The 57671-nt window shown below is 40.7% G+C and carries 56 protein-coding genes, 1 pseudogene and 1 riboswitch (2 of these 58 cut by a window edge); of the genes and pseudogenes, 15 read left to right on the top strand and 42 right to left on the bottom strand.

What is annotated here, in order from left to right; genetic code table 11:
• The 8 genes from lapB to serC all read right to left on the bottom strand — a co-directional run.
• A protein-coding gene (gene lapB / locus JFU56_RS07835) for a lipopolysaccharide assembly protein LapB (protein ID WP_198436723.1) crosses the window boundary here: on the bottom strand, positions 1-98 show its start. The gene continues 1072 nt to the left of window position 1, outside the view; only the first 98 of its 1170 coding nucleotides appear in the window; the start codon lies at positions 96-98; the stop codon falls past the left edge of the window.
• An 8-nt stretch (positions 99-106) separates the two neighbouring features.
• On the bottom strand, positions 107-394 hold the full coding sequence (locus JFU56_RS07830) for a LapA family protein (protein ID WP_198436722.1): 288 nt from the start codon (positions 392-394) through the stop codon (positions 107-109).
• Between the two features lie 229 nt (positions 395-623).
• Entirely contained in the window at positions 624-908 is a 285-nt protein-coding gene (gene ihfB, locus JFU56_RS07825; protein ID WP_006034591.1) for an integration host factor subunit beta, read from the bottom strand.
• 67 nt (positions 909-975) lie between these two features.
• A complete protein-coding gene (gene rpsA, locus JFU56_RS07820; RefSeq protein ID WP_019442820.1) occupies positions 976-2643 on the bottom strand; it encodes a 30S ribosomal protein S1 in 1668 nt (555 codons plus the stop codon).
• 122 nt (positions 2644-2765) lie between these two features.
• The gene (gene cmk / locus JFU56_RS07815) at positions 2766-3440 is read right to left on the bottom strand and encodes a (d)CMP kinase (protein WP_198436721.1); all 675 of its coding nucleotides are present in this window, start codon (positions 3438-3440) and stop codon (positions 2766-2768) included.
• Positions 3441-3636: 196 nt separating this feature from the next.
• A complete protein-coding gene (aroA, locus tag JFU56_RS07810) occupies positions 3637-4920 on the bottom strand; it encodes a 3-phosphoshikimate 1-carboxyvinyltransferase (protein ID WP_198436720.1) in 1284 nt (427 codons plus the stop codon).
• A gap of 153 nt (positions 4921-5073) precedes the next feature.
• Positions 5074-6189: a histidinol-phosphate transaminase gene (hisC, locus tag JFU56_RS07805; RefSeq protein WP_198436719.1), complete on the bottom strand. Its 1116-nt coding sequence runs from the start codon at positions 6187-6189 to the stop codon at positions 5074-5076.
• A gap of 93 nt (positions 6190-6282) precedes the next feature.
• A complete protein-coding gene (serC, locus tag JFU56_RS07800) occupies positions 6283-7374 on the bottom strand; it encodes a 3-phosphoserine/phosphohydroxythreonine transaminase (RefSeq protein WP_198436718.1) in 1092 nt (363 codons plus the stop codon).
• A 325-nt stretch (positions 7375-7699) separates the two neighbouring features.
• Here serC and JFU56_RS07795 point away from each other — a divergent pair, with 325 nt between their 5' ends.
• Entirely contained in the window at positions 7700-8038 is a 339-nt protein-coding gene (locus tag JFU56_RS07795) for a hypothetical protein (protein ID WP_198436717.1), read from the top strand.
• 137 nt (positions 8039-8175) lie between these two features.
• On the opposite strand, the gene JFU56_RS07790 is transcribed toward JFU56_RS07795, so the two are convergent.
• From JFU56_RS07790 to JFU56_RS07780, 3 genes are all read right to left on the bottom strand, one after another.
• A complete protein-coding gene (locus JFU56_RS07790) occupies positions 8176-8436 on the bottom strand; it encodes a hypothetical protein (RefSeq protein ID WP_198436716.1) in 261 nt (86 codons plus the stop codon).
• A 157-nt stretch (positions 8437-8593) separates the two neighbouring features.
• Positions 8594-9490 (bottom strand): DMT family transporter, encoded by an 897-nt coding sequence (locus tag JFU56_RS07785; protein WP_198436715.1) that lies wholly within the window; start codon positions 9488-9490, stop codon positions 8594-8596.
• A gap of 78 nt (positions 9491-9568) precedes the next feature.
• Entirely contained in the window at positions 9569-9916 is a 348-nt protein-coding gene (locus JFU56_RS07780; protein ID WP_198436714.1) for a hypothetical protein, read from the bottom strand.
• 142 nt (positions 9917-10058) lie between these two features.
• On the opposite strand from JFU56_RS07780, the gene JFU56_RS07775 reads away from it, so the two are divergent.
• Positions 10059-10550 (top strand): peptidylprolyl isomerase, encoded by a 492-nt coding sequence (locus JFU56_RS07775; RefSeq protein WP_198436713.1) that lies wholly within the window; start codon positions 10059-10061, stop codon positions 10548-10550.
• Positions 10551-10607: 57 nt separating this feature from the next.
• On the opposite strand, the gene JFU56_RS07770 is transcribed toward JFU56_RS07775, so the two are convergent.
• The 11 genes and pseudogenes from JFU56_RS07770 to JFU56_RS07720 all read right to left on the bottom strand — a co-directional run bounded on the left by JFU56_RS07770 (position 10608) and on the right by JFU56_RS07720 (position 17213).
• Positions 10608-10856 (bottom strand): DUF1272 domain-containing protein, encoded by a 249-nt coding sequence (locus JFU56_RS07770; RefSeq protein WP_198436712.1) that lies wholly within the window; start codon positions 10854-10856, stop codon positions 10608-10610.
• Between the two features lie 35 nt (positions 10857-10891).
• Complete coding sequence (locus tag JFU56_RS07765) at positions 10892-11371, bottom strand: HAD family hydrolase (RefSeq protein ID WP_198436711.1); 480 nt, start codon at positions 11369-11371, stop codon at positions 10892-10894.
• Positions 11364-11912, bottom strand: coding sequence for a hypothetical protein (locus tag JFU56_RS07760; protein ID WP_198436710.1), 549 nt, complete (start codon positions 11910-11912; stop codon positions 11364-11366). Before JFU56_RS07760 ends, JFU56_RS07765 begins: the two co-directional genes overlap by 8 nt.
• 54 nt (positions 11913-11966) lie before the next feature.
• Positions 11967-12467 carry a GNAT family N-acetyltransferase gene (locus tag JFU56_RS07755; RefSeq protein ID WP_198436709.1) on the bottom strand — a complete coding sequence of 167 codons (501 nt, stop codon included), beginning with the start codon at positions 12465-12467 and terminating at the stop codon, positions 11967-11969.
• A 40-nt stretch (positions 12468-12507) separates the two neighbouring features.
• A complete protein-coding gene (locus tag JFU56_RS07750; protein ID WP_198436708.1) occupies positions 12508-13143 on the bottom strand; it encodes an FMN-binding negative transcriptional regulator in 636 nt (211 codons plus the stop codon).
• Between the two features lie 81 nt (positions 13144-13224).
• A complete protein-coding gene (locus JFU56_RS07745) occupies positions 13225-13599 on the bottom strand; it encodes a cupin domain-containing protein (protein ID WP_198436707.1) in 375 nt (124 codons plus the stop codon).
• A gap of 37 nt (positions 13600-13636) precedes the next feature.
• A complete protein-coding gene (locus JFU56_RS07740; protein ID WP_242065912.1) occupies positions 13637-14263 on the bottom strand; it encodes a LysE family translocator in 627 nt (208 codons plus the stop codon).
• A 191-nt stretch (positions 14264-14454) separates the two neighbouring features.
• Positions 14455-14940, bottom strand: a complete 486-nt coding sequence (locus JFU56_RS07735; protein ID WP_198436705.1) for a GNAT family N-acetyltransferase — start codon at positions 14938-14940, stop codon at positions 14455-14457.
• A gap of 9 nt (positions 14941-14949) precedes the next feature.
• On the bottom strand, positions 14950-15750 hold the full coding sequence (locus tag JFU56_RS07730) for a class I SAM-dependent methyltransferase (protein WP_198436704.1): 801 nt from the start codon (positions 15748-15750) through the stop codon (positions 14950-14952).
• A 143-nt stretch (positions 15751-15893) separates the two neighbouring features.
• Positions 15894-16279, bottom strand: a pseudogene (locus JFU56_RS23225) (MAPEG family protein).
• Positions 16280-16679: 400 nt separating this feature from the next.
• Positions 16680-17213, bottom strand: coding sequence for a YqhA family protein (locus JFU56_RS07720; protein ID WP_198436702.1), 534 nt, complete (start codon positions 17211-17213; stop codon positions 16680-16682).
• A gap of 327 nt (positions 17214-17540) precedes the next feature.
• Here JFU56_RS07720 and JFU56_RS07715 point away from each other — a divergent pair, with 327 nt between their 5' ends.
• The gene (locus JFU56_RS07715) at positions 17541-18755 is read left to right on the top strand and encodes an NAD(P)/FAD-dependent oxidoreductase (protein ID WP_198436701.1); all 1215 of its coding nucleotides are present in this window, start codon (positions 17541-17543) and stop codon (positions 18753-18755) included.
• A gap of 64 nt (positions 18756-18819) precedes the next feature.
• Here JFU56_RS07715 and JFU56_RS07710 read toward each other — a convergent pair whose 3' ends face one another.
• Positions 18820-19242: a lysozyme inhibitor LprI family protein gene (locus JFU56_RS07710; RefSeq protein WP_198436700.1), complete on the bottom strand. Its 423-nt coding sequence runs from the start codon at positions 19240-19242 to the stop codon at positions 18820-18822.
• Between the two features lie 508 nt (positions 19243-19750).
• On the opposite strand from JFU56_RS07710, the gene brnQ reads away from it, so the two are divergent.
• Positions 19751-21070: a branched-chain amino acid transport system II carrier protein gene (gene brnQ, locus JFU56_RS07705; protein WP_198436699.1), complete on the top strand. Its 1320-nt coding sequence runs from the start codon at positions 19751-19753 to the stop codon at positions 21068-21070.
• A 34-nt stretch (positions 21071-21104) separates the two neighbouring features.
• On the opposite strand, the gene prpF is transcribed toward brnQ, so the two are convergent.
• From prpF to JFU56_RS07680, 5 genes are all read right to left on the bottom strand, one after another.
• Complete coding sequence (gene prpF, locus JFU56_RS07700) at positions 21105-22304, bottom strand: 2-methylaconitate cis-trans isomerase PrpF (RefSeq protein WP_242065911.1); 1200 nt, start codon at positions 22302-22304, stop codon at positions 21105-21107.
• Between the two features lie 5 nt (positions 22305-22309).
• A complete protein-coding gene (gene acnD, locus JFU56_RS07695; RefSeq protein ID WP_198436698.1) occupies positions 22310-24961 on the bottom strand; it encodes a Fe/S-dependent 2-methylisocitrate dehydratase AcnD in 2652 nt (883 codons plus the stop codon).
• Between the two features lie 6 nt (positions 24962-24967).
• A complete protein-coding gene (prpC, locus tag JFU56_RS07690; protein ID WP_198436697.1) occupies positions 24968-26092 on the bottom strand; it encodes a 2-methylcitrate synthase in 1125 nt (374 codons plus the stop codon).
• A 180-nt stretch (positions 26093-26272) separates the two neighbouring features.
• A complete protein-coding gene (gene prpB, locus JFU56_RS07685) occupies positions 26273-27193 on the bottom strand; it encodes a methylisocitrate lyase (RefSeq protein ID WP_198436696.1) in 921 nt (306 codons plus the stop codon).
• Position 27194: 1 nt separating this feature from the next.
• Positions 27195-27920 (bottom strand): GntR family transcriptional regulator, encoded by a 726-nt coding sequence (locus tag JFU56_RS07680; protein ID WP_198436695.1) that lies wholly within the window; start codon positions 27918-27920, stop codon positions 27195-27197.
• 617 nt (positions 27921-28537) lie between these two features.
• On the opposite strand from JFU56_RS07680, the gene JFU56_RS07675 reads away from it, so the two are divergent.
• Complete coding sequence (locus tag JFU56_RS07675) at positions 28538-30118, top strand: BCCT family transporter (RefSeq protein WP_198436694.1); 1581 nt, start codon at positions 28538-28540, stop codon at positions 30116-30118.
• A 132-nt stretch (positions 30119-30250) separates the two neighbouring features.
• Here the strand turns inward: JFU56_RS07675 and JFU56_RS07670 are convergent, their stop codons facing one another.
• Positions 30251-30799, bottom strand: coding sequence for a hypothetical protein (locus JFU56_RS07670; RefSeq protein WP_198436693.1), 549 nt, complete (start codon positions 30797-30799; stop codon positions 30251-30253).
• 284 nt (positions 30800-31083) lie between these two features.
• Positions 31084-31183, top strand: a riboswitch (TPP riboswitch).
• A gap of 72 nt (positions 31184-31255) precedes the next feature.
• Between JFU56_RS07670 and thiD the strand changes: the two genes are divergently transcribed.
• The 5 genes from thiD to tenA all read left to right on the top strand — a co-directional run bounded on the left by thiD (position 31256) and on the right by tenA (position 35525).
• Positions 31256-32146: a bifunctional hydroxymethylpyrimidine kinase/phosphomethylpyrimidine kinase gene (gene thiD, locus JFU56_RS07665; protein WP_198436692.1), complete on the top strand. Its 891-nt coding sequence runs from the start codon at positions 31256-31258 to the stop codon at positions 32144-32146.
• Entirely contained in the window at positions 32139-32984 is an 846-nt protein-coding gene (locus JFU56_RS07660; RefSeq protein WP_198436691.1) for an ABC transporter ATP-binding protein, read from the top strand. Before thiD ends, JFU56_RS07660 begins: the two co-directional genes overlap by 8 nt.
• Entirely contained in the window at positions 32977-33786 is an 810-nt protein-coding gene (locus tag JFU56_RS07655; protein ID WP_198436690.1) for an ABC transporter permease, read from the top strand. Before JFU56_RS07660 ends, JFU56_RS07655 begins: the two co-directional genes overlap by 8 nt.
• 84 nt (positions 33787-33870) lie before the next feature.
• Entirely contained in the window at positions 33871-34818 is a 948-nt protein-coding gene (locus JFU56_RS07650; protein ID WP_198436689.1) for an ABC transporter substrate-binding protein, read from the top strand.
• A gap of 38 nt (positions 34819-34856) precedes the next feature.
• The gene (gene tenA, locus JFU56_RS07645; protein WP_198436688.1) at positions 34857-35525 is read left to right on the top strand and encodes a thiaminase II; all 669 of its coding nucleotides are present in this window, start codon (positions 34857-34859) and stop codon (positions 35523-35525) included.
• 94 nt (positions 35526-35619) lie between these two features.
• Here tenA and JFU56_RS23055 read toward each other — a convergent pair whose 3' ends face one another.
• The 6 genes from JFU56_RS23055 to mrcB all read right to left on the bottom strand — a co-directional run bounded on the left by JFU56_RS23055 (position 35620) and on the right by mrcB (position 42120).
• On the bottom strand, positions 35620-35988 hold the full coding sequence (locus tag JFU56_RS23055; protein ID WP_242065910.1) for a helix-turn-helix domain-containing protein: 369 nt from the start codon (positions 35986-35988) through the stop codon (positions 35620-35622).
• A 62-nt stretch (positions 35989-36050) separates the two neighbouring features.
• Positions 36051-36269 carry a hypothetical protein gene (locus tag JFU56_RS23050; RefSeq protein ID WP_242065909.1) on the bottom strand — a complete coding sequence of 73 codons (219 nt, stop codon included), beginning with the start codon at positions 36267-36269 and terminating at the stop codon, positions 36051-36053.
• 384 nt (positions 36270-36653) lie between these two features.
• Positions 36654-37373 (bottom strand): 3'-5' exonuclease, encoded by a 720-nt coding sequence (locus JFU56_RS07630; protein WP_198436687.1) that lies wholly within the window; start codon positions 37371-37373, stop codon positions 36654-36656.
• A gap of 9 nt (positions 37374-37382) precedes the next feature.
• A complete protein-coding gene (locus JFU56_RS07625) occupies positions 37383-39260 on the bottom strand; it encodes a DUF294 nucleotidyltransferase-like domain-containing protein (protein WP_198436686.1) in 1878 nt (625 codons plus the stop codon).
• A 19-nt stretch (positions 39261-39279) separates the two neighbouring features.
• A complete protein-coding gene (locus JFU56_RS07620; protein WP_198436685.1) occupies positions 39280-39741 on the bottom strand; it encodes a tetratricopeptide repeat protein in 462 nt (153 codons plus the stop codon).
• Positions 39742-39840: 99 nt separating this feature from the next.
• The gene (gene mrcB, locus JFU56_RS07615) at positions 39841-42120 is read right to left on the bottom strand and encodes a penicillin-binding protein 1B (RefSeq protein ID WP_198436684.1); all 2280 of its coding nucleotides are present in this window, start codon (positions 42118-42120) and stop codon (positions 39841-39843) included.
• A gap of 435 nt (positions 42121-42555) precedes the next feature.
• Here mrcB and JFU56_RS07610 point away from each other — a divergent pair, with 435 nt between their 5' ends.
• Positions 42556-43047 carry a hypothetical protein gene (locus JFU56_RS07610; RefSeq protein WP_242065908.1) on the top strand — a complete coding sequence of 164 codons (492 nt, stop codon included), beginning with the start codon at positions 42556-42558 and terminating at the stop codon, positions 43045-43047.
• Between the two features lie 61 nt (positions 43048-43108).
• On the opposite strand, the gene JFU56_RS07605 is transcribed toward JFU56_RS07610, so the two are convergent.
• From JFU56_RS07605 to JFU56_RS07580, 6 genes are all read right to left on the bottom strand, one after another.
• On the bottom strand, positions 43109-44335 hold the full coding sequence (locus JFU56_RS07605; protein WP_198436683.1) for an OFA family MFS transporter: 1227 nt from the start codon (positions 44333-44335) through the stop codon (positions 43109-43111).
• A gap of 347 nt (positions 44336-44682) precedes the next feature.
• Positions 44683-45873, bottom strand: coding sequence for an amino acid aminotransferase (locus tag JFU56_RS07600; RefSeq protein WP_198436682.1), 1191 nt, complete (start codon positions 45871-45873; stop codon positions 44683-44685).
• 351 nt (positions 45874-46224) lie between these two features.
• Positions 46225-47076: a hypothetical protein gene (locus JFU56_RS07595; RefSeq protein WP_198436681.1), complete on the bottom strand. Its 852-nt coding sequence runs from the start codon at positions 47074-47076 to the stop codon at positions 46225-46227.
• Positions 47077-47503: 427 nt separating this feature from the next.
• Complete coding sequence (gene pntB, locus JFU56_RS07590) at positions 47504-49039, bottom strand: Re/Si-specific NAD(P)(+) transhydrogenase subunit beta (protein WP_198436680.1); 1536 nt, start codon at positions 49037-49039, stop codon at positions 47504-47506.
• Positions 49040-49050: 11 nt separating this feature from the next.
• A complete protein-coding gene (locus JFU56_RS07585; protein ID WP_198436679.1) occupies positions 49051-50592 on the bottom strand; it encodes a Re/Si-specific NAD(P)(+) transhydrogenase subunit alpha in 1542 nt (513 codons plus the stop codon).
• A 642-nt stretch (positions 50593-51234) separates the two neighbouring features.
• Complete coding sequence (locus JFU56_RS07580) at positions 51235-51690, bottom strand: hypothetical protein (protein WP_198436678.1); 456 nt, start codon at positions 51688-51690, stop codon at positions 51235-51237.
• 241 nt (positions 51691-51931) lie between these two features.
• Between JFU56_RS07580 and JFU56_RS07575 the strand changes: the two genes are divergently transcribed.
• The 4 genes from JFU56_RS07575 to JFU56_RS07560 all read left to right on the top strand — a co-directional run bounded on the left by JFU56_RS07575 (position 51932) and on the right by JFU56_RS07560 (position 56700).
• Positions 51932-52636, top strand: coding sequence for a response regulator transcription factor (locus tag JFU56_RS07575; RefSeq protein WP_198436677.1), 705 nt, complete (start codon positions 51932-51934; stop codon positions 52634-52636).
• Positions 52626-54095 (top strand): cell wall metabolism sensor histidine kinase WalK, encoded by a 1470-nt coding sequence (locus JFU56_RS07570; RefSeq protein ID WP_242065907.1) that lies wholly within the window; start codon positions 52626-52628, stop codon positions 54093-54095. Before JFU56_RS07575 ends, JFU56_RS07570 begins: the two co-directional genes overlap by 11 nt.
• Positions 54096-54308: 213 nt before the next feature.
• Positions 54309-55583 carry a hypothetical protein gene (locus tag JFU56_RS07565; protein ID WP_242065906.1) on the top strand — a complete coding sequence of 425 codons (1275 nt, stop codon included), beginning with the start codon at positions 54309-54311 and terminating at the stop codon, positions 55581-55583.
• A gap of 319 nt (positions 55584-55902) precedes the next feature.
• The gene (locus tag JFU56_RS07560; RefSeq protein WP_198436676.1) at positions 55903-56700 is read left to right on the top strand and encodes a response regulator; all 798 of its coding nucleotides are present in this window, start codon (positions 55903-55905) and stop codon (positions 56698-56700) included.
• 143 nt (positions 56701-56843) lie between these two features.
• Here the strand turns inward: JFU56_RS07560 and JFU56_RS07555 are convergent, their stop codons facing one another.
• Positions 56844-57671, bottom strand: partial view of a LysR family transcriptional regulator gene (locus JFU56_RS07555; RefSeq protein WP_198436675.1) — the 3' portion only. It continues 102 nt past the right edge of the window; only the last 828 of its 930 coding nucleotides appear in the window; its start codon lies off the right edge, out of view; it ends in the stop codon at positions 56844-56846.

Here is a 57671-nt window from a genome sequence, read left to right as displayed (position 1 = left end):
TGTTGCTTATCTTGTTGTAAATAGCGGCCATTTCTTCTACCCATATACCAGCCATACGCAGCGGCAACAGGAAGTAAAAGAAATAAAAGTTCGAACATACGGTAATTTAACCTTTAATATCAGTAATACGTAATCTCTCAAGCTCTGTCTCTTGACGCTTAGATTTACGTTTTAATTTCGATATAGATAGCTTTAACTTCATTATCAACAAAGCCATACATGTACCAGCAATAACTAATCCAGCGACAAATGCACCTATAAGCAGAGAAGATAGTTTAAATGCATCGAGTGCGACAAGATAATTAAAATCCACTAACTGATCGTTACTTGCAGCAAATGCAGCTGCTAACGCCAGTATACAAGCGATAATTATAAATAAGATAAATGATTTCATCGACATCCTCTGTGATACAAATTATATATACCATGGATTATCGCCAATAAATGAATCAAGTGCTAGTAATATATGGTGAAATCCAAAACAACTGCACTCTGCTAGTATAGAAACAGCACAGCAAGGGGCTTCTGGCTATATAAATGAAAATAACCATTTTAAAGATGGTTAAAAAAAAGGTAAAAAAAAACGACACACCTAAGTATGTCGTTTTAGCAAGTATTAACTACTATAGCGAAGCGTTAACACGATCTCTAAGTTCCTTACCCGGTTTGAAATGAGGAACGTATTTGCCCTCTAATTCAACCTTTTCACCTGATTTAGGATTGCGCCCAATTCGAGGCTCACGGTAATGTAGAGAAAAACTTCCAAAACCGCGAATTTCAATTCGATCGCCAGTTGCTAAAGTATCTACCATCTGATCCAGTATAGCTTTCACAGATAATTCAACATCTTTAGTAGCTAGCTGCGAATTTGCAGTGCAAAGACGTTCGATTAGTTCTGATTTTGTCATATAGTCTCCATTAAGAATATTATCGACATCGTGCTAATAAGGGGTGAATAAACACCCCTCAGGCTTATTATTCGCCTTTAGCAGCTTTAAATGCTTCTGCCATAGCAGAAAGACCAGACTCTTGCGGTTGGCTGTTTACACTAGCCATTGCTTCTTTCTCGTCAGCTTCATCTTTAGCTTTAATTGAAAGGCTGATTACGCGGTTTTTACGATCAACACCTACGTATTTAGCTTCAAGTGATTCGCCTTCAGATAATACTAGGCTTGCATCTTCGATACGGTCGCGAGAGATATCGCCAACACGGATGTAACCTTCAACGCCTTTAGCTAATTCAATTGTTGCGCCTTTAGCGTCAACTGAAGTAACTGTACCATTAACAATAGCATTCTTCTTGTTATTAGCTAGGTATTCGTTGAACGGGTCTTCATCAATTTGCTTGATGCCTAAAGAAATACGTTCACGCTCTGGGTCTACTTGTAGAACTACAGCTGTGATTTCGTCGCCTTTCTTATAGTCACGAACGGCTTCTTCACCAGTAGCATCCCAAGAGATGTCAGAAAGGTGAACTAGACCGTCAATGCCGCCGTCAAGACCGATGAAGATACCGAAATCTGTAATAGATTTGATCTTACCAGTAACTTGCTCGCCTTTGATACGTGAAGTTGAGAAGTTTTCCCAAGGATTAGCAATACATTGCTTAAGACCTAGAGAGATACGACGACGTTCTTCATCGATATCAAGAACCATAACTTCAACAGAATCGCCAACATTAACCACTTTAGAAGGGTGAATGTTTTTGTTAGTCCAATCCATTTCAGAAACGTGAACTAGACCTTCAACGCCTTCTTCAATTTCAACGAAACAACCGTAGTCAGTTAGGTTTGTAACTTTACCAGTCAGCTTAGTGCTTTCTGGGTAACGTTTAGCGATAGCTACCCATGGATCTTCGCCTAATTGCTTAAGACCTAGAGATACACGTGTACGTTCACGATCGAATTTAAGAACTTTAACGTTGATTTCATCGCCAACATTAACGATTTCACTTGGGTGCTTAACGCGTTTCCAAGCCATATCAGTAATGTGTAGAAGACCATCAACACCACCAAGATCAACGAATGCGCCATAGTCAGTAAGGTTCTTAACGATACCTTTAACTTCTTGACCTTCTTGAAGGTTAGCAAGAAGTTCTTCACGTTCTGCACTGTTTTCAGTTTCGATAACTGCGCGACGTGAAACAACTACGTTGTTACGTTTTTGGTCAAGTTTGATTACTTTGAACTCTAACTCTTTGCCTTCAAGGTGAGTAGTGTCACGTACAGGACGAACGTCTACTAAAGAACCTGGTAAGAATGCGCGAATTGTGTTCACTTCAACCGTGAAACCACCTTTAACTTTACCGTTGATAACACCGATAACAGTTTCTTGGTCTTCGTATGCTTTTTCAAGCTGAATCCAAGACTCGTGGCGTTTAGCTTTTTCACGAGAAAGTTGAGTTTCACCGAAACCGTCTTCAATTGATTCTAGTGCTACATCAACTTCTTGACCAACTTCAACTTCAAGTTCGCCAGCAGCGTTCTTGAATTCTTCAGCAGGAATAGAAGATTCTGATTTAAGACCAGCGTCAACTAAAACGTAACCGTTTTCGATTGCAACAACAGTTGCTTTGATGATGCTACCAGGAGCAGCAAGTTCTTGTAGTGACTCTTCAAAGAGTAAAGCGAAAGATTCATTCATAATGAGTTATATGTACTTATAAAACGTTCACATAAGCAATCCGGCTAATGTGGGTTGTTAATCAAAAGTCATCATCATCCTTGATGCTTGACTGCTAAATAATCGACAGAATACCGACTACCTTAAATTTTACCTTCTGCAAAAGCCAACACACTAGCAACTACGTCTTCGATTGACATAGATGTCGAATCGATAACCAGAGCATCATCTGCAGGCTTTAATGGAGCGACCAATCGGTTGCGATCTTGATGATCTCGCTTTTCGATCTCTTCCAGAAGGGCTGACATGCTAACATCGAAGCCTTTGTCTTGCAACTGATTAAAGCGGCGAACAGCCCTTTCTTCAGCAGAAGCGTCTAAAAATATTTTTACAGGCGCATCAATGAATACCACAGTACCCATATCGCGACCATCTGCAATCAGGCCGGGAGCCGTGCGGAAGTCACGTTGACGCTGTAATAATGCTTCACGGACTGCAGGATAAACCGCGGCACGAGAGGCTGCAAAGCCCGCTTCTTCAGTACGGATTTCACGTGATACATTTTCGCCTTCTAGGATAACTTGTAACCCATCAGCAGTTGGTACGAAACGCACATCTAGGTTAGCTGCAAGCGCGGTTAGACCCATTTCGTTGTCTAAATTAACATCATGGTGCATCGCCGCTAATGCTAAGACACGATAAATGGCGCCACTATCTAGTATATGCCAACCTAGCTTAGCCGCAAGTAATTGGCATAAAGTACCTTTACCAGAGCCACTCGGCCCATCGACTGTAATTATTGGTGCTACTGCGGTCATAAATTCTCCAAACTCAATATCTAACATGCAACTTTATATTGAGCTGCATGGTTCTGGGCGCGATTATAACGGATCTTCATGAAAAATGTATGGAATAATAGCCGTAAACAAAAAAAACGAGATATCACCTTATCAGTAATATCTCGCTTTTAAGATTGATACTGCCGTAGCAACATCAAATATAAGGCGTTTAAGCTTATGCTTGCACTAGACCAACAAAGCGGTCGAAATAATCAGGGAAGGTTTTTGATGTACAACCAGGATCGTTAATCGTGACAGGTGTGTCACTCAATGCCACGAGTGAAAAGCACATTGCCATACGGTGATCATTATAAGTATCAATAGCAGCGTGAATCAGTTGTGCAGGAGGGGTGATTTTAATGTAATCATTACCCTCTTCCACTTCAGCGCCAACTTTACGTAACTCAGTCGCCATCGCCGCTAAACGGTCGGTTTCTTTTACGCGCCAGTTGTATACATTACGGATAACAGTCGTACCTTTTGCAAACAATGCAGTTGTCGCAATGGTCATCGCCGCATCAGGAATATGATTCATATCTAAATCAACCGCCTTCAACTCCCCCACTTCCGCTTCAATATAACTATCCGCCCAGGTGATTTTACCGCCCATAGCTTCAATCACATCAGCAAACTGGATATCACCTTGGATTGATTTTTTGCCAATACCCGTTACACGGATCTTACCGCCTTTAATTGCGGCAGCAGCAAGGAAATATGACGCAGAAGATGCATCGCCCTCAACTAAGAAATCACCTGCAGCTTGGTATGTCTGCAGACCTTTAATAGTAAAGGTCTGGTAATTATCATGGCTTACCGTAACGCCGAACTGTTGCATTATGTGCAGTGTAATTTCAATATACGGTTTCGACACAAGTTCACCGATAATTTCAATCGTCGTGTCATTTTCAGCTAAAGGCGCTGCCATTAAAAATGCGGTTAAGAATTGGCTTGATACACTGCCATCAATCTTAATATGACCACCTTTAAGGCCAGTGCCTTTAATTAATACTGGTGGGTAATCGACATTCTTTAAATAAGTAACGTCTGCACCAGCTTGGCGTAAACTATCAACTAAGCTACCAATTGGGCGCTCTTCCATGCGTGGTTCGCCAGTGAGTTCAAACTCACCTTCGCTCAAGCATAACGCTGCGCATAAAGGGCGCATTGCCGTACCCGCGTTACCTAAAAATAACTCAAGTTTTTCTTCTACAGAAAATGCACGACCTAAACCTGTTACGGTACAAATTGTCTTACAGGCAGACAGTTCATACTGCACGCCTAACTTTGTCAATGCGTTCAACATATGACGAATATCATCACTGTCTAATAAATTAGTTAAACGTGTCGTGCCTTCAGCTAATGCCGCAAGTAATAATGCACGGTTTGAAACACTTTTAGAGCCTGGTAAGTTAATAGTGCCTGATACTTGACCAATTGGTTGTAATGTTAATTTTTCCATAATTTATTCACTTAATTTTTAAATTTTTGATTCTCTACATCCTGTTTTCATATCATGTTTGCAAATAAGACCTACACATAAGGTCTTAATACTAACCTTAATATAAGCCGCCATTAACAGAAAACAGAATAAGGACTACAATCTTAGCTGATATTACTGTGCGTCTAATTCAGGCAACACGATTACCAAAGCTTGCATAAATGTTTCATTTTCCAGCGCAGTACCGATGCTTACACGTAGGTGCTTAGTTAGACCATAACCAGCAACCGGGCGTACAATGACACCTTTATGTAATAATGCTTGGTAAACTGCAGCAGGGTCTTGAGCTAATTCCACCGTAATGAAATTACCTTTTGATGGAATATAGCCAATATTTTGGTCACTGAAAAATGTTTCGAGTACGGCGCGCTGCTGATTATTTAATGTCACACTGGCGGTTAAAAAATCATGGTCAGACAATGCTGCTTGCGCGGCTGCCAATGCAAAGCTATTACAATTAAATGGCTGACGCACACGATTTAAAATATCAGCAATGTCAGGATGTGACATGCTATAACCGACGCGTAAACCTGCAAGGCCATAGGCTTTAGAGAAAGTGCGCGTAATGATTAGGTTCGAAAATTCCGTTAACCAGGTAATCGACGGCGCTTGTAGCTCTCTATCTACATATTCGAAATATGCTTCATCAAGTACCACTATCACATCTTTTGGTACTTGAGCTAAAAATGCATATAACGCTTCAGCCGTTAAAAATGTACCCGTTGGGTTGTTTGGATTGGCAATAAAGATAAGACGCGTGCGCTCTGTAATTGCGGCTAACATCGCCGGAAGATCATGCCCCCAATCTTTCGCCGGTACCGCAATACCTGTCGCGCCAATCGCTTGTGTCACTAACGGATATACGACAAATGCATGCTGAGCAAAAATCACTTCGTGTTCTGGTGTCACAAAGCTACGAGCGATGAGTTCAAGTACATCATTCGAGCCATTGCCTAAGGTAAACTGTGCCGGCATTAAATCGTATTTGTCTGCTAGAGCTTGCTTTAAATAAAAGCCATTCGCGTCTGGATATCGTGTGATACCCGCTAACTGCTGCTCTAACGCCGCTTTAACTAACTCACCAACCCCTAATGGATTCTCATTAGATGCTAATTTAACAATATTAGTTAACCCTAATTCACGCTCTAATTCATCAGTCGGCTTTCCCGCTTGATAAGGGTGTAAACCTTGTACCCCTGTATTTGCTAAAGCAAAAAAATCACAACTCATATTAAATCCTTGTCGTCGGCATTGCCGTGTTCAGCTCATTTATCCATTGCCTTAATAGGCTACTATGTTGCTCTTATTTAGAACACGCTACGATTAACGTTGTTGACGTTCAAAGCTTTCCATAAATTTAATTAACGCTTTAACACCTTCTATCGGCATCGCGTTATAAATACTCGCACGCATACCACCAACAATACGGTGACCTTTTAACGCCATTAAATTCGCATCTTGCGACTGCTGTAAAAATGCCGAATCCAAATCGCTTGACGCTAATGTAAACGGAATATTCATTTTTGAACGGTTTACACTTGCCACATTATTACTATAAAAATCGCTGCTATCAACGTAGTCATAAAGCAATTTAGCTTTCTCAGCATTAATTTCTTCAATTGCAGATAGACCACCTTGAGCTTTTAACCACTTAAATACAAGTCCGGCTAAATACCAAGAATACGTTGGCGGAGTGTTAAACATTGAATCATTTTCAGCCATCAATTTATAATTAAAGATGGATGGTGTTTCCTGCCTTGCTTTGTCGAGTAAGTCATCGCGAACGATCACAACGCCCAGACCAGATGGACCGATATTCTTTTGCGCACCAGCATAGATAATACCAAACTTGCTAATATCTAATGGTTTAGAAAGGATGTTTGACGACATATCCGCCACTAATGGGATATCCCCAGTGTCTGGAATATCATTAATTTCAATGCCTTCGATTGTTTCATTCGGGCAGTAGTGCACGTAAGCAGTATCTTGACTTGAAACTTGCCATTGTGAAGCAGGCTTAACAGCAACAACACCATCCGTACTTGGCATTAGAATGTTTGATTCATTCACTTGGCAGTACTTTTTACCCTCAACAACTGCTGACTTAGACCATTGGCCTGTTAATAAGTAATCTGCTTGAGTTTTATCGCCAAGGATATTCAGTGGTACAGCAGCAAACTGACCGCGACCACCACCTTGTGAAAAAATAACTTTGTAGTTATCTGGGATCGCTAATAAATCTCGTAAATCTTGTTCTGCCGCAGCGGCAACAGCCATGTAGTCTTTACTACGGTGGCTCAACTCCATTACCGATACGCCGGTATTATTCCAATTAATAAATTCTTTTTGGGCTTGTTCCATCACTGCAGCTGGCAACATTGCGGGACCAGCGCAAAAGTTATATGTCCGACTCATATCAATTTTCCTTGTTAACAATGCAGCTTAAACGGTTTAAACCTTTATTGGATGACTATCTAATGTAAGCGATTAAACTGATTTTTTAAAGAATTTATTATAACTATCTAAAGACTATACTTTCTCGCGCCATAAGTTGTGCTACCAGCCATTTATTCCATGCTCATAATTGTAATTAAAGAGATAACGATGTTTTATATAATCCCGTATAACTTGATTTACCGGAGTTTAACGCTACTAATTAAACACTGAGTAATTGCATCACTGAATTAGGTCTTAAACTGACTTGTTCAGGGGGTGTTAATGATTTAAGTGGACTAACCCAATGACCAGATATTACGTCTCTGCATTTAAAGACCCTATTAGTCCCTTACTTAACGAAATAAGTAGTCTGCATCAATTACAGGTGCTTGATCTATCAGATAGCGGAGAAAACGAAATGCAAGGCTTACTCGGACAAATAGAAAACTTAACGCAACTAACCGCACTTAACCTTAAAGATAGCTATTTAATTGAGATCGATTTAAGTCTGCTAGTAGATACGCTGACAACGCTGAATTTAGATGGTAATGGTGAAGTGTTCTTTCGAAGCCCTTCAGGAGTTGCGGACGTTGGAAAACTAGAGGAAATACCGGGATCACAGAGGTTGATGAGACCACCTTGATGAACAAATACCCGGCGGTCGATTTTTCATTCTCATTTTAATAAAAATGCGCATGTAATCTTTGCCTTAAATAAAAATTAATTGCAAAAATGACAATAAAGTTGGGCTATATCTAGCATTGCATACGCGTAACGTTATTATTTTTCAACTTTCTTAGGTAACGCCGAATTAGCGAAAAAGAAAATTAATGAACCAGTTGCCATTGATAGCATTGCCAAGCCAAACTTGGCATCACTGCCCATACCTATAATAAGTAAAAATAGACCGATAATAATAAGCGCTGAGCCCATGAACATAGCAGCTCGAGGATGAGTACTGACAAAGCTCGTTTGTTTAATGCCATGTTGGTGTTTATTTGAATGTTTTGCTGCTTTACGTTTATGCTTTCTAACTGACATAATTTGCCCCCGACACGAATTAATTTAATGCGCAGTGAATAGTTAACGCCCTCATCACTACTTAACACCTTCAATAATATCCCTTTATGCTTATACTTCGAGGTCTATATCTCAAAGTATTGATGCACATCATATTATTATAGATGATAAGTGAGCTTTAGACTTTTACTCCGCGGCGATTAAAGCTACCAAATACGTTAATTAACGCACCGATAATAATCAAAGCACCACCTGCCCAAGTCCATATAGAGGGTATCTCACTAAACAATAACCAACCAAATATGATAGAGAACACCACTTGTATATAGGAATAAGCCGTCGCTTTGCTTGCGACTTCAGTTTTCATCGCTTTCGTTAATCCGACCTGACCAATTTGAGTAAAAATACCAATCAAGATAAGTAATACCAATGCTTCAGCATCTGGCATAACAAAATCATCCCCTAACAAAAATACGGATAAAGGTAATGCCATCAGAGGGAAATAAAATATGATCACCGAACTATCTTCAGTGTTACTAAGACGCTTCACGATCACATATGCAATAGCACTGCCTAACGCCCCCATGAGTGCAACAGCCACGCTTATTAATGATAACTCTTCACCTGCTGACAATGCTATTTCAGGACTAACAATAAGTACTAAGCCAACAATACAAAACAAAATACACACAATAGTCGAGCGTTGAATACGCTCTTTAAGAAACACCAAGGCAAGTAACGCGGTAAATACAGGATGTAAATACTGCAAAATAGTCGCCTCAGCTAAAGGCAATGTCGTCACGGCGTAGTAAACACAGATAAGTGCTAAAGAACCAACAGCACCGCGCGCTATCAATAATGGTTTGTTATGCCCCCAAACAGATAGCCGTTTTCGACGCACATCGACATAGCTAATAATCAATGACACGATCGCTCTTGCCGCTACAATTTCAAAGACAGGAATACCATGGGTACTAACTAACTTAACGCAAGCCGTCATGATCGCAAAAGCCAATGCTGACATCAGCATGAACCTGACACCGACGGGGATATTGTGTATAAATTGAATAGACATAATGTGCGGTTAACTTTAGATGATAAGAAGTCGTGATCCTATAAGAGTAATCATCTAAATGATAGTAGTTTTAAAGCGTTATCTAACCGTACTGAGTCTGTTGATATAGTCGCACCATAACGCTGAATTTCGCGCTGGTATATTTGAGTCACCTCGAATACCTAATTTAAATTCAATCACTGAACGCCATTCCAGCGAGCCTAAATCAGGTCCATGCCCTTGCCCATCATCAGTGATTAACTGACTATCTATTTCAGAATACCAGGCATGAGTGCAGGCTTGTGGTTTAACATCATGAACAACCTCTGTCGCAGCCAATATCGTATCTTCGGTCACGGTCGCCATTTCACTTTTACTGGTATCCGAACACCCGATTACAATAGTACTGAATGCTGTAATCAGCGTTAATTTTATTACTCTCATCATAATAACATCCTTATCAAACTACAGTTTATAGCTCATTATCTTGAAAACACCGTATACTGCAGCCATTAAACGTATACCGTTACGAATAACTATATTCGTAACGATGTTAATACCGACTCTAATACAACGATGGTGCAACAAAATGATTATTTTTACCACAAACTTAGGTGACATTGAAATTGAACTCAATATGGAGAAAGCGCCTGTTACGTCGAAAAACTTTATCCGCTATTGTAAAGAAGGCTTTTATGAAGGCACTATTTTCCATCGCGTAATTAAAGACTTCATGATCCAAGGTGGTGGTTTCACTGAAAAAATGCAAGAAAAATCAACGCGACCAGCGATTGCTAACGAGGCAAACCGTGGTCTTAAAAATGTGATCGGTAGCATTGCGATGGCACGTACTGACTCTCCACATTCAGCAACGGCTCAATTCTTCATTAACTTAGATGATAATGACTTTTTGGACCATACTACCACTACAAATGCAGGTTGGGGTTACACCGCTTTTGGTAAAGTGACAGCTGGGATGGATGTGGTGAACATGATCGCCTTTTCTAGAACGACCACAGTGAAAGGCCATGAAGACGTACCGAGCGAAGCTATTGTTATTAAGAAAGTGACGATAAAGTAATTGCCGTTGTAAATAATCATAAGGGATGCCATGTATTATTGATGGCATCCCTTACTATCATTTAGAATCGATACAGCCTGCAGGTTTTAATATGCGAGTTGTCGACGCTGGATTGTCCCTTAATGCATCAACAGGACGAATCGGCCGAGTGACCAAATTACCGGCACAATTAGGGCAAACATAATTTAATATTGTATCTGCACAATATAAACAAAACGTACACTCAAAAGTACAAATCAGCGCATCCAATGAAGATGGCGGTAAATCTTTATCGCAACATTCACAATTAGGTCTCAGTGCTAGCATATAAATATCCTTTCAAAAACGTTATGCCCTAAAATTTAGAGTTCACATAATTCACTGAGGTGTATGATCTGTTGATAATCACCATTCATTTCTGCCACTGAAATATCAGGTGTATACCAGATCGCATTTAAACCAGCCTCAATAGCAGGTTCGATATCGCGATGTAATATATCACCGACCATAGTCACTTCATTTGCATCGACACCAAGTACTTCTATTATTGCTTTATAATAAGCAGCAGTCCCTTTACCTATACCAAGGTTAGATTGGCAAAAGAAGTCCGATATATATCCATCTAGACCAACGCGTTCAAATGCAGCTTTAATATCTGCTTCACTCGAATCTGCAGCACCCGTTGCCACATAAAGCTTACAACCATTTTTCGATAGCGTCACTAGCGTATCGTGAGCACCACTTATCGCTTCAACATGTTCCCAGTTACACATCTTGCCTTGCATATGAGGAGGATTAACCATCAAGGTTCCACCCCAGTCAAACAGGAAAATCTTAGCCATTATGCACACCTCTAAATTGACATTTTAGCGCTAATACCCGAAGAATAAGTACCAACACCACAACTAACGATATTACCGTTAAACCATGCTTAGCCATATTAGCTAAAAACAAGATATGGATAACAGCTTCACTTTGTATCGGATATAAATCAAGGCTGATTAATATATGAAAATTCTCGATCATGTCTGCCAATGCTATCGTAAACGGTAGTAACGCCAAATACACTAAGCGTGAAGCAGCCAAACCAGTCGATTTAAACAGCTCAATAAGTAACAAAACATATGTGCAGGCATAGACAAGTAGGAACAGCATATCAACAATACTTTCATTGATATAATAAAGCCTCCTCCCACTTTCACCGATACTTGCTAAAAAAGTATCTACGGATGCAGGTGTCAGCGCTACTTGTATATCAAGAGGGCTTGTCGAGGGAGATATTGCAGGGTAAATTATAAATAAAATAATGGCTTGAATAGTAAAATTAAAACCGAGTAATACGCCTACTTTCTTCCATGACGAAAAGCTAATTAGCCACCGCATATTAATCCCTTTACTACGCACCCGTGTTCATTTAGTCGCCGGACTGTGATTGACTCACGCCAGCGTGTTAAATCGCGCCATATGATAAACATTCACGTATTGACCATCTCTAAACGCAAACGCTTTAGACTCACCTTCAATGACGAAACCAAATTTTTCATACAATGCAATTGCAGAATGATTATCGGTATAAACCGTTAATTCAATACGCATGATGTTAAGCCAGTTATCTGCTAAATCAATAATATTACCCAGTAAGGCACTACCTACACCTTTACCTTGGCAATGATCTTTAACTCCCATACCAAATGAGCCAACATGACGTCGACGCATATTACTGCATACTTCAAAGCCAATATTACCAACAATTTCACCATTGATCTCGGCGACAAAGGAATAGACATTAGCAGGTACATTGGCCATACGTTCCGACCACCCCTTCACCGATGGATTCGGTAATTGCAGCGTGCCACTGTAAGCATTTTTACAGGCGTAAATATCTCGAATAGCTAAGCCATCTTCAGGCTCAGTGTGTCTTACTTTAATTTCTTCCATGCCACGTGACTCCGTTACAACTAAATGTTCAATTACATTATTAATCTTTAATATACTGATTCACTAAATCAGCCATTTCTAACGATTCAAAACTACCCTGATCCACCAGCCCAGAAACAACTCCGACTTGATTTTCATGCGGTTGATTTTGACTTACTTTCCATTGACCCGTTATTGATACAATTTCAAGTTCCAAGCCAACAATAGCAGGTAACATTCTTTGAATATATTCAGGGGGCGCATCATTGATTGACCAAGGGTTCGGTTGGCCCGCTTCATGCTGGTCACTAAGCTTGGTTATGTGGTTTAAGATCCAGGTATCATCATGAATACACTGCATCGAGCCTTTTACATGAACAGCTATATAATTCCATGTCGGCACAGCCCTACCCGTTTTTTGCTTCGTTGGATAATGCTTTGGGGAGATATAGCCATTTGGCCCACTGAAAACAAGCAACACGTCCGCGTTATCGTTTAACGTTTTCCATACAGCATTGGCTTTAGCTACGTGACCTTGCAGTACATCAACACCTTGAGAGTTGTCGAATATAAAAGGAATATGGTTAGCCTCTAAGCCAGCATCCGAATAACTGATTAGCGTCGCTAATGGATATTTAACAATAAGGTCTTTTAATGTATCGCTATCTGTTTGCTTAAACGTCCTTGGAATGTGCATGTTCTCTCCTTGAAACAAATAAATTAATCACTAACATAATCAGCCAGCCTATTGATTATATTAACAATACCTTACTATGAATCATTCTGAAACAATTGATTGACTTGGAAAGGATATTTCTAGAACCAAACATTCTTGCTCACAAATAAACGGCCCATGAACTTCTCCCGGAGGACGGCTGGCGAAATCACCCGCTTCTAACAACACACCAAATGCCACATCGAAAAGGCGCCCTGAGATAATGAAGATCTCTTCTGGATAATCATGATACTTACTACCAAACGCTGACGTATCTGCGCCCGCTTTAAAACGAGTTAACCGAGTATAATCACCAGTAGCATCATCCATAGATAATGTCAGTTGTTCAAGTTCGCCATTAGTGTCCGCAATGACTTCCCATTGGCTTTTATTCGCCAAGGTTAATGTATTCCAATACTGGATTGTGCTTTTAGTCATAATACTTACCTCCCTGTTGTAAAATGCACCAAACTCTTTATTTTTGCGTCAAAATCAGAGAGCTGAAATATATCATCGCCGAGCCAGATAACCTTTGAACCCAATTACCAATTTTAGAGTTTTTGGCTGATGACTTTATTCTGTCTATTGCGAAAGTAACACCAATGAACCATACGAATATGATGCTTGCATGAATTGAAACTAAAGAAAATGCATTCAAATATGAGAAGTTATCAGGTGATATAAATTGAGGAAAGGCTGCTAAATAAAACATAGATACCTTTGGATTTAATATTTGCGTTATAAATCCTTCATTAAAATAACTAAGACCCTTTCTTTCAGTCTTCGTTATGTTTTTCGTTTCGTTGTTATTATTGCTGGTTTTATAAGAGCTAATAATTGCTTTAACGCCAATATAGAATAAATACCCTGCACCCAATATTTTCACGATGAAATATAGATCGGCAGATTGCATCAACAAGGCTGAAAAACCAAAAATGGACAGTGCGCCATGGAAGAACGTCGCCACAGTTAATCCCCAAATATTAAGGATTGAAGCGTGCTTTCCTTGTGCTGATGCCGTTTTTAAAATCAATACCCCATTTGGTCCTGGCGATATAACTAGAAGTAGTGCAATTAAACTAAATGCTAATATGTCATTCACAATTAAGTTCTCCGTTGATAGAAAACCATAATATTTCATAAAAGACACATTGTTAAGTTATTCTGTACGTTGGATCCGCACTGAAAACCCAAGTAAACGGCTATAAAGTCGAATTACACGTTAAAATCACTGACCATTAATACTGGCACCATCGGATTCCAATATTCAGTCATGTTGTAACTCCTTTGCCTTTAACGCCCAATCTCGAACACCATGCAAAGCTCACCGTCAGTTAAATCTGCTGCCGACTCCTGCATTTTAAAACCAGACTTCTCATAAGATCTGATCGCACTTTGATTTTCTGGATAAACAGCAAGCTTAAGCGTAGCAACGTTAAGCTCTGTCGAGGCATATTGCTTGGCTAGTGAAAGTAAATTCACACCAATACTTTGACCCCGATAACCAGATTCAACATACATTTGGATAATTTCAGCTACGTCTCTCGACACCTCAGTAACACCGCACAAACCAACTAACTTATGACTATGAAATGCACCAAGCATGACGTTACCTTCGTAACCATCATGGATCAGCCTTTCAAAATACAGCGTCTGGATATTAATTTGCTCTAGGTATTTAGCACCAAAACATTCAGGATGTAACTTGAGGCTCTCTAAACGTACGTGACGATACTGCAAGCGATCCTCGGGTATTAAGGTTCTGTATTTAATATCCATATTTATCCTCTACTCGTTGATTTTTCTTGCGAGTAATAAACCATGATTACTTGATCCTAATAGAGACGGTTCATCACATGTTTTTAGGTGATAGTTCAACCATGTTTGATACTGCTCGGTCGTAAAATTATTAACCCCTGACGAGATATAGCGATTAAAACCATCTGTCGCCACATGCCTTAGTTTAGAAAAACCACCAGCAGTAATAAGTCTTTCCACTTCAGTTGGGGTTGCAAAGTAGCCCACATTAAAAAAGCTATCAGCTAATGCCGTTGGCACCAAGCCTGACTCTAGAAGCGAGGATAGCACCTCAGGTGTCACCAATTCCGGATATTGTTGAGCAAACATGCCGGCAACGAAATAGCGCGAGATATAAGCGATTGCTAACACCCCATTCGGCTTAAGAATTCGGTAAGCCTCAGCGATAGCTTGGTTACGCAGCTCTTGAGTCTGCAAGTGATAGAGCGGTCCAAGAATAACGCAAAGATCATGAGAGTTACTTTCAATAAAGGGGACAGAACAAGCGTTACCTTCATAAATTGAAAGTGTTAAACCTTGCTCTTTGGCTTTGCGCTGTAGAATCTTAACTTGATCAGGAACCAATTCAACAGCCGTTGTCTCACAACCCATTTTAGCGAAGTTAAGAGAGTAACGACCCGTACCTGCGCCAAGTTCAATGACTTTTACTTTAGGAATAAGATACGATTTCAATACATCCATCGTGGTATCAAATTCCATTTGCGCAATGAACTGCCGAGTAAGACGGCTATCTTCATTAGCATCTGTATATTGCGCGATTAACCCTTGCACTAAAACCTCCATTTTAAATAACAGCTATGCATATTTGAATATGCCACACGAATCAGTTTCAAAAATAGTAAATTAACTATGTGATTAACTATCACCCTACCAACTCAATGCTTATAGGTAAACGATAAGTCAGTATATTTTAGCTATACAACTGTAATTACACAGCGAACGAGCATTGCCCACAAAGCTAAAGATGAAAGTATATACAATGAAAATCGCGCTGGAATATGATTAATAGAGCACTGAACGACACTGTGAAGACTGCGAAATACAAAGAATGCATATGCAAGGTAAATATAGATATCGTCAACTTCTCCTGTGCTATTAGATATAAACATAGCGCATAAAATAGGACAGGTAATTCGAATAAGTTTTTAAAATTATTTGATGCGTGGTTTACTTGATCGGGTATTGTCGCAGACAGTGTTTCAGGTGTGGCGATACTATTTGGATCAATATCATGCTTGCTAATCCAAACAAGTCTTTTCGCATACATCACAATCCATACCGCGAGGGTAAGAGTTATCATTCCAATAAATGGTATAAAAATATTCATTATCACTCCTTTGATAATTACGATTCGGCATTTATAACGACAGCTATAGTTTAACGTTAATAGCCAATCACAACATCAATCATGACAGCGTAACAACTATAAACGATTACAAATAACCCTATATACCTGATTAATTTCAAAAAACCAAGACTGAAATTAACACTCATCCTTTTCGAGTTGAGTATTTTTCCGTGAGATATTTGCACCAGAATGACGCCTAAGGCAAATACCATAATAAAGTTTATCCAGTATCCTAAATCCACTATTTTACTCCGATTTCAATTCTAAATAGGCTATAAAGCAAAAACGCTGTTTTAGATAACTAAAACAGCGTTGCAGTGTGGGGTTGTAACTACAGCAGGTTCAACTCGTCTTAATGACCACCCTTCTTATCGTTCAAATCCAAGAATTTTAACGCCAATGCTAAAAGCAAAATAGAAATCGGCAAAATCAAGATCTCCCAGCTTAAGTTATTCAAGTTGATTAAGATCATCTCCAAAAACTTAACAAACAAAATAATCACAATCACTTCACCCAAAATATTCTTCAGGTGACCAATATCAGGTGTTTTAATCCAACTTAATACTGTAGGAATATTTTCCAACTTTCTATCAGTAATGAATAACGTAAACACACCATGGGCGAAAATGAATAAAACCAGCGCAATCAAAAAGGTATCTAAGCCTTTAATCAAATAGGCGGTGGCTATATCAGCAGAATCAAGATGCGCTAATGTCTCGTCAGGAATATAGCCAAATGCAACAGCGGTAAAGGCATAATACGTTTTGATTGCACCCACGACAAACAATAACAAAGAACCTAATAATGAACAGATAATGGCTATCCAGCTTACAAATCTGAAAATAAAGAATACATCCTTCATTCTTTTAATACTGTGGTTTTTCATTTTTACTCCGATTCTTTGTTATTACTATTTTATGTGCTCTAGGCAACTAATTATCACGTTTAATGGCGGCAATATATAGCGTTTTTCAACATTGAACAAGACTATTTAACTTACGAATACAATTAATTTAACCGACTAATATAATTCATAAAATATTATAAAGCACCATCAAACACCGTCCCTCTCTTCGTCAAGTATAGATGTCATTGTCACGAATACTGTTACAGCTGAGTAATAGTAATTTACTATTTCCAGGGATTATCAATATTTAAGATGCAGCTATAATGCTGCCATCAAATTAAGTTATTCCAAATAGTAGAGCACATTATGTTAAGAATTGTTGTTGTTGGTGGTGGCGCAGCTGGACTTGAATTAGTCACCCGATTAGGTCGAAATAAACGTCACGAAGTGATGCTAATAGAGCCATCTTCACATCATTTTTGGAAGCCTCGCTTACATGAGATAGCTGCAGGTACATTTGATGCTGAACTCGATTCTGTTAGCTACTTCCAACACGCTGAATGCAATGGTTATACCCATATTCAAGATGCGATGACAGGGTTAAACCGAGACACTAAAACAATTAGCTTACGCGGTACGATGAATAACGAGACAACATTGCAATACGATCATTTAGTCATGGCGGTAGGTGCAGTAAGTAACGACTTTCAAACACCCGGTGTTAGCGAACATTGCTTATTTTTAGATTCATCAGGGCAAGCACAAAAAGCTTGGCAGCACGTTAAGCAGCAGCTTAAAGCGACGGGTACCCGTCATATATCAATTGTCGGCGCTGGAGCAACTGGTGTTGAGCTCGCTGCTGAGCTAGCCAAAGTAAGCAGAAAATTACAACGCTACAGACAAGCATCTGAATTTAAAATAACCTTAATTGAAGCCGCTGAACGCGTATTACCTGGTAGCCCAGAATGCATGTCCAACAAAGTTAAAACGGCTCTTGAAAAACAGGGGATTACCGTTCTAACTAACACCCGCGTACAACGAGCCGATGCAGGTAAATTAGTGACATCCGAAAATGAGATTATTTCTGCCGATTTACAAATATGGGCAGCGGGAATAAAGTGTGCGGAATGGTTAACGAAACTCGATGGCTTAGAAACAAATCGATTAAACCAATTAATAGTAAAGTCGACGTTACAATCTAGCTTGGATAACAGTATTTTTGTGATCGGCGATAACGCGCAATGCACGCAACCAGATGGTAGTTTTGTACCACCCCGTGCACAAGCAGCGAACCAAGCGGCAACGCACCTAGCAAAACAATTTAATCGACTGTTAAAAAATAAACCATTACAGCCATTTATTTACCACGATGGCGGTATGGTTGTGGCGGTTGGTCATGATAATGCAGTGGGTACATTAATGAATAATAAACTGGTACTAAAAGGATCCTTAATTCGTAACCTATACGATACCATATTCCGTTTACACCAACGCGTACTCTTTAGTTGGGGACGTGTGACCGCACTTGTCGTGCTAAAACGCATTAAATGCATGCTTAATCCCTACTATAAAGGTTTCTAGTCATAACCCATTACAGCAAAATGGCAGAGCGAGCTTAAGTCTTCTGCCATGCTGTTTAAGTTAATTAAGTCAGATCGGATATACGTGGCTCAGGTAATACAGGCTCAGCACTGTCCATATACGTTAAGTATTGTGACCACAATTCATGGGTTCGCTGTTGGGTAAGCTTAGTTCGACAACTTAGCGTCATCACGACTCGCATGGTTCCGTCTCGAAATAAGGTAAATACCGAGTCACACTGTGATTTACTATACGATTGCCATGCTGATTGTGCGATGTTGATCGACTCTACCACATTCGTGTCAGCTGTATATTGAGCAAGACTCTTATTCAGGTAACGCTGCATTTCAGCTTCCGCTTTATCTAATTCCACTTTCGCACAGTAATTTATTTCTAATGTGTTAAACGCTTTATCGCAGTCTACCGAGGTCGCTATTGCCGTAAAACTACAGACGCTCATGATCAAAAATGTAATTACCTTTACCATTATAAAGTCAGCCTCGAAATAAATATGCTGACAATATAACGGTATCTTACTATTAATCCAATTATTCTATTAACTGGTTTGATTAGTTTGGTGTTCTAGGCTAAACGTTACTCCCTCCCTTCCTCCCATGCAGATTAGAAAAACAACAAACCATAAATATAAATAAATTAATATATTTAACCACAAAGGGTTTACGCGGTAGTTTATTGTTTGTATATTGAATTGGTTACCACGATAAATAACTAGGATGCATTCATGCTTTATTCTTCAGCTCAACAATCTACTGCTTTATGCAAAGTTATGTTTGATGCTGTGTCGTGCGTAAAATCTACTATTATTACTGTCATTCTAGTCATCCGAGTCATTATTAACTAGGCTGACGCTTACTTCCGTCAGCCTGGCTGACGGAGGGATTACTTTATTTCTTTCTCATTTTTTCTTCAGCCAATCTGACGGTCCACAATAACAACGCTGACTGAGCACTGCTCAACAGCATGAGGACTGTACATTGAAAAACCATAACCTACTTGCGATTGGTCTAATGACTTTTGCTATGTTTCTTGGCGCTGGAAATATAATTTTCCCACCTTTTCTGGGTCTAGAAGCGGGTACACAATACCTTCCGGCTATGCTGGGATTTTCACTTACCGCGGTAGGACTTCCTTCTCTCACCCTCATTGTCTTAGGGCGACTCAGTAGCAGTGGTCAATTGACCAATGCCCTACCAAAACCGTTAGCAATTGCTTTTTGGGTCTCACTGCTTACCGCGGTAGGACCTGCATTTGGTATGCCTAGAGCTGTGACTGTTGCTTATGAAATGGGGATAAAACCATTCTTCTCTGGTGATAACCTACTGCTATTTTCTATCATTTTTGTTATTGCAAGCCTACTACTTTCCTTTCAGCAAGGTAAATTAGTTCACTACATTGGTAAAATAATGACACCACTCTTAATATTGATGTTAGTCGCATTGGCATTAGCTGCGGTAATAACCCCACTAGGCACCTTAAATCCCCCCACTGCCGACTACCAATATCAACCAATTACCAGTGGTTTAATCCAAGGTTATATGACGATGGACGCGATTGCGGCGGTTGGATTTGGTTGGATTATTATTAAATCCATCCGCGAACAAGGCTACGAGTCACCTCATGAAGTCTTTATCGCCACGTTAAAAGTAACTGTAATTTATGCCCTACTAATATCAGCATGTTATTTGGCTATGGCTTATGTTGGTGCTACGTCGGCGTCGATTTCAGAAGGTGCTACTAATGGCGGTGAACTACTTACTCGTTATGTGGCAGAAATATTCGGTCCTATGGGTCAGTATCTACTCGGAGCCATTATTATCATGGCATGTCTAACAACAACGGTCGGATTAACTAATGCCTGCGCTGAATATTACCAGCAGACATTCAATTATCCGTTTGCGATCACGGCTGCAATTGTAACTTTCGTGACAGGTGTCATTGCTAACTTCGGGTTAGACCAAATTCTAGCAATTAGTCTACCAGCCATACTCGTATTATGCCCCGTAGCTATTGCACTTGTGTTAACAGCCTTGTGCTTGCCAACGACAAAGTCGTATTTACCGGTTTACGTGACTATCGTTAGCCTTACCGTGATATTCGGTGGCTTAGATGCATTGCATATTCTGGATTTATTACCCGAATATCTATCTACCCCACTAACAACGTATGTGCCACTATTTTCTACATACGCCAGTTGGTTCCTGCCTGTTTTCGTCACAATTACTATTAGTAAATGGCTGAACAGACAGTCCGCAACAACTAGGCATTGCCAGAAGAAAGTAACTAACGTCGAATAAACTAATACATCCCCCTGTTGTACAATTGCAGGGGTTATGTATTAGGAATGCGCACCCAACCTTCCATCAGAATTCGCGCACTACGGCTCATGCTCGCTTTAGTCACAGTCCACTCTCCGTTAACTTGGCTAGCTTGTGCACCAACCCGTAATGTACCCGACGGATGACCGAAATTCACCGAGTCACGCACACCACCACCTGCGGCTAAATTCACTAGCGTGCCAGGTACTGCCGCTGCAGCGCCGATTGCGACAGCAGCAGTCCCCATCATAGCGTGATGTAATTTCCCCATCGACAATGCCCTGACCGATAAATCAATTTCATGAGCAGCAATCGCTTTATCACTTGAGGATACATAGTCAGTAGACTGCGCGACAAACGCAACCTTAGGTGTATGCTGACGCTGAACAGCTTCTGAAATATCAGTAATTAAACCCATTTTAACCGCGCCATAAGCTCGAATAGCTTCAAACATAGATAATGCTTCAACATCATTATTAATTGCATCTTGCAATTCACTCCCTGTGTAACCAACATCCTCGGCATCAACAAAAATAGTAGGTATACCGGCGTTAATCATCGTCACTTTTAATTGTCCTGCAGCGACAACGTATTCAGGCACAACCAAGTCATCAATCAGATTACCGGTCGGAAACATCGCGCCTTCACCATCTGCGGGATGCATAAATTCAACAGCAACTTCTGCAGCAGGAAATGTCACGCCATCTAACTCAAAATCACCGGTCTCCTGCACTAAACCACCAGTCATTGGCACATGCACAATAATTGTTTTACCAATGTTGGCTTGCCAAATACGCACAATAGCAATGCCATTTTCTGGAATACGACTAGTATCGACCAAACCACTGTTAATCGCAAAAGAGCCCACTGCAGCAGATAAGTTGCCACAGTTACCACTCCAATCTACGAACGGTTTATCAATCGATACCTGACCAAATAGGTAATCAATATCGTGATCTGCTTTATCCGTTGCCGACACAATAACAGTCTTACTGGTACTTGACGTTGCCCCTCCCATACCATCAGTTTGTTTACCATAAGGATCTGGGCTACCGATCACCCGTAATAACAGTGCATCACGTGCTGCACCTGGTATTTGCGCCGCTTCCGGTAAATCTTGAAGATTAAAAAACACGCCCTTGCTCGTCCCGCCACGCATATAAGTAGCGGGGATCCTAAGCTGTGGTAAATACGTCATGTTATTTTTCACCATAAAAGCTAGCCCTCACTCGATTCAAGGAAATCCTGTGCGAAGCGTTGCAATACACCACCAGCTGCATAGATAGAGACTTCTTCCGCCGTATCTAAACGACAAGTCACAGGTACTTCAAGCGTTTCACCATTTTTACGGGTAATGATAAGCGTTAGCTCTGCAAGCGGGGTTGGCTCACCAATGACGTCAAAAGTTTCACTGCCATCAATAGCATAAGTTTTACGGCTTTCACCGGCTTTAAACTCCAGCGGTAGTACACCCATACCAACGAGGTTAGTACGGTGAATACGTTCGAAACCTTCAGCAACAATGGCTTCAACACCCGCTAAACGCACACCTTTTGCCGCCCAATCCCGTGATGAACCTTGACCATAATCCGCACCTGCGACGATTATCAGAGGCTGTTTACGCTCCATGTAAGTTTCAATCGCTTCCCACATACGAGTAACAGTGCCTTCCGGTTCTATTCGCGCTAATGAACCTTGCTTAACCTGCCCGTTTTCTAACACCATTTCATTGTTTAATTTCGGATTCGCAAAGGTCGCACGTTGCGCTGTTAAGTGATCACCACGGTGCGTAGCATAGGAATTAAAATCGACTTCTGGTAAACCCATCTTATCTAAATAAGCACCCGCCGCGCTATCAAGCATAATGGCATTAGACGGTGACAGATGGTCGGTCGTAATGTTATCACCCAATACAGCAAGAGAATGCATTCCCTTAAGAGTACGTACACCCGCTAAGGCACCTTCCCAATAAGGAGGTCGGCGAATATAGGTACTCATTTCACGCCAATCATACAACGGGTTATTTTTGTCGCCATAATCAACGCTGCATTCTATTTCAGAACCTATATTCGTGCTGGTATCAGAGCCACTATCAGAACCAACACCAGAACCAAACATGGGGTTATAAACTTGACGGAATTGTTCAGGTTTAACGCTCGCTTTAAGCACGTCATCAATTTCTTCATCGCTAGGCCAAATGTCTTTCAGGGTGATGGCATTACCAGCTTGGTCGAACCCAAGTGCATCACGCTCAATATCAAAACGTATGGTGCCTGCGATAGCATAAGCAACCACTAACGGTGGCGAGGCAATAAAGGCTTCATTGGCATGAGGATGAATACGACCATCAAAGTTGCGATTTCCCGACAACACAGCAGTAGCATATAAATCACGATCTAAGAGCTCTTGTTGAATAACCGGATCAAGCGCGCCGCTCATGCCATTACACGAGGTACAAGCGAAAGCGACAATACCAAAACCAAGTTGCTCTAGTTCCGGTAATAATGTCGCTTCTTCTAAATAGAGTTTCACCGCTTTTGAACCCGGTGCCAGTGATGTTTTAACCCAAGGTTTACGGGTTAACCCTAACTTATTGGCATTGCGGGCAATCAAACCTGCGGCGATCATGTTGCGTGGATTACTGGTATTGGTACAACTTGTGATAGCAGCGATGATCACGGCGCCATCTGGCATTTTACCTGGTTCATTATCGACTTTACCACTGATGCCACGTTTGGCTAATTCAGACGTAGGCACACGATTATGCGGATTTGATGGGCCAGCGATATTACGGCACACTGTCGATAAGTCGAAAGTGAGTACACGTTCGTATTCCACCTGACTTAAATCATCTGCCCACAAACCTGTTTCTTTGGCGTAGATTTCAACCAGCTTAACTTGCTCGTCTTCACGACCGGTTAATTTAAGGTAGTCAATCGTTTGTTCGTCAATAGAAAACAGGGCCGCTGTTGCGCCATATTCCGGCGTCATATTTGAAATAGTAGCGCGATCGCCTAAGGTTAAATGCTTAACACCGTCACCATAAAATTCGAGATAGCTTGAAACGACTTTCTGCGCACGTAAGAATTCAGTCAATGCCAATACAGTATCTGTTGCCGTCATCCCTGCTGGTGGCTTACCCGTTAATTCAACACCAATAATATCTGGTAAGCGCATGTATGACGCACGTCCTAGCATCACACTTTCAGCCTCTAGACCACCAACACCAATAGCAATCACGCCCAAGGCATCGACCATCGGCGTATGGCTATCAGTACCTACTAACGTATCAGGAAATGCCACACCATGCAGAGATTGGATCACAGGTGACATACGCTCTAAGTTAATTTGATGCAAAATACCGTTACCCGGTGGAATAACATCGATATTCTTAAAGGCTGTTTTAGTCCAATTAATAAAATGAAAACGGTCATCGTTACGGCGATCTTCAATCGCACGGTTTTTTGCAAACGCATCAGGATCAAATCCCGCATGTTCAACAGCCAATGAATGATCGACAATCAATTGCGTCGGTACCACAGGATTGACCTTGGCGGGATCGCCGCCTTTTTCAGCGATCGCATCACGCAGACCAGCCAAATCAACTAATGCGGTCTGGCCTAAAATATCATGACAAACCACACGCGCCGGAAACCAAGGGAAATCAAGATCACGCTTACGTTCAATCAGCTGCTTTAAAGACGCTGTTAACGCGGTGGGTTCACAGCGGCGTACTAAGTTTTCGGCAAAGACTCTTGATGTATACGGCAAGGTTGCATACGCACCTGCTTGAATATCATCAACGGCTGCACGGGTATCAAAATAATCCAATTCACTGCCAGACAGTGCTTTACGATAGTTAGTATTCATAATCCATTATCTCTCTGAAATCGGTGTTACAACTCTTGGCTCTGCACCAATATAATCTGCACTCGGGCGAATAATACGGTTATTACTACGCTGTTCCATCACATGTGCAGCCCAGCCCGTTAAACGTGAACAAACAAAAATAGGGGTAAACAGTTTCGTTGGGATCCCCATGAAATGATAAGCAGAGGCATGAAAGAAATCGGCATTACAGAACAGTTTTTTGCTGTCCCACATAAACTCTTCACACGCTACCGAAATATCATATAACTCGGTATCACCATGTTCATGCGCCAATTTTTCAGACCATTTTTTAATGATGACATTACGCGGATCTGAAGTGCGGTAAATAGCATGACCAAAGCCCATGATTTTTTCTTTACGCTCTAGCATGCCTGCCATTTGGGTTTTAGCATCCGCAGGAGAAGTAAACTGTTGGATCATATCCATCGCCGCTTCATTTGCACCACCGTGTAAAGGTCCACGCAAAGTACCGATAGCCCCCGTAACACAAGAGAACATATCCGATAACGTCGATGCACAAACACGAGCACTAAAAGTAGATGCATTAAACTCATGCTCAGCATATAAGATCAACGATACATCCATCACGCGACGATGTTGCTCTGACGGCGCTTCACCACGTAGCAATTTAAGGAAGTGACCAGCCAGTGATCCTTCATCTGTTGTACAGTCAATTTCTACACCATCATGCGAATAACGGTACCAGTAACACATGATTGCAGGGAATGCCGAAAGCAGACGATTCGCCGCTTTACTTTGCTCTGAAAAGTCAGCTTCTGGCTCAATATTACCTAAAAATGAACAGCCTGTTCGCATCACATCCATTGGATGTGCGTCTGCTGGGATATGTTGTAGAACTTCTTTTAACGATTGCGGTATATCACGTAGGCTATGCAATTCAGCCTTGTATGTTTCCAGTTGATCAAGAGTCGGCAACTCACCGTTAAACAGTAAATACGCAACTTCCTCAAAAGTCGCATTTTCAGCCAAGTCAGCAACGTCATAGCCACAATACGTTAAGCCGCTACCAGATTTACCAACCGTACAAAGCGCTGTCTCACCTGCACTTTGACCACGTAAACCTGCGCCTGATAGTTTCTTATCTGTCATCATTATTCCCTTAATTTGTATTAACGTGAAGCGGCTTATAGCAACTCTACAGTCACCATTGCGCTAACGGCAATGGGCTCACCCTGCAACATCCTGTTTGCTATTGTTCGCTTGATTGTTTAGTTCTTATTTTTATCACTCGCTTCTTTAAGCGCGTTATTTATTCTTTCCTTCGATTTTTTATTTATTTTTTCCTTCAGAAAAGAGACTATCCAGTTTTTGCTCATAGTCGTGATAACCAAGGTAATCATACAAATCCATGCGAGTTTGCATGTTACCTACCACGGCTTTTTGGTCACCATCACTGAGTAGGGTTTTATAAACCTGTTCAGCGGCTTTATTCATCGCACGGAAGGCTGACAATGGATAAAGCACCATAGCGCAACCCCACTCTCCGAGTTGCTCTTTATTCCATAATTCAGTTTGGCCAAACTCAGTGATATTAGCCAAGATAGGTACATCTAACGCTGCCGAGAATGCACGATAATGCGCTTCGGTTTTTACAGCTTCAGCAAAAATACCGTCAGCACCTGCTGCAACATAAGCTTGTGCTCTGGCAATCGCTGCTTCCAGTCCTTCTTGTGCGAATGAATCGGTACGCGCCATAATGAAAAAATCAGCATCAGTACGCGCGTCCACCGCCGCTTTGATACGGTCAACCATCTCTTCTGCCGACACAATTTCTTTATTTGGGCGGTGACCACAACGTTTTTGCGCCACTTGGTCTTCTAAATGTACCGCAGCAGCCCCTGCTTTTTCCATATCGCGAATCGTTTTAGCAATGTTAAATGCCCCGCCCCAACCGGTATCTATATCCACCAGCAAAGGTAGACTCGATGCGGCGGTAATACGCTGCACATCGACAAGCACATCATTCAATGACGTCATGCCCAAATCAGGTAAGCCATAAGAAGCATTCGCCACACCACCACCAGATAAATAAATAGCTTGATGACCTAACTGCTCCGCCATCATGGCGCAATACGCGTTGATGGTTCCAACCACTTGCAGCGGTTTATTATTAGCTAGGGCTAAACGAAACTTAGCGCCTGGCGATAAGCGTGGTGAAGATTCGATCTGAGACGACAATGGTGTAGACATATTATTTCTCTCCTTGAACTTGTGGGGTTTCTGTCTTTAATTTTGCGGCTAGTTGCTGAGCAATTTTCGTTTCAATGTTTTTACGTGACGCGGCGATATGACGACGCATGAGCATTTCGGCTAACTCTCCATCACGATCACTAATCGCTTCAATAATCTGGGCGTGTTCTGAAAAAGCACGGCTGGCTCTCGGGCTATGCATACCGAACTGACAGCGGTACATGCGGACTAAGTGATACAGCTGGCCACAAATCAATTCAATAAGTTGACTATTATGGCTGCCTAAAATGACTTTATAGTGAAAGTCTAAGTCACCCTCTTCTTGATAGTAAGCAACCCCATCTTTAAGCGCTTGCGCTGATGCGTGCTGGCTAAGCATGGCTTTCATGTCGACAATCTCAGCATCTGTCATTTTCTCTGCAGCTTGTCTGCACGCCATGCCTTCTAACGCTTCTCTTACAAAGTATAGGTCAAGTAATCCCTGTGTTGTACATTGTACTACCCGTGAACCGACATTGGCTTTACGTTCAATTAAATGGCACTTCTCTAGCCTATTTAGTGCTTCACGTAAGGTTGAACGGCTAACTTGATAACGTTTTGCTAACTCTGGTTCACTGATCTTGCTGCCAGCGAGTATGTCACCATCAACAATAGCGCGCTGCATTTGCTCAAAAACTTTATCTGCTGTAGTGACAGCGAGGATTTTAGTTGGATCATCTAAAGGCATAAGATTGTCGACAATGTTTGAATTTCATTCAATATCGCCTATTTTTTACATCCCGTCAACATCCCCGCAACTTCAATGTATAGTTAATGATTATAATTGATGGCAATTTTTGATGTGTTAATGGCGATAATCAATAGTGAACGCTCGATAATATCAACACCGACTCCATTCTTCTTTATCGATTAATCCGCGCTAACCGCTGGAAGTGGACAGCTATTCAAAATGTTCTATACTCAATATTGAAAAGCGTTTTCTACCAATAGACCTTAGAGGTGAAGTAGATATAGCAACCGCGTCAGTTTCTGGGCTTGAAACGTGGCCAACGGGAAAGAAGCAGAACCCTGTAATAGCTAATTCTCGACGCGCTTTTCGCACTTAATTTACACCTAACATATACCTTAGTTGCTACATGGGCTTATGCACCAACCGTGTATTAACTTATACATTGAATATAATGTTGCCATCAATAATCCCCCTTATATAACCAATATCCACTAATTATGCATGGTTACCTCCTCTAAATAGATATTCTTCTGATAATTAGCGCTACATTTGCTAAACTAACCAACTACAAATAACTATACAAAATAGAACGCGACTGTTCTAACTGAGGACTAATGAGTATTAATAGGGATAAATACAGTATTGATAATACTGATTACACAGTCGGGCAAGATAACGTGCAAAAGTGGGGGTTTGATGTTCACAACCCGGTATTCGGTATTAGTGCATCGCTAATCGGCTTATTCTTGCTGGCAATTTTAGTCGTTGATCCGGAAACATCAAAATCATTTCTAGATGGTATCAAATGGCAAATCATCGGCACCTTCGATAGCCTCTTCATGTGGTCTGCAAATATATTTGTTATTTTCTGCTTAGGTTTAGTTGTATCACCATACGGTAAAATCCGTTTAGGTGGCGATGCAGCTAAAGCTGATTATAGCCGCATGTCTTGGATTGCAATGCTATTTGCAGCCGGCATGGGTATTGGCCTGATGTTCTGGGGCGTAGCAGAACCTGTTGCTTATTACACTGGTTGGTATGAAACACCACTTAACGTAGCAGCAAACACACCAGAAGCCGCACAACTTGCATTAGGCGCGACGATGTTCCACTGGGGCTTACACCCATGGGCAATTTATGGCGTAGTTGCACTTTCACTAGCTTTCTTCTCTTATAATAAAGGCTTACCACTTTCAATGCGTTCTGTATTCTATCCAATCTTAGGTGATAGAACGTGGGGCTGGGCTGGTCATATTGTTGATATCTTAGCCGTGATAGCAACCCTATTTGGTTTAGCGACATCACTTGGTTTAGGCGCGCAACAAGCGGCGAGTGGTTTCCACCATGTATTAGGCATTGAGAACGGGCTATTTTTACAGATTTCAATCATCTTTATCGTGACCTTGTTGGCTGTTGTGTCGGTAATACGTGGTATTGACGGTGGCGTAAAAGTAATTAGTAACATCAACATGCTTTTAGCATTAGTGCTATTAGTATTTGTTGCATTAGTGACTTTTGCAGTATCTATGGGGACCATCCCAACAACTATCATGGGTTATGTTGAAAATATAATTCCATTAAGTAATCCAATTGGTCGTGAAGATTCAGCCTGGATGCACGGTTGGACTGTATTCTACTGGGCATGGTGGATTTCATGGTCACCATTCGTCGGTATGTTTATCGCACGTATTTCGCGTGGTCGTACTATCCGTGAATTCATTACAGCCGTATTACTTGTACCTACAGCGGTAACCGTATTGTGGATGTCTGTATTTGGTGGCGTTGCTATTGATCAAGTAGTAAATAACGTGGGTACTTTAGGCACTGAAGGTCTAAAAGAAGTACCTTTAGCTATGTTCCAAATGTTTGACTCTTTACCTATGGGTGATGTGCTATCAATGCTAGCTGTACTGTTAGTATTAGTATTCTTCATCACTTCTTCGGACTCTGGTTCACTGGTTATCGACAGCATCACTGCTGGTGGTAAAGTTGATGCTCCAGTACCACAACGTGTGTTCTGGGCATTCATCGAAGGTGCAATCGCTGCAGCACTGCTTTGGGTTGGCGGTACGCAAGCAATTGAAGCCTTACAAGCAGGTGCAATCTCAACGGCACTGCCATTCACAGTGATCTTATTGGTTATGTGCGTGAGCTTGATTATGGGTTTAAGAACAGAGCAACATAATCGTAAGTAATTAACGCATTCGATTTTCGACTATGGAAATCTAATCGACGATATTGAAGCATGAAAAAGGCCACGCGTTAATGTAACGCGTGGCCTTTTTGTTAGCCATAAGTCAATCAAGTGATCGACTATCACCATCATATTATTGCGTTAAGCTCACTTCATTAGCTTCAATATTTAGCTCAGCAAGTTTATTAAGTAAGGCCTCAATATTTTTCTTACCTGAACCTTCATTCGCCATTTGTAGGCGCGCGACGCCAGAAAAAGCATCACCGAAAGTGGCTGTATGCGGTGCTTCAACAGCTTCATCAAGAATCACTTTTCCGCTTACAGTATCAGTCAGTGTGTATTTAACCTTGGTTGTAACAGTCATATCAAGACCAAATAATGGCTGTTCAACATCGACAATTCTCGCTGATAGTTGATACTTCCCCTTTTCTGAGAAAAGCCCTTGTTCTAATAGACTTTCTTTAATTGCATCAGAAAAAGCAACATCACTGATCTCTGACGTCCAAGCTGCATTCGTATCTTCACCACCAGTGACTGACGACAAGGCCAAATTGTTTTGAACAACAGCTGGATAAGATTTTTGCTCGCCTTGGTAAACCATATTCTCAACCTGTGCACCCGATGCACAACCCACTAAATATAAGCATGTTGCAATTACCAGTGTTTTTTTAACTAGCTTCATTTCCCATTCCTTTGTTTTTATAATAATCAAGAGTTGTATCTTCCAATATTTTATCAAAACAACAAGTAAACCTAATGTTAAATAAAATATCCCATTGATTTTATTTAACATTATATATTAGGTCAACCATCGCAATATAACTTAATAGGTATTTGTGACATCACAACAAATAGCTTCACCTTCAGAAAAGTTAAATGCGAGTCTTAAAGCCGCTAAAATTAAAATTCTTAAAGCATGACTTAATTGTTTTATTGCGCTTTCAACAAAACTTGTTACTATTGCCGCCTATATAGTCGGGGGGCCTAAAGGCTGAGAGCGCAAATTGCGAGACCCGTTGAACCTGATTCAGTTAACACTGACGTAGGGAACTATCAGTCTTGCTACTCCTGATTTGACCTCCCCGTCTTTCAATCTTTGGCTCGATAAAGTTCCTACGCGTCTGTACTAGGGATATTTATGCTAAAGGCTACAACCAACACATCAACATCTATTTCGTTACCGCTTTCATTAAAGCAAAAATCACTTAAAAATAGCCAATCAACACCAATCGTATTAACGATCGCAGGATCTGATAGTGGCGGCGGTGCAGGCATTCAAGCTGATATCAAAGCAATCTCTGCAACTGGCAGTTATGCATGTTCTGCAATTACCGCGATCACCGCACAGAACACCCTGGGGGTATCCGCGATATTCCCTATCCCACTGGAACATATTAACAATCAACTCGATGCAGTCTTTAGCGATTTAAACGTCGTCGCAGTAAAAGTGGGCATGCTGGCAGACCGCGAGATCATCAAGGTTGTAGCAGCGAAAATTAAACAATATAAACCGAAATTTTTAGTTGTAGATCCAGTCATGGTTGCCACCAGCGGCGATTTACTGTTAAAAGAATCAGCCATCAACACCCTTAAGTCAGAGTTATTACCACTTGCCGACTTGATCACCCCTAATTTACCGGAAGGTGCAGCTTTAACAGGTTCATCGCTGCCGACTTGCGAGGATGATATGGGCGCGATGATCAACGCATTACGCCAACTTAACGTCAATGCAGTACTACTCAAGGGCGGTCATTTAGAGCAAGATGAAAACAGTAACGACCTGCTTATATTCCAAGATCATTTCGAGCTGTTAACCGCAAAACGGGTTAATACCCACAATACCCACGGTACAGGCTGTACCTTATCGTCTGCCATTGCATCTTATTTGGCGCAAGGACACGAATTACTGCAAGCGGTAAAGCTGGGTAAAAAATACATATCCAACGCAATTGCGCATGCAGATGAATTAGACATAGGTAGTGGTCATGGTCCGGTCAATCATTTCTTCGCTGGCCACGCTGATGTCTAGCTCATCACAAGCAGTATTAGCGCCGACAGATAACAAGAACAGTTTAATGGTCAATGACCTTGCTGTGAACATAACCATTGCCAAAGGTTATTTACGCTATCACGACAGTATCGACCCTGTATTAAGCGAGTTTGATATGAGGATACCCGCAAGACAGTGGACATGTATCCTAGGTCGTAGCGGCTGTGGGAAAACCTCGCTGTTGCGTTATCTTGCTGGGCTGTTAGATCAACAGGTGACTTGGTCAGGTGAATGCTTAGTTGGCGCGAATCATCAAGTATTAACTGACTTAAACAATCAAGTTGCTTACATGGCGCAACAGGACTTACTACTACCTTGGTTATCCGTACTCGATAATGTCACGCTAAGTAGTCAGTTTGGCGCAAAGCCATCGAAAGCAAACAAAGATAAAGCGCTCAGTTTACTGGCGAAAGTCGGACTTGCTGACAACGCTAACCATTTTCCACAACAACTGTCTGGCGGTATGCGTCAACGGGTAGCGCTAGCAAGAACGTTAATGCAAGATAAGCCAGTGGTATTAATGGATGAACCATTTTCCGCCTTGGATGCAGTGACCCGCTATCGATTACAAGATCTAGCTTGTGCATTGTTAAAGGATAAGACAGTGGCCTTAATAACGCATGATCCCCAAGAAGCCATTCGCCTCGCCGATCATATCTATATCATGCAAGGCACACCAGCTAGTGCAACACAGTTACAACTACCATCAAGCTCAACACCACGTCTATACGATGCAGAATGTGCCCAATTACAGCAACGTATTATGCGTTGTTTAGCGCAAGAGTTTGAGCAGGGAATGGAAACTGAAAATGAGTGAGTTAATCAATACTACCCCAGCGGTACCTAAATCGAAGCATCACCACAACAAGCAACAGAACCACACTAGCCCTTTGTTACGTATCATTATTAGCACCTTGGTCATTATTGGCATATGGCAAAGTATTGTGGTCATTTTTGAGATGCCCGCTTTCATTCTACCTGCGCCACTAGCCGTATTTGAGCGCTTAATCGACCGCCATGAGGTTTTGTTTAAACACACTTTAATTACTGGCCAAGAAATTGTATTCGGCTTATTACTCGGTTTATTTATGGGGCTATTTTTTGCCTTACAAATGCTGCTGTTTAAACCGATTAAACATTGGTTATTACCAATCTTAATTGCCAGCCAAGCAATCCCAGTATTCGCGATTGCGCCAGTGTTAATGTTATGGCTAGGTTATGGCATGGCCTCTAAGATCGTCATGGCGGCGTTAATTATCTTCTTTCCCGTCACGACCTGCTGTTATGACGGCTTACGTAATACACCGACTGGCTATTTGGATTTGGCAAAAACCATGGGGGCTACTAAGTGGCAGATGTTACGTCATATCCAACTGCCTGCATCACTGCCGACATTAGCATCGGGGATCCGCGTCGCCGTGGTTATTGCGCCAATCGGTGCTGTTGCTGGTGAATGGGTTGGCTCCAGTGCTGGACTCGGTTATCTCATGTTGCAAGCTAATGCACGAATGATGATTGACGAAATGTTTGCCGCATTACTGATCTTATCCGCTCTCTCTGTCCTACTTTATTTTGTCACTGACAAAGCCTTGAAAAAACTGATCCCGTGGCAAAGCTAGTGCCCTAGGCGTGCATTATTAATCACGACATTTTACTCATACTGAATTAAAGAAAACTTAGATTCAAATATTAAAAGGATATTTATGAAAAACAACACATTAATCAAAGCTGCAGCGTTAACTGCAGCAATGTTATCGACCAATGTATTCGCAGAAACAAAGAGCCTTACCCTGATGCTAGACTGGTTTGTGAATCCCAATCACGGCCCAATCGTCATAGCCAAAGAACGTGGTTACTTTACCGAGCAAGGTGTCAACGTCACGATCCAAGAACCAGCAGATCCAAGCATGCCACCTAAGCTTGTTGCAGCCAATAAAGTTGACCTAGCGATTACTTATCAACCGAACCTCACCATAGATGTCGCTGCGGGTTTACCGCTTATTCGTGCAGCAACCCTGATCGCGACACCACTCAATACGCTGATGGTACTCGACAACGGTAAGATCAATGACATGGCTGACTTAAAAGGTAAAAATATTGGTATCGCCATTGCAGGTAACGAAGAAGCAACTATCGGCACCATGTTAAAGACAGGTGATGTGAACTACGATGACGTCCAGATCATTAACGTCGGTTGGGCGCTATCATCATCACTTGCGTCAGGTAAAGTAGATGCTATATGGGGTGGTCTTCGTAACTTTGAAACCAATCAGCTTGAACTGGAAGGCTTTAAATCAAAAGCATTCTTCCCAGAAGAACACGGCGTACCAGCCTATGACGAATTGATCTTTGTTGCTAACGCCAATACATATGACAAAGCCGCTATCAAAGCCTTTAATAAAGCCCTAGAAAAAGCGACCACCTACATTGTTAATCACCCACAAGCAGCATGGAAAGAATTTGTTGCTTATGCACCTGATACGTTAAACAACGAATTAAACAAACGCGCCTGGAACGATACCCTGACTCGTTTCGCATTGCGTCCCTCAGCTGTTGATTTGAAACGTTATGACGATTATGCCGAATTCATGTATTCACACAAGATCATCACGACATTACCAAAAGCACAAGACTACGTACCAACGCTGTAATTTTATCTATAAACACGAAAGACGAGGATACATACACAATGAATCATCAAGATCTAATCAATGCCTGTCGTGAAGATTGGGATGCCTATACCCAACATGCGTTTGTACAACAATTGGCACAAGGAACATTAGCACAGCCGAGTTACTTACATTACCTTAAACAAGACTTTTTGTTCTTAAAGCAATATGCTCGTGCGCATGCGTTAGCTATTTACAAAGCGCGTACTTTAGCGGATATGCGTAAAGCATTACCTAGTGTGCATGCCCTATTAGATTCTGAAATCGGTCATCACGTTACCTATTGCGGTAACTGGGGGTTAACTGAATCAGATTTAGAAGCTGAACCTGAAGATTTTGGTACAGTCGCTTATACACGTTACGTGCTCGATGCGGGTATGGCTGGAGATATTGTCGACCTGTATGCAGCCTTAGCACCCTGCTCGATTGGTTACGCCGAAATTGGCCGCAATCTAGCCGCTAATGCCAATACCAAACTGATTGATAATCCGTTTTCCAGTTGGATCGAACTTTATAGCGGCGACGACTTCCAGCAGGGTGTTGCCCAAGGTACTGCGCACATTGATGAGTTACTGGCTGAAATTGACGTCAACAGTCAACGAGGTCGACATCTTATTCATGTATTTAAAACGGCGACACGTATGGAAATTGCATTTTGGCAGCAAGGACTTGATGCAGAGAAGTCGTAACGCAAGACTCTCAGATGTCCTATAAACAAGTTTAATATAACCAGCAGTCTACATAGATTGTTGGTTTTTATTATTCACTCTATACGATTCAACGTCATCTAACGCCACCATAAACATCAATAGTCAGGTCACGCTGCTTAACATAATTATTGGGGGTGGCGCCTATTTGGCTTTTTAAATAACGGATCAAATGGGGCTGTTCACTAAAACCAAACTGATAAGCTAAATCAACCCAATCAATATCTTGGCTATCTCGATGATATAAATACTCTAACAAGCTTTCTAACTTTTGCATTAACTGACACTGCTTGAGTGTTAGTCCTGTTACTTTGTTAAAACTGCGCTCGATAGTGCGCTGCGAGCAGTATAGTTTTTCACTTAACTGTGCAATCGGAGTCGTCGCTAGCAGCGGTAAGACGCTACGTGTTAACTGACTGTGACTATCTTCATTATGATTGACCAACCAGGTAGATGAGTATTCATCTAGTCGATCACAGCATAGTTCAGGGTCATCTTTGGCAATGGCTATATATGTTGCTCAACAAATACCTCATCTTTAGATAGTCCGCTAAGCCCTGGAATAATATTGCTAAAATTGACGCCGAGCACATCACCGATACACGCCTTCGTTGGCGACATAGCTAACGAATACAATGCCCCAACGCGGAATTTAATGCCTAGGTATATAAAAGCGTGAGCATGATCTAGCTGCAAAGTTTGTACCTGCGGAAATATAAAAGCCATAGTGTGTTGCCATCGGTAAGAAACCACATAGCCACATACCATCAAGAGGCTCAGTCGTGCTATCAAGATACTGAAATTTTAGTGCATCGAGTTGCGTGAGAGCTTCAATTTTTTTATTGCTAACATCTGTTGTACCTTCATTTATTGCATCTGCATCTGCATCTGCATCTGCAGTACCTAGATTAATGATTTATAACTGGGGGGCACTTTCATCACTGCGATTGGTGATGAATGAAATAACTCGCCAATTGATAAGAGCAATATTAAGGGATGCACAAAAACAAAGATTGAATAAATACGACAATATGAAAGTATGAGAGTACGTGATTGCATATCACATACTCTCATACAGCCACCAGTGACGACCTAACTAGTCGCCAAACATTATAACCACAGTTTCTTAATGGGTGTATCGGCTGAAAAGTGATAATGAATTTGTGCTTGTAACAACTCAGCCGTCGCAATCGCATCAGTTAATGCATCATGCGGTGGATAGGCTGGTAAATTATAACGCGCACGGCTATTACCCAAACGAATCGATTCTTGACGTTTCTTAGGCTTAAACAGACTGAAAAAGCCCTTCTTTTGCGAATCTTGTAAGTCTGCTTCCACTTGCATCGTATCAATAACCGGAAAAATAATGCCTTCATTAATTAAACTACGAAGGTGATTGTCAAAAAAGTCACGCTCAATGCGGCGATAATGTACCACCACAACTTTTCCTGCTAGCGCTGCTAATACGGGTTCTAAAATATGTAATAGATCCGGAGCACCTTTCAAGTCAGCATGAGTAATACCATGAATGATAACCGAATTTTCTTTCAATTTATCTTCAGGCTCAATATACCAGTGCTGTGCTTGACGACAAAAAATACGGTTTAAATTAAACGGGACTAAACCAATACTGATAATGCTATTTTGTTCCGAATCCAGACCTGTCGTTTCAAAATCTAACGCCACAAAATCAATATCACTTAACTTGGTTTCATCGTTGTACATGCCAACGTGATAAAAAGACTTTAACCGTTCATCCTTGCTCTGTTCTACTTTGACTTTATAGAACGCGCTCCAGTTTAAGATCTCTTTATTAATAAAATTATGCATTAATGATCCCTACATTTTATTGGCTGTATAACGATACTTTAAAAAGTTCTGCGCGTTACTCAATACCAAGAATGCATCTTTAAGGTTACGACGCTCGAATTCAGACATGTTTTCAGGCTCAATATTATTATCAGGTTCAATATCCGATTCTATATCTAGCGCTTGGTGACGTAAGCGTACTAAGGAAATCAATTCCATCGCATGCTGTAAGTCCTGGCCTTTCGATGCCGGTAAGATCCCCGCTTCAATAATATCTTCTAAGCGTTCGAATGAATTTTGAGATTGTGAACCAATGGCTAATCCATGCACACGGATCAAATCTGCAAGTGGTGCTGTACCACGTCGTTTTAAATTAATAGAGTTGTTATGACGGCCATCGTTCTCCATCACAAAGTTCTTGAAGAAGCCCAGTGGCGGTGTACGGTTCAAGGCATTACGGGCTAAACAGGCTAAGAATCGGTTATTTTTCTTAGCGCGTCGCAAGATAAAGGCGTTTAATTGTTCAGCCCATTTTACGCGGCCATAAACACCGGTTAAATCAAAGAAGATAGAACAATTTAATAACGCTTGTGGGTTCGGGTTATCAATCCAATCAGCAAAACATTCTTCCCATTGTGCTTGGGTTTTACGATGTTCAGGATTGGTCGCCATAATATCACCGGTACAATAGGTATAACCACAAGCCGCTAAACCATCACAGACAAACTTAGATAACTTTTCAAAATATTCGCCATGTTCAGCATCATCATAACTGTTATCCAAAATAATACCGTTATCTTGGTCTGTTACGATCAATTGTTCATCACGCGCCATCGAACCTAAGGCCAAGAAACAATAAGGTACAGGTGGCTCGCCTAACTCTTCCTCAGCAAGTTCAAGTAATCGCTGTTTAAAGCTGCGACCAATCTCTGACATTGCACTGCCGATCATGTGTGAGTTAGCATCTTCATTAACCATACGCACGAAACAATCTTTAAGCTGATTTGAAAGTAATACTAAGTCTTCTATATTTTGTTGCTGAAAAATACTGCCCGACAATAACAAACTGTTTTGTGATTCATAACGAATGATATCAGCCACTTCAATAAGGCCGATAGGTTGTTTGTTTTTTAAGATAGGTAGGTGGTGCACGTTATAACGCAGCATCATTAGCATAGCTTCAGAAATATAAGCATTATGATCAAGCGACATCAATTCTGTCGACATGACATCTGAAACAGGATTATCGACACTCATGCCCATCGCAATTACTTTGGCGCACAGGTCGTGTTGAGTAATAATACCAACAAAATTATTCCCCTCTTCATCGGTAATTGCGGGATCATTGATCAGCGCTGCAGAAACATGTTCCTCTGCCATGACTTTCGCCACATCCTGAATGGAAGTGGTACTTTTCAACATAACTAAGTCTCTGCTTAATAACGTTTTCACTTTCGATGTAGTGAGTGAATTGGCGTCATCATTATTATCTTCAACAGCCTGTTTTAAGCGGATTGTACCTTCAACTTCAGAGAAATCTGAAAACGCTTCATAGCGCTCACAAAAATCATGGAAGATGGATTCAGGAATACAGTAAACTAACGTGTCTTTTACCGCTTTCGCAGGTAAACGTACTTTATTATTGGCCAGCAGTCCCATCTGACCAAATAATTCGCCTTGATCCAAACGGTTGTATAATTCACCTTTACGGCGGTATATTTCCACCACGCCGCTGCGAATAAAATACAGATCATGGATCTTGTGACCATACTCAATGATCATTGAGTCTGCACGGTAGTACGAGATCTCAATGCTTTTGACGACTTCGACTAATGCTTCTTCTGGCAATTGATCGAAAGGTTGGTATTGGCTTATGAAATTTTTAATTTCTAGTAATTCGATTTCCATTCTTTACTCTATTTATGATTTATTGATATGCCGATGCACGTTCAATTAATGATTCAGCTTGTCGGCGTAACAGCCAATCTGCACCCAATGTTATCGACTTTTCAGCCAATGAACGGGCTTGCTTATAATTACCTTGATAAAAATAACGCTCACCTAAATGGTAATAGGTTTCAGGATAGCGTGGAGCAATGCGGATAGCGCGCTCTAATGATGCGATAGCACCGCGGTTATCACCACGACTCACCTGCTCTTCTGCACGTTTCATCAGCGATAATACCGCCGCGGGTGCTTGAGCTGTATCGTCAACAGGTGCTTGTTTCGGCTTAACCGCTGGTGCTGGCTTACTTTTGCTGGTGTTATCAATACTGGTATTCGTCGAACCTTGCACTTCAGTCCCATTGGAATTATATGTCGGGATACTGCCACAAGCAGTCAGTAACCAGGGTAAGAGTAACAGGCACAAGCGTTTAATTATTCTCATTTTACTTCCATTCTTAATGTTACATGACCACTATTTGCTAAATCATCCATGAATAATATTTATTTAATAAACAAATATTATTCAGCTATAATTATACAGTTATTCGACTAAGTCTCGGAACCACTCAATGACCCGCTTAACCCCTTGGTTACAACGTAATTCAACTTCCGGTTCATACCCGCTTATAAAGGGTAGCGGAATAGAATTAAGACAACTGCCTTGGCTACCTTGGCCAGTATCTTTATCTACCCAACCGACAGTAATGTTTTGTGGTGGCAGGTTTTGGATCGGTAAGGTCGAACGCTGGCGGAAAATATCGGCCCAAACACGTAATGCCCCACTTGAACCAGTCAAACCGGTCGAGGCATTATCATCACGTCCCATCCACACCACCGCCATCATGTCTCCCGAGAAACCAGCAAACCAACTGTCTCGTAAATTGTTAGTTGTACCCGTTTTACCTGCCACTTCAAAATCAGGTAATAGCCATTCTAGCGCTCTCCCCGACCCTTCATGTGTCACAGCTTGCATCGCATGACGCAGCATATATACAGATCCAGCATCAAAGCGTTTATCAACCGCTAGCGGGTAACTTTTAAGTACTTCCCCTTGAGGATCGACAACGGCACTGATCGCCAATAGCGGCGTATAAAAACCATCTGCAGATAAAGTCTGGAACATCTGCGCCACAGAAAGCGGCGACATATCCACGGCTCCTAATGTAATCGCAGGTAACTCAGGGATTTTTTGTTCAACACCTAAGCGCCCTAGCGTATCCACAATTTTAGCTAAACCAATTTCATTACCTAAACGCGCAGTCGATTGATTATAAGATTTCGCGAGCGCACTATATAACAGCACATCACCGTGGTCTTTTTTATCATAATTTTTCGGTGACCAAACATCGCCATTCGGCAACGGTAGATTATACTCGTCATCGCTGATCACTGTCGCTAAGTTATATTTATCCGGTTGCTCTAAAGCCGTCAAATAGACAGCAGGCTTTATTAACGAGCCAACTTGACGTCTTGCATCAATTGCTCGGTTAAAACCAGCAAACCGCGTATTAGCGCCACCAACGATAGCAATAACAGCCCCAGTATTTGGCCGAGTGATAACAACGGCACCTTCTAGTTTAGCAGTTAAACCATCACGTTTATGTCGAGCAATCGATTTGGTTAAACTTAATTCAGCACTGCTTTGCACTAGCGGATCAAAGTGAGTAAAAATAGACAGTCCATTTTCACTTAAATCCTCGACTTTATAATCACGCTGTAATTGACGGCGTACCAAATCGAGATAGGCAGGAAAACGCTTGGTGCTACTCGCCGTTTGTTCGCCCATACCTAATGGCTGTGCTTTAGCCGCCGCAGCGAGCTCAGCATCTAAGCGCCCTTCACGCACCGCAATATCTAACACCAAATCTCGACGTTTAAGTGCCCGCTCGGGGTTTCGCCATGGGTTGTAATAACTCGCACCACGCACTAAAGCAACCAATAACGCCTGTTTATCGAGCGCTAACTCTGCAAGGGGTGTTTTAAAATAATATTGGCTGGCTAAACCGAAACCATGGATAGCACGAGGACCATCTTGACCCAGGTAAATTTCATTTATATAACCTTGTAAAATAGCATCTTTACTAAAGTGCAATTCCAGCAGGAGCGCCATGAGTGCTTCTTGCGCTTTACGACTTAAAGTCCGTTCAGAAGTTAAGTAATAATTTTTAACCAATTGTTGAGTCAGCGTTGATGCGCCTTGAGATATGCCGCCTTGTTTGATATTAGCAATTAATGCTCGCGCAATACCACGTACAGAAATGCCATGATGATCATAAAAACTGTCATCTTCAACCGCAACCAACATAGCTTGTAACGATTCTGGCACTTCGGATAACTGTACTAATAATCGGTCTTCATTATGTGCAGGATAAATACCACCAATAACAACAGGTTCCAAGCGTAATAATGAAGCATTATCATCACTCTCCAGTTTTACAACTGAGCCACTTTTCACTGTTAGTAAGACATTGCGCGGAGGCTCTAGGCCATCACTAAATTGAAAGCCTGGCGTATAAAGGTGAACTTGTTCACCTTGTATATTTGCTTGTCCTGGTTTTGCCGGATAGTCGACAAATTTATAGCCTAATAAGCTAAGTTCAGTCTGTAAATCTTTAACTGTTAGCGCAGCACCTTCATATAATTCAAGGGGACGCGCATAAACCGTCGATGGTACCGCCCACTTATTTTCATCATAAGTAGTACGAATAATCACATCTAAATAAATCATCACCGCGATGCCGACCAGCACCGGAATAAGCAATAACGTCAACCATAAACGTTTGCGGTTTTTAGTCTTATCGCTTTTTATTTTTTTACTCACAAGCACCTCTCGTTGTCATTTATTCATTAAACAACAACTTATTTAATCTATTACTCAATACGGATCATACCACAGTAAATCAGCACCCATCGAAATTAGGTTGTAACGTATGATGATTTTATAAAATACAAAATAATACTTTTAAATCAGCATTTAAAAGCCTTATTTATAAACTCATTTCAGCTGAAAATTATGCCATAAATACAATTAACGCCACTTCAACTACGTTCAAATGAAATCGCCAATGGTTATATCGCAAAAACTATATTATTCATTACGAGATCTGTTCGCATCCCTCAAACACAGTTAATTGATATCACTAAAATAGCGCTACTAGTTAGGTATCAGAATGATAATTAGTTCAAATCATAGCTAAATCAGCTGTTAAGACTATGATTAAAAAAACACGACATAGTTCACATAAGCAAGGAATCAATGATGAATAAATTACTCCCGCTCATTTTATCACTCAGTGCGATAGCAATAACACCCGCCATTGCCAAGGATAAAACATCAGGTGATGTCGATTTTTACCTCGGTGCAAAAACCGGTTATATATACACCGCCTTTGACGAACTCGATCCGAAAGTACCTGCCACCTTCCTTGTGGGTATTCAAAAAAGTGGCTTTGGTTTGGAATTCGAAGGAACATTTGTTGATATGGATGCTGGCAATAAGGATGCTGAATATGAGTCTTACGCTATTTATGCAGCCTATCGAACTTCCGGTCAATATTATGCCAAATTAAGAGCAGGCTATTTGGAAGAAACATTAAAAACAGATACCCAGAAATGGGAGGAAGATGGGTTTTCAGGTGGGATAGCATTCGGCATTGAACTCGGCGATGCCTTCACGATAGAAGCAGGTTATACCGTGATTCAAGCCGATTTAAAATACTTCACCATCGGCGGCAATGTACACTTCTAACAAAAAGGGATAGTTAATTGCTTAAACTATCCCTTTAACACAAATTATGAAGCGCTAATGATTAAGCTTTAGCGGCTTTTAATTTACCTGCTTCTTTTGCTAATACAGCAGCTTTATCTACTGGTTTAGTAAAGAATGCAATAACAGTAACGAGTACTAATAGTGCTGCGAAAGCAAAATAAGTATTGTTAGTTGAACCTGCAACCGTTGCTAAGAAACCACCGAAGAAACCAGATACACCCCATGAAGAATAAAGGATACCGAAGTTAGTGCCGTAAGTTTTTAGACCGTAGTTATCAGCAGTGATCGTAGGGAATACACTTAGTAGTGCACCGTACGACATCGCACCAACTGCAATCGCAATCATTAGTGGGATTTGCGTTGTGATTGTCGTGAAGAACGCCATGTTAGCCGCTTGCATCATGAACACTAAAGCAAGTGTATTAACACGACCAATCTTATCAGAAACTAAACCACCAACAACACGACCACCAGTGTTAAAGATAGCCAGTAATACAACACTGAATGCGATTTGCTCAGGTGTTAGGCCAATTGATTGGCTGATGTTACCAACAGAACCAATAAGCATGATACCTGCAGCTGCTGAAACCATAAACATTACCCATAACTGGTAAAATTGACGCGTTTTCAGCATTTGTTGCCAAGTCAGGTTAATGTCATCGCTTGACGCTGTCGCTTTCGCTTCAGATGCATCAGCAACATAACCAGCAGGTGGCGCAACAAGCAATGATGCTAATGGGATAGCAATCGCTAGAAGACCAGCACCTAATATTTTGAATGTATCATAGATACCATAGCTTTCAATAAGGCTTGTAGATAGTGGAGCTAGGTAAACAGACGCAAGTCCGAAACCACCAGCAGTTAGACCACTTACTAAACCTTTTTTACCTTTAGGCCACCATTTCATAGCACTTGGGCTAATACATGCGTATGCGAAACCGATACCAGCACCAACAATACCACCAAAGGTAAATTCAAGTTGCGTTAACGTCGTTGTGTAACCTGAAGCAATAAGGCCAAGACCTACTAGAGTAACACCAAGCATAGTCACTTTTTTAGGACCGATCTTGTCTTGTAAAATACCAGCAATAAGTAAACAAGTAGCAAATGTGAAAACAGCAATTTTGTATGGTGATTTTACATCTGTAGCATCTACGTTTAACGCTTCAGCTAGCGGTACAGTGAAAACACCCCATGCGTATAAGATGCCAATTGTTAAGTTTATGCCGATACCAGCTAATAGGATTTGAAGTGGTTTATTACTCATTTTTGCCTCAAGATTACAAAGATTTCGGCAATTTACACGTTTTGTGATCTAGGTACAACTTTTAATTTAAAATATAAGGGATTTATTGATACAAACCGCATCATTATAGATAAATATCAAGAATAAATTACTTATATAAGCATTACTTGACATCATTAACCCTATTCCACCGAGATTTAACGTTATTTACTATCACCTCGATATTGAATGCGCGGCGACGCCTACAATTACAAAATTACAAAAAGTTAATACCCTGAAACTAAAAATGAGCGCCGAAGCACTCATTTAATCATTATCTTTACAGTGCAATACAGCACCGCAAATTATTTATTCGTCATGTATAGATATTAAAGTACCGCAGCAAGCGCTTTACATAAAGGCTGCATGTTGTTTTTAGTCATACCAGCAACACTGATACGGCCAGAACCAACGATATAAACAGCGTGCTCATCTTTCAATGTAGCCACTTGTTCTTTCGTCAGACCTGAGAATGAGAACATACCGTTTTGACGGGTAATAAAGCTATAGTCGCCAGTCACCCCCATATCAGCCAGTGTCGATACAAATAGCTCACGCATTTCGTGAATACGTACGCGCATTTCAGCCACTTCTGCAACCCACTGGTTACGTAATTCTTCATTATCAAGGATAATAGCCACAACTGCTGCGCCATGTGCAGGTGGGTTTGAATAGTTAGCGCGAATACCTGATTTGATCTGGCTAAATGCTGCCGTTGCAACATCTTGATCTTTCGCTACTAGCGTTAAACCACCAACACGTTCATTATATAAACCAAAGTTTTTAGAGAATGAGTTAGCAACTAATAATTCTTCGCAATGCTGTGCGAATACACGCAGACCTGCTGCATCTTCTTCTACACCTGTAGCAAAACCTTGGTATGCAAAATCAAACAGTGGTAATAATTTTTTGTTCGCACACAATTGCGCAAGTGTAGTCCACTGTTCCAATGTTGGATCAATACCTGTTGGGTTATGACAGCAACCGTGGAACAGAACCACATCACCCGCTTCAGCTTCAGCTAAAGATGCTAACATGGCATTAAAATCTAAGCCGCGCGTTTCTGCGTCATAATAAGCATATTGCTTAACTTCTAGACCCGCAGTATTAAATACATTGCCGTGATTCGCCCATGTTGGGTTACTTACCCAAATACGATCACTGGTTAAATGACTTTTGATAAAATCGGCAGCTGTACGTAAAGCACCTGTACCACCCGGTGCTTGTGCTGTAATTGCACGCTGTGATGTTACAACTTCGCTATCTGTACCAAATAATAGTTTTTGTACTGCAGACGCATATGCTTTATGGCCTTCAATACTCAAGTAACTTTTACTTTTTTCTTCATTAATCAGCTTTTGTTCTGCTAATTTAACTGATTTTAGGATAGGCGTTTGACCCGTTTCATCTTTATAAATACCTACACCTAAATTGATTTTTTCGGCGCGAGGATCTTTAGCGAATGCTTCCGTTAAACCTAAAATTGGGTCTGCTGCTGCTGTAACGATTTTCTCAAACATGGTATTCCCTATCTGCTTGTAATTAAACTACGTATTAAACCTAAGGTTTGACTTATTTATACCATCACAACCCCTAAATTCCTAGTAATGTGACGAAAAAAAACCAAGATATCAGAAATTATTATGGTGGCGGATCATCCCCTATTTTAAAACAAAAAAAGGAGCCTTTCGGCTCCTTTTATCTTCAAAAAATCTTGTATTATTTAACTAATACTAACATCGCAATTACATTGCTTTGAAGATTTCTTCCACGCTTTCTTTAGCATCAGTGAAATACAACGTACCAACACGTTATATGAAAGAGTTATGAACCATCACCAATCCAATATGATTCTTGATTGAATTCAAATGTTATTCAATCAAGATCCCATAATCGGTGAATGCTTTTTCAACATACATCTGAGTTGCATGTGCGTAATCTTCTTTAAACTTAGTCGGTTTTGGGAAATTGTTCATATCAACTGTGATAGTCTGAAATTGAAACTTTGGTGTACCTGCTTTGTGAACCAAGCAACTCATTGTTTCGTTAGAACCTATACTAGTAACAGTACCAGTACCAGTACATTCATACCAAAATTCATTCCAATCATGTTCATCGACTTTGGTTGGGTCTACGAACATAGCAGCACTCACAACTACAGTATCGATAGTTTTGTCTATTATTGTATATGATTGTTTATCTAAACCACTTGTAGAAGGGTGGTTATAATTACCAGAAGAAAAATAAGTAATATCTGTTACTTCATTTGCGTTAATGTAACCACCTAATTCATCTAATGTTAGATAATAACCACGGTATCCACGTTCCGCAGCTAACTTATCATGGTCTGCTAAACTAGATGGTTTTGCATGACCACCCTGATACATAATCAAATCACCATTTTCACTGAATACTTCCTTTGCCCAGTTAATATGAACCATCGGCTTATCTACTTCGGCAACATCATATTCAACGAATAATTCTGGATTACATACAGATCGAACTTCTGCTACATTTACTGGAAGCTCCAAATCATCCCGCACTTCGATTGAGTGAGTAACCATGTATTCATTGTCACAACCACTTACATCTTGAGCTTGCATTGCTACTGGGATAGTCAACGTGGCTGGTGCAGGAGTGATTACGCTATCTGGCGATGAAGAATCACAACCAACTAGGGTTGATGCGATGATACTTGCTAGTAATACTTTTTTAAATGACATCATGTTTCCGTTTGTAACTTATTTTCGATGGTGGAATTCAGATCTACTCAATCTCTAAAGATCAATCACATGGATAGAAACATAGTAGTCATCCTGAAAGTCTTAGAATCAACGCCGAGACGACTCTTTGAGTTTAAATTTCACGCTAATTTAGCGGAATTTAATTGGATTAGCAAAGTAAGTGATTGAAAACATTAACCATCTTTATTGATACTATATCTATCAATAATAATTACAATAATTGAAACCAGTCAAAGCGAATAAACTCAGTACAATCAAAGGCATACCAATTAATAATTAATTTATTAAAAAATCCAAGATTAGATCCATAACCTATTGCAGGTTCTTAAATAAACTATCAACCATAAAAAAAGGACATCAAATGATGTCCCTTTTTCGTATCTACTAATCAACTAACTAAAATACATTACATGTGAGAAATTATATCATCACAAGAACCTTTAGCATCGCCAAATAGCATAGTTGTGTTTTCTTTGAAGAACAATGGGTTCTGAACACCAGCATAACCAGTAGCCATACTACGTTTGAATACAACAACGTTAGTCGCGTTCCAAACTTCAAGTACAGGCATACCTGAGATTGGCGAGTTTTCTTCTTTCGCCGCAGGGTTAACCGTATCGTTCGCACCGATTACAAGTACAGTATCAGTGGTATTGAAATCTTCATTGATTTCATCCATTTCTAATACGATATCGTAAGGTACTTTTGCTTCAGCAAGTAGTACGTTCATGTGACCTGGTAAACGACCCGCTACAGGGTGAATACCAAAGCGAACATCAACACCGGCATCACGTAATTTCTTGGTGATTGCGAATACAGGATACTGTGCTTGCGCAACAGCCATACCATAGCCAGGAGTGATGATCACACGCTTAGAGCCCATTAGCATTTCAGCCACTTCAGCAGCAGATGTTTCAACGTGAACGCCTTGCTCTTCATCACCTGTAGGTGCAACAACATCGTTACCGAAGCCACCAGCAATTACAGAGATAAACGAACGGTTCATCGCTTTACACATTACATAACTTAAGATTGCACCTGAAGAACCAACTAGAGCACCCGTTACGATTAACAGATCATTACCTAAGATAAGACCTGTAGCCGCACCAGCCCAACCAGAATAAGAGTTCAGCATAGACACTACAACTGGCATATCTGCGCCACCAATTGATAGAACTAAATGCGCACCAAATACAATAGCAATAAGGCTCATGATAACTAATGCTGCAGTGTCGCCTTCAAGGCCAGCACCAACAAACGAGAACATGAGGAAAACAATCACTAGCAATGCTGCTAAGTTCATTTTATGACGGTGTGGTAACATTAACGCGCTCGATTTAACACGACCGTTTAATTTACCCCAAGCAACTAATGAACCAACAAATGTAACGATACCAATAAATACACCCAGGAAGATCAATGTTAAGTGAATGCTTAACATTACTGGTTCAGTAATACTGTGTTCGATATAGCTGTTGTAACCGATAAATACTGCTGCTAAACCACCGAAGCTGTTTAGGATCGCAACCATCTCTGGCATTTCAGTCATCGCAACTTTGTTTGCCCAACGTACACCAAATGCACCACCAGCAAGCATAGCGGCAATGATATAGCCGATATTCGTTACGTCGCTGCTAAATAATGTTGCAACAACAGCTACAACCATACCTAGAATACCAACGAAAATACCTTGTTGTGCTGTTTCTTGCTTTGATAGTGCAGCAAGTGCAAGTACAAATAGTACCGCAGCAGCGATATAAGCCGCTTCTAAAATACCTTTACCATTTGTTGCAACAACAACTTCTTGTACAGCTTCAATAACTACTGGCGCTTGTTCTGCAACCGCAGTTTGTGCCACTTGTGCAGCCTGTGTTGCTGCATCTACTGCTACTTGCGCTGCGTTAATCGCAGTTTGTGCAGCATCAATTGATTCTTGAGACATTATAAAAATCCTTATTTACGGAACATTTTCAGCATACGCTCAGTAACGGCAAAACCACCGGCGATGTTGATAGTGGCAATAAATGTGCCGAGGAATGCGAGGAAGGTAACAAGACCGCTCTCTGCGCCCATTTGGAAGAAAGCACCAAGGATAACAATACCTGAAATAGCATTAGTTACACTCATAAGCGGTGTATGCAATGACGATGCAACGTCCCAAATCAGGTAATAACCAATCACACAAGCCAGTGCAAATACCATTAAGTGATTTAAGAATTCAGCAGGAACATAACTTGCTAACGCTGAATAAGCCCAAATACCGCCACCCGCTAGGATCGCTTTGTAAATACCGGTTTTTTTCTTTTCAGGTTTTGCTGGCGCAGCTTTCACTTCTTCTTTTTTCGCTGCTTGAGGCGCAGCTGAAACTTGAATAGGTGGCGCAGGCCAAGTAATTTCACCGTCTTTGATAACCGTCACACCACGTTGAACAACATCATCAAAATTGATGCTCATTTCACCGTCTTTTTCTGGTGTTAATAACTTAAGCAGGTTAACTAAGTTAGTACCATAAAGCTGAGATGCTTGTGCAGGTAAACGACGAGCCATTTCGTTGTAACCGATAACTTTAACGCCACCGTCAGTAGTAATCACTTTATCTACAACACTTGGTTCAACGTTACCACCATTCACAGCAGCTAAATCGACAATCACACTACCCGCTTTCATCGCATCAACCATTTCTTGGCTAATTAGACGTGGCGCAGGACGACCCGGAATAAGTGCAGTCGTAATCACGATATCAGCATCAGCGACTTGGTCTGCAAGCATTTTTTGCTCGTGAACCTTATAGTCGTCACTCATTACTTTCGCGTAACCATCACCTGAGCCAGCAGATTCTTCAAAATCTACTTCTAAGAATTCAGCACCCATACTGGTGATTTGTTCTTTAACTTCAGGACGAGTATCGTAAGCACGTACAATAGCGCCTAAGCTACCAGCAGCACCGACAGCAGCAAGACCAGCAACACCAGCACCAATAATCAGTACTTTAGCAGGTGGTACTTTACCTGCAGCGGTAATTTGCCCCGTAAAGAAACGACCAAATTCATTGGCTGATTCAATCACCGCACGGTAACCGGCGATATTAGCCATTGAGCTTAATGCATCAAGTGACTGTGAACGTGAAATACGCGGCACAGAGTCCATTGCTAAAACGTTAATCTCACGCTTTGCAAGTTTCTCTAGCAGTTCTTCATTTTGGGCAGGCCAAATGAAACTGATTAACGAAGTGCCTTTTTGTAATAGCTTAATTTCTTTGTCATTTGCTGGCGCATTAACTTTAAGAACAATATCAGAAGCCCAAACTTGTTTGGTATCCGTTGATATTGTTGCACCTGCCGCTTCAAAAGTAGCGTCACTGAAACTTGCTAATTGTCCAGCATTGCTTTCAACCAATACTGTGAAGCCAAGTTTCTGTAACTGCTCAACCGTTGCTGGCGTTGCAGCAGCGCGAGTTTCACCTTTGAGGGTCTCTCTTGGTATACCTATTTGCATCATCTGTTCCTGTCTGTTTCAACATCAAAGATAAAATACTACGTTCCATGTGTATCTCATAAAGCATGAGGTACGGAGAAGCATCAGTACAAAATATCGAATTTAACCCACTCATAATAAAAATGAAATGAGCAATTTGTCACTAACGATTGTTCACAAAAATGTGACTTAACGCAACAACAATTTATTCTAACTTACCGCATTTTAAATGGAATTTGGAATCTAAAATGTGGATTAAAAGAAAAATAAATAATTATCTAACTCGAATTAAAACATCTTTGAAGTCACAATTACAAGAATAAATTGGTTTATTCTTCAAGGATTTACATGACCAAGTCAATTGGGTTTCGTTTGAAATAAATGAGGATGTCAAAAGGTGATAAAATGTAAAAATAACGCCATGAAATAAAAAGACATAACTTGTTACTTTTTATTATAAAGTGTCATTTTTTTACATTTTAGCTATTTTAGTCATGATTGATGACTAATTTTACAGCAATAGAGGTTAAAAATTATTACTCTGGAAATAATGATTCGATAATTTACAGGGTGCTTTAGTGAGGATTGATTAGATTTAACTATGGTATTAAATGGTTTTGTTTATCAAACAGCTGTTTAATTGGAGGTATACTCATCCGATGTCTAAACCATTAACGTTATATTTGCAGCGCCTTTTAGTTGCTTATCTTTAAATAATAACAATGAATGAATATTACAGTCATCATTGGCAACTGAAAATAACTCCATTTGATGATGAGATGATTCTATGTTCATTCGCAAAAATCCATTGTGAATATGCCATTCGCCACGAAATTGATTACTCATAAATAGCGGGCATAAAATCGCATCGTGGGACTGTAGGCAATCTAGTTTAGCCGCTTGGCCCAAATACGTCGTTTCTAACCAATGTGAATTAGCTACCTCAGGATAATCAAAATCCCTTTTCCCCGACTCCCAGAGAATATATTCACCCGATGTTCGGATAAATCGCGCTTCTTCATCAGAGATATCAATTATTGACTCAGGTGCTAATTCACCTTGCGTTTCAAATTGGTATAACAAAATTAATTTATCACTTTCAGTTATCTGACCAAGCATGCTGTTACACTCTATTCGTGGGGTATAATTTAACGGTAGCCAAGATAAATAAAAATGCATGAATTATGTTGCAGATGTATGATATCGATACAAGCAGTTATAAAAAACCCAACATAGATCGCACTAAATAAGACTAATATGTTTTGTCTTAGCAGTTGCAATGCAACCTATGTACAAAAATAGCTAAAAACACAATAATACGATAAATAAATATCGAGTTGGTATAAGAGGTAAGGATACAATGGATACACATGTATTGGTGGTCGAAGACCAGCAGGATATCGCTAATTTAATACGCATCAATCTAGAAATGATTGGTAACAAGGTTATTTGTTGCCATAACGCCAAGGATGCTTTTCAGCAATTAAGTGAACACACCTTCCAACTGATCTTGTTAGATCTCAATCTACCCGATATGGATGGGCTCGACATATGCAAAAAAATACGTGCAACTGACGCCATTGTACCAATCATGATGTTAACAGCACGTACTGAAGAACTAGACCGCGTACAAGGCCTTGAAGCTGGCGCAGATGATTACCTCGCTAAACCATTCAGTGTTTTAGAACTACAAGCCCGTGTTAAGGCACTACTACGTCGTAGTAATGTACAAGCGGTGAAGAGTAACGAACCAGAGAAAATTAAGATTGCCGATCTAATCATAGATCAAGCGACACACAGCGTACGCAGAAACGACACCTTAATTACCCTAACCAGTACTGAGTTTTCACTATTATTATTTTTAGCTAGATCCCCAGGTCGTGTTTACAGCAGAGAACAGTTACTGGCTGAGGTATGGGATTATCATAACGATTGCTATGAACATACTGTAAACTCACACATGAATAGATTAAGAAATAAAATAGAGCCAAACCCAGCGCAGCCGACATACATTAAAACAGTGTGGGGCGTTGGTTATAAACTGGAGGTCAGCGATGTCACATAGATCCTTATTAGGACAGATAACATTCCCGTTGATTATATTATTTGTCATCATGGCAACCGGCTTGTTCGTTATTTATTGCGCGATCACCGATACCAACTCAGCCCGTGTCGAACAAACACTACACAAGAACCTCGCTCAGCAAATCATCCATTACTCTGATGATTTACAGCAAGGCGATATTAGCCGTTCAGCACTCAAGCCCGCCTTTCATAGCTTAATGCTACTTGGCCCAAGCTATGAAATATACATCACAGATAACCGCGGCCAACTTTTAGTATACGCAGCTGAACCGAGTAAGATAAAACGTAATAACATTAATACCGCACCACTCGAGCGTTTTATTAAGGGTGCTGATTATCCGATTTATGCCGATAATCCAAGAAGCCCAGACCAACAAAAACTGTTCTCATCAGCGCCAATATTCAAAAATAGCCAACAAATTGGCTATGTATTTGTGATCCTCGGCGGTGATAAATACGACAGTATTGTGAAAAATTTAGCATTCGACAGTGATATGTATAAGATCCTTGCAGCCTTGATCATATTCTTTGCGCTGGCCTTTGCATTATTAGTATTTATTTTTGCACGACTTGTTCGCCCTATCAGTCAATTAGATAAAGATATGGCTAACTTTGTGAATAGTGATTTCAGCACGGTCTCGAATTCAACTCCCAATCAATATGCGGCTAACGAAATTATTAATCTACATAATAATTTTGGCTCATTAGAAAGTAAGATCAACAAACAACTGACACAGATAAAATCAACGGAACAACTGCGTCGGGAAATGTTGTCACACATATCACATGACTTAAAAACACCACTAGCCTCATTGAAAGGTTATCTGGAAACCTGGTTGCTGCAATATCCAGACGCTGCAGGCACAGACTTTATACAAGTAGCGCAAAAGAATGCGAATCAATTACAGCGTTTAGTTGAACAAATTATCGAACTAGCACAATTAGATAGTAATACAGTGAGCTTATATCAAGAGCCTGTCGCGGTAGCTGAACTCGCACAAGATGTATTAAGTAAATTTCAACTTCAGGCACAGCAAAAAAATATTACCTTATCTGTTGAGCCTAAAGATCCTAGCCTACAAGCGATTGCCGACATCGCCAAATTAGAGCGGGTACTTACTAACTTAGTGGATAATGCACTAAGGCATTGCCAGTCAGGTGACAGTATTAAGATCCAGCTGCAACCGAAAGAGAGTCAACTTATCATTAGTATCGCAGACTCTGGTGTTGGGATCCCTAAAGAAGATGTTGACCATATTTTTGATGCTCATTTTAGAGCTAAAAATACCGTCAATGGTCAACAAGGAAACTCAGGGTTAGGACTCGCTATCGTGGCGAAACTATTATCATTGCATCATGCTCATATTTCGGTATCAAGCGTACTATCCCAAGGGACAACATTTAGCTTTAGTTTGCCAACAACGAATGTCAGTGCATAAATTTATTTCTGCAGTTTAATCATCACATCTAAGCTGCAGAATTTACCCTAAACAATTCAGAACACGTCACTTTCTATTTTATTTGCCCTCCCCTGCAGCAGCAATTTTTCCACGGCATAACGTCAGCACTTACCATTCTCACTGCAAATACCCAAAGCACCGCTAGTCTTAAATGAAGCTCTGCAAGTTTCCTCTAGTTTAGGATTATACAATATGCGAATGTTAAAAATTACTCACACAGCGCTGCTGATCACACTTGTTACTGGTTGCGCTAGTTTCGAAAATAAAACGGTATCGACCGATGAGTTACAAAGAATGGCTGAAATCAATATTCAGGCGAATCAAAGAGTGAATGATGCAGTAGCCCTAGTTGAAGAAAGTTATCTCCAGGCCAGTGATGAAAACTTCACATTTTATGCTCCAAAGACTTGGAAATCGGTCCAAAAAGACATCGAGAGTATGCATTATATCGTTAACCGATTTGACCCAAGTGACCAAGGATTCTTTGGGGGGCCTTCAGAAGAAAAAGTACTCGCCAGTGTTCGCGAAGTCAATGATAGATTGCTTCAAGCAGAACAAACCAAAGCCAAAGTCATTGCTTTTTTATCTAAACCACTCGCTGATATTGAATACCTATCACCTAAAATAACACCAACTTGGCAACGTGATTTTGCATACATCAATAAAGCCATGAATAAATTAATCAGCAATATCGAAACGAATAATGCCTCATCCTGGCAAGCCACTAACCGTGATAAGTTACAAAAAAAACTAAATGAGCTTGAAATCAACATTGTCACTGCAGAGTATTACTCACCATTAGAAGATAAGTTTGACCAATTAAATCAACGATTAATTCCGCAAAGCTACAACCGTGTCCAACAGGAACTGCAGAACCTAACGACAGTTATCACCTCAAGTCCACGAGATGTAATAGCCCTAGATGACGCTGCTAATTTAGCCGACAAATATATTAAAAGTGCAGAACACGTGAGCAGCGATGTCGATTGGATCAATAAACTAGATAAAAAGCAACGCGAGCAAATAGTATTACATTACCGCGCCACACTCGAAGATTTTGGGCATAAATTTCTAGGCCAAGATCTTTCTGATCTGTCCTATAAACAGCAAGTGAATACCTTTAAACTTGAGCTTTCTGCAATGCTAAGTGAATTTGACACTGATGATGAGACTATTCAAGTCACTGACAATGCCGTAGCACTTGAAGATGTAGCTAAAGATGAAAGCGTTATCAATGCCGTACTTGTAGATATCCCTAAAGATGAGAACGTTATCAATACGGCACTTGTTGATGCCCCTAAAGATGAGAACATTATCAATACGGCACTTGCTGATGCCTCTAAAGATGAGAGCGTTATCAATACGGTACTTGTTGATGCCGCCGTTATCAGTGCGACACTTGAAGGTGTTGCCATTGAAACAACACAAGTAACGACATTACCAACAAGCGCTGTTGAGAGGAATTAATCACATCACCTAAATTATGAGCACAAACCAAGCAGTAAATAGCTTACTCCTTGGTTTGTATTATGCTCTCCCATTATATTACGAAGAACACCTATTTCACAGGAGCATCCTATTCACCTAGCTAGTAGCGAATATTACGTAAACAGAACAGAATAAATAACCTAGCCATCACAATAAATATCGACAATCAAAGTCACTTTTCATCACAGTAAAACTAGACTCTTATGCCAAGTCAGGATATTTTAGACGGGATAATTAGCTACATTCATTATGTATTAGTTAATTAGTAGTAATATAAACTTATATAAAAAGGAATAATATGAGTCTTGAAGTTCGTGATCTGTCTATTTTATTAATTGAGCCTTCGACTACACAAAATAAATTTATCAAAACGCAGTTGCAAGATGCGGGCGTTGATAACATCGAATGTGTTGTTTCAATCGCGCAAGCAAAGCAGAGTTTAACGGGATTTATCCCCGACCTGATCATCAGTGCGATGTATTTTGAAGATGGCTCAGGTGCTGAGTTAGCCGAATTTGTTAAATCAAATAGACTCACTGAAAGCATCGCCTTTATGCTCATTTCCAGCGAGCAACGTTTTTCAGTATTAGACAAAGTGAAGCAAGCTGGCGCAATTGCTATTTTACCTAAGCCATTTAAGTTTATTGATTTACAGCGTGCACTAAACTCGACACTTAGCTATATTGAACCAGAAGAAATGGAGCTAGATCTCTATGATGTGACAGCATTAAGTATCTTGGTCGTTGATGATAGCTTAACCGCCAGAAAACATATTTGCCGTGTATTAAACAGCATGGGCATTGAAGGCGTTACATCTGCTGAAAATGGCGTGGAGGCACTCGAGTATTTAGCACAAAACACCTTTGATTTGATCGTGACTGATTACAATATGCCAGAAATGGACGGTAAAGAATTAGTTGAAAAGATCAGAATGAATCCTGAATTGTCTTATCTGCCAATCATGATGGTGACGTCTGAAGAAGGCAACGCTCAATTATCAGCAGTCAAGCAAGCTGGTGTTTCCGCGTTATGTGATAAACCATTTGATATTGATACGGTTAGAATGCTAATCAAACAACTGTTAGATGAGAAGTAACATTCTGTGTTTATAATGTGCTGCTATCTGTAGAATAAAATAGCTGTAGCTATGGCGACAATATAAAAATAGAGTCGCTATAGAGTCAAATAGTAATCGATAAAAAGGGAGATACACACTGTGCATATTTCCCTTTTTAATATTTAAGCATTGATTATGCTAGCGATTTTAATCCCTTTTAGCTGCTGAAAAGAGCTTGCTTTCGCATCTTTCAAAAACTCACTCATGTAGGGCATGTCAAGCTGCTCAACACGGATCGCTGCATACAACGTCGTCCAACAACTCTCTTCTCCAAGTGGCTTAGCAAGAATATAATCCTTCTCTAAATACTCGGTTAATGCCCAATTAGGTAATGCCGCCACACCACGACCACTCGCCACCAACTGCAGCATCATAATGGTTAATTCCGCATGACGAATGGCATGAGGTGATACACCTGCAGGATCTAAAAATAAATTAAATATATCAAGCCGTTCTTGTTCCACAGGATAGGTAATTAAGGTTTCTGTCGCCAGATCTTCAGGGTCAATATAAGACTTACTAGCCAGCGCATGATGGCGACTCACCGCTAACATTGGCTGATAGCTAAACAGCGGTTCGTAATGCACACCGGATAAGACTTGTGGATCGGACGTTACGACGAGATCGACATCACCCCGTTTCAGTGCTGGTAATGGCGCAAAACTAAAACCAGACGCTAAATCTAATTCTACCTCTGGCCATTGATCGCGAAATACATCAATCGCAGGCATTAACCATTGAAAACAACTATGGCATTCAATGGCCATATGCAGACGCCCGGCATTACCTGATAATAACCGACTGATATCACGCTCTGTATTAGCAAACATAGGGAGTACTGATTTCGCCAGTTTAAGTACCCTCTCACCTGCAACCGTAAAGCGCAATGGTCTGGTTTTACGAATAAATAACGACGTATTTAAACGTTCTTCAAGATCTTTAATCTGATG

Source organism: Moritella sp. F3 (genome assembly GCF_015082335.1).
Classification (GTDB): domain Bacteria; phylum Pseudomonadota; class Gammaproteobacteria; order Enterobacterales; family Moritellaceae; genus Moritella.
Note: the sequence above shows the minus strand (reverse complement) of the source record. Positions and strands in the feature narration are given on the sequence as shown.

Excerpts from the sequence above, each read along its gene's own strand:
- thiD (WP_198436692.1), top strand. The coding sequence starts at position 31,256 with ATGCTAAAGGCTACAACCAACACATCAACATCTATTTCGTTACCGCTT.
- JFU56_RS07625 (WP_198436686.1), bottom strand. The coding sequence starts at position 39,260 with ATGGAAATCGAATTACTAGAAATTAAAAATTTCATAAGCCAATACCAA.
- JFU56_RS07710 (WP_198436700.1), bottom strand. The coding sequence starts at position 19,242 with ATGGTAAAGGTAATTACATTTTTGATCATGAGCGTCTGTAGTTTTACG.
- JFU56_RS07560 (WP_198436676.1), top strand. The coding sequence starts at position 55,903 with ATGAGTCTTGAAGTTCGTGATCTGTCTATTTTATTAATTGAGCCTTCG.
- JFU56_RS07620 (WP_198436685.1), bottom strand. The coding sequence starts at position 39,741 with ATGAGAATAATTAAACGCTTGTGCCTGTTACTCTTACCCTGGTTACTG.
- JFU56_RS07770 (WP_198436712.1), bottom strand. The coding sequence starts at position 10,856 with ATGCTAGCACTGAGACCTAATTGTGAATGTTGCGATAAAGATTTACCG.
- JFU56_RS07675 (WP_198436694.1), top strand. The coding sequence starts at position 28,538 with ATGAGTATTAATAGGGATAAATACAGTATTGATAATACTGATTACACA.
- JFU56_RS23050 (WP_242065909.1), bottom strand. The coding sequence starts at position 36,269 with ATGGCTTTTATATTTCCGCAGGTACAAACTTTGCAGCTAGATCATGCT.
- JFU56_RS07660 (WP_198436691.1), top strand. The coding sequence starts at position 32,139 with ATGTCTAGCTCATCACAAGCAGTATTAGCGCCGACAGATAACAAGAAC.
- JFU56_RS07765 (WP_198436711.1), bottom strand. The coding sequence starts at position 11,371 with ATGGCTAAGATTTTCCTGTTTGACTGGGGTGGAACCTTGATGGTTAAT.
- JFU56_RS07605 (WP_198436683.1), bottom strand. The coding sequence starts at position 44,335 with ATGAGTAATAAACCACTTCAAATCCTATTAGCTGGTATCGGCATAAAC.
- prpF (WP_242065911.1), bottom strand. The coding sequence starts at position 22,304 with ATGGTGAAAAATAACATGACGTATTTACCACAGCTTAGGATCCCCGCT.
- JFU56_RS07735 (WP_198436705.1), bottom strand. The coding sequence starts at position 14,940 with ATGGATATTAAATACAGAACCTTAATACCCGAGGATCGCTTGCAGTAT.
- hisC (WP_198436719.1), bottom strand. The coding sequence starts at position 6,189 with ATGAGTTGTGATTTTTTTGCTTTAGCAAATACAGGGGTACAAGGTTTA.
- tenA (WP_198436688.1), top strand. The coding sequence starts at position 34,857 with ATGAATCATCAAGATCTAATCAATGCCTGTCGTGAAGATTGGGATGCC.
- JFU56_RS07585 (WP_198436679.1), bottom strand. The coding sequence starts at position 50,592 with ATGCAAATAGGTATACCAAGAGAGACCCTCAAAGGTGAAACTCGCGCT.
- JFU56_RS07575 (WP_198436677.1), top strand. The coding sequence starts at position 51,932 with ATGGATACACATGTATTGGTGGTCGAAGACCAGCAGGATATCGCTAAT.
- JFU56_RS07780 (WP_198436714.1), bottom strand. The coding sequence starts at position 9,916 with ATGATGAGAGTAATAAAATTAACGCTGATTACAGCATTCAGTACTATT.
- JFU56_RS07650 (WP_198436689.1), top strand. The coding sequence starts at position 33,871 with ATGAAAAACAACACATTAATCAAAGCTGCAGCGTTAACTGCAGCAATG.
- JFU56_RS07600 (WP_198436682.1), bottom strand. The coding sequence starts at position 45,873 with ATGTTTGAGAAAATCGTTACAGCAGCAGCAGACCCAATTTTAGGTTTA.
- JFU56_RS07580 (WP_198436678.1), bottom strand. The coding sequence starts at position 51,690 with ATGCTTGGTCAGATAACTGAAAGTGATAAATTAATTTTGTTATACCAA.
- JFU56_RS07715 (WP_198436701.1), top strand. The coding sequence starts at position 17,541 with ATGTTAAGAATTGTTGTTGTTGGTGGTGGCGCAGCTGGACTTGAATTA.
- JFU56_RS07655 (WP_198436690.1), top strand. The coding sequence starts at position 32,977 with ATGAGTGAGTTAATCAATACTACCCCAGCGGTACCTAAATCGAAGCAT.
- JFU56_RS07790 (WP_198436716.1), bottom strand. The coding sequence starts at position 8,436 with ATGTCAGTTAGAAAGCATAAACGTAAAGCAGCAAAACATTCAAATAAA.
- pntB (WP_198436680.1), bottom strand. The coding sequence starts at position 49,039 with ATGTCTCAAGAATCAATTGATGCTGCACAAACTGCGATTAACGCAGCG.
- JFU56_RS07750 (WP_198436708.1), bottom strand. The coding sequence starts at position 13,143 with ATGCACATTCCAAGGACGTTTAAGCAAACAGATAGCGATACATTAAAA.
- JFU56_RS07565 (WP_242065906.1), top strand. The coding sequence starts at position 54,309 with ATGCGAATGTTAAAAATTACTCACACAGCGCTGCTGATCACACTTGTT.
- JFU56_RS07745 (WP_198436707.1), bottom strand. The coding sequence starts at position 13,599 with ATGACTAAAAGCACAATCCAGTATTGGAATACATTAACCTTGGCGAAT.
- JFU56_RS07720 (WP_198436702.1), bottom strand. The coding sequence starts at position 17,213 with ATGAAAAACCACAGTATTAAAAGAATGAAGGATGTATTCTTTATTTTC.
- JFU56_RS07610 (WP_242065908.1), top strand. The coding sequence starts at position 42,556 with ATGATGAATAAATTACTCCCGCTCATTTTATCACTCAGTGCGATAGCA.
- JFU56_RS07795 (WP_198436717.1), top strand. The coding sequence starts at position 7,700 with ATGACCAGATATTACGTCTCTGCATTTAAAGACCCTATTAGTCCCTTA.
- prpC (WP_198436697.1), bottom strand. The coding sequence starts at position 26,092 with ATGACAGATAAGAAACTATCAGGCGCAGGTTTACGTGGTCAAAGTGCA.
- JFU56_RS07595 (WP_198436681.1), bottom strand. The coding sequence starts at position 47,076 with ATGTCATTTAAAAAAGTATTACTAGCAAGTATCATCGCATCAACCCTA.
- JFU56_RS07760 (WP_198436710.1), bottom strand. The coding sequence starts at position 11,912 with ATGCGGTGGCTAATTAGCTTTTCGTCATGGAAGAAAGTAGGCGTATTA.
- prpB (WP_198436696.1), bottom strand. The coding sequence starts at position 27,193 with ATGTCTACACCATTGTCGTCTCAGATCGAATCTTCACCACGCTTATCG.
- cmk (WP_198436721.1), bottom strand. The coding sequence starts at position 3,440 with ATGACCGCAGTAGCACCAATAATTACAGTCGATGGGCCGAGTGGCTCT.
- JFU56_RS07680 (WP_198436695.1), bottom strand. The coding sequence starts at position 27,920 with ATGCCTTTAGATGATCCAACTAAAATCCTCGCTGTCACTACAGCAGAT.
- JFU56_RS07670 (WP_198436693.1), bottom strand. The coding sequence starts at position 30,799 with ATGAAGCTAGTTAAAAAAACACTGGTAATTGCAACATGCTTATATTTA.
- JFU56_RS07775 (WP_198436713.1), top strand. The coding sequence starts at position 10,059 with ATGATTATTTTTACCACAAACTTAGGTGACATTGAAATTGAACTCAAT.
- ihfB (WP_006034591.1), bottom strand. The coding sequence starts at position 908 with ATGACAAAATCAGAACTAATCGAACGTCTTTGCACTGCAAATTCGCAG.
- serC (WP_198436718.1), bottom strand. The coding sequence starts at position 7,374 with ATGAGTCGGACATATAACTTTTGCGCTGGTCCCGCAATGTTGCCAGCT.
- acnD (WP_198436698.1), bottom strand. The coding sequence starts at position 24,961 with ATGAATACTAACTATCGTAAAGCACTGTCTGGCAGTGAATTGGATTAT.
- JFU56_RS07755 (WP_198436709.1), bottom strand. The coding sequence starts at position 12,467 with ATGGAAGAAATTAAAGTAAGACACACTGAGCCTGAAGATGGCTTAGCT.
- JFU56_RS07570 (WP_242065907.1), top strand. The coding sequence starts at position 52,626 with ATGTCACATAGATCCTTATTAGGACAGATAACATTCCCGTTGATTATA.
- JFU56_RS07785 (WP_198436715.1), bottom strand. The coding sequence starts at position 9,490 with ATGTCTATTCAATTTATACACAATATCCCCGTCGGTGTCAGGTTCATG.
- aroA (WP_198436720.1), bottom strand. The coding sequence starts at position 4,920 with ATGGAAAAATTAACATTACAACCAATTGGTCAAGTATCAGGCACTATT.
- rpsA (WP_019442820.1), bottom strand. The coding sequence starts at position 2,643 with ATGAATGAATCTTTCGCTTTACTCTTTGAAGAGTCACTACAAGAACTT.
- JFU56_RS07630 (WP_198436687.1), bottom strand. The coding sequence starts at position 37,373 with ATGCATAATTTTATTAATAAAGAGATCTTAAACTGGAGCGCGTTCTAT.
- JFU56_RS07830 (WP_198436722.1), bottom strand. The coding sequence starts at position 394 with ATGAAATCATTTATCTTATTTATAATTATCGCTTGTATACTGGCGTTA.